The 57,671-nt window shown below is 47.9% G+C and carries 46 protein-coding genes; 37 read left to right on the top strand and 9 right to left on the bottom strand.

Annotated features, from left to right (window positions below; genetic code table 11):
* Window positions 1-287: 287 nt before the first annotated feature.
* The 23 genes from BM607_RS17570 (at window position 288) to BM607_RS17460 (ending at window position 26,066) form a co-directional block, all read left to right on the top strand.
* Window positions 288-743, top strand: a complete 456-nt coding sequence (locus tag BM607_RS17570) for a hypothetical protein (protein WP_006080046.1) — start codon at window positions 288-290, stop codon at window positions 741-743.
* A gap of 270 nt (window positions 744-1,013) precedes the next feature.
* The gene (locus BM607_RS17565; protein ID WP_071939979.1) at window positions 1,014-2,498 is read left to right on the top strand and encodes a bifunctional ADP-dependent NAD(P)H-hydrate dehydratase/NAD(P)H-hydrate epimerase; all 1,485 of its coding nucleotides are present in this window, start codon (window positions 1,014-1,016) and stop codon (window positions 2,496-2,498) included.
* A gap of 109 nt (window positions 2,499-2,607) precedes the next feature.
* The gene (gene tsaE, locus BM607_RS17560; RefSeq protein ID WP_006084210.1) at window positions 2,608-3,066 is read left to right on the top strand and encodes a tRNA (adenosine(37)-N6)-threonylcarbamoyltransferase complex ATPase subunit type 1 TsaE; all 459 of its coding nucleotides are present in this window, start codon (window positions 2,608-2,610) and stop codon (window positions 3,064-3,066) included.
* Window positions 3,067-3,074: 8 nt separating this feature from the next.
* Window positions 3,075-4,496, top strand: coding sequence for an N-acetylmuramoyl-L-alanine amidase (locus BM607_RS17555; RefSeq protein WP_071939978.1), 1,422 nt, complete (start codon window positions 3,075-3,077; stop codon window positions 4,494-4,496).
* A gap of 10 nt (window positions 4,497-4,506) precedes the next feature.
* A complete protein-coding gene (gene mutL / locus BM607_RS17550; protein ID WP_170927473.1) occupies window positions 4,507-6,423 on the top strand; it encodes a DNA mismatch repair endonuclease MutL in 1,917 nt (638 codons plus the stop codon).
* On the top strand, window positions 6,416-7,342 hold the full coding sequence (gene miaA, locus BM607_RS17545; RefSeq protein ID WP_012090254.1) for a tRNA (adenosine(37)-N6)-dimethylallyltransferase MiaA: 927 nt from the start codon (window positions 6,416-6,418) through the stop codon (window positions 7,340-7,342). Before mutL ends, miaA begins: the two co-directional genes overlap by 8 nt.
* A gap of 92 nt (window positions 7,343-7,434) precedes the next feature.
* Window positions 7,435-7,707 (top strand): RNA chaperone Hfq, encoded by a 273-nt coding sequence (gene hfq, locus BM607_RS17540; protein WP_006084207.1) that lies wholly within the window; start codon window positions 7,435-7,437, stop codon window positions 7,705-7,707.
* 23 nt (window positions 7,708-7,730) lie between these two features.
* Window positions 7,731-9,038: a ribosome rescue GTPase HflX gene (gene hflX, locus BM607_RS17535; RefSeq protein ID WP_006080055.1), complete on the top strand. Its 1,308-nt coding sequence runs from the start codon at window positions 7,731-7,733 to the stop codon at window positions 9,036-9,038.
* A gap of 36 nt (window positions 9,039-9,074) precedes the next feature.
* Window positions 9,075-10,214, top strand: a complete 1,140-nt coding sequence (gene hflK / locus BM607_RS17530; protein ID WP_006080057.1) for an FtsH protease activity modulator HflK — start codon at window positions 9,075-9,077, stop codon at window positions 10,212-10,214.
* 3 nt (window positions 10,215-10,217) lie between these two features.
* Entirely contained in the window at window positions 10,218-11,111 is an 894-nt protein-coding gene (hflC, locus tag BM607_RS17525; protein ID WP_006080058.1) for a protease modulator HflC, read from the top strand.
* A 370-nt stretch (window positions 11,112-11,481) separates the two neighbouring features.
* On the top strand, window positions 11,482-12,072 hold the full coding sequence (gene petA / locus BM607_RS17520) for a ubiquinol-cytochrome c reductase iron-sulfur subunit (RefSeq protein WP_006080059.1): 591 nt from the start codon (window positions 11,482-11,484) through the stop codon (window positions 12,070-12,072).
* Complete coding sequence (locus tag BM607_RS17515; RefSeq protein WP_011845727.1) at window positions 12,072-13,286, top strand: cytochrome bc complex cytochrome b subunit; 1,215 nt, start codon at window positions 12,072-12,074, stop codon at window positions 13,284-13,286. The genes petA and BM607_RS17515 overlap by 1 nt, the downstream gene beginning before the upstream one ends.
* Window positions 13,286-13,981 carry a cytochrome c1 gene (locus BM607_RS17510; protein WP_071939976.1) on the top strand — a complete coding sequence of 232 codons (696 nt, stop codon included), beginning with the start codon at window positions 13,286-13,288 and terminating at the stop codon, window positions 13,979-13,981. Before BM607_RS17515 ends, BM607_RS17510 begins: the two co-directional genes overlap by 1 nt.
* 96 nt (window positions 13,982-14,077) lie before the next feature.
* Window positions 14,078-14,707 (top strand): stringent starvation protein SspA, encoded by a 630-nt coding sequence (sspA, locus tag BM607_RS17505; protein WP_006080065.1) that lies wholly within the window; start codon window positions 14,078-14,080, stop codon window positions 14,705-14,707.
* Window positions 14,707-15,144 (top strand): ClpXP protease specificity-enhancing factor, encoded by a 438-nt coding sequence (locus BM607_RS17500; protein ID WP_006080066.1) that lies wholly within the window; start codon window positions 14,707-14,709, stop codon window positions 15,142-15,144. The genes sspA and BM607_RS17500 overlap by 1 nt, the downstream gene beginning before the upstream one ends.
* A 192-nt stretch (window positions 15,145-15,336) precedes the next feature.
* A complete protein-coding gene (locus BM607_RS17495) occupies window positions 15,337-15,921 on the top strand; it encodes an aminodeoxychorismate/anthranilate synthase component II (RefSeq protein WP_071939975.1) in 585 nt (194 codons plus the stop codon).
* A 191-nt stretch (window positions 15,922-16,112) separates the two neighbouring features.
* Window positions 16,113-18,593 (top strand): prolyl oligopeptidase family serine peptidase, encoded by a 2,481-nt coding sequence (locus BM607_RS17490; RefSeq protein WP_071939974.1) that lies wholly within the window; start codon window positions 16,113-16,115, stop codon window positions 18,591-18,593.
* 204 nt (window positions 18,594-18,797) lie between these two features.
* Window positions 18,798-19,943, top strand: a complete 1,146-nt coding sequence (locus BM607_RS17485; protein WP_006080071.1) for an HDOD domain-containing protein — start codon at window positions 18,798-18,800, stop codon at window positions 19,941-19,943.
* A gap of 55 nt (window positions 19,944-19,998) precedes the next feature.
* Window positions 19,999-20,910 carry an alpha/beta hydrolase gene (locus BM607_RS17480; protein WP_071939973.1) on the top strand — a complete coding sequence of 304 codons (912 nt, stop codon included), beginning with the start codon at window positions 19,999-20,001 and terminating at the stop codon, window positions 20,908-20,910.
* Window positions 20,911-21,218: 308 nt separating this feature from the next.
* Window positions 21,219-22,436, top strand: coding sequence for an aspartate aminotransferase family protein (locus tag BM607_RS17475; RefSeq protein WP_006080073.1), 1,218 nt, complete (start codon window positions 21,219-21,221; stop codon window positions 22,434-22,436).
* A gap of 127 nt (window positions 22,437-22,563) precedes the next feature.
* Window positions 22,564-23,583 (top strand): arginine N-succinyltransferase, encoded by a 1,020-nt coding sequence (astA, locus tag BM607_RS17470; RefSeq protein WP_071939972.1) that lies wholly within the window; start codon window positions 22,564-22,566, stop codon window positions 23,581-23,583.
* Window positions 23,584-23,592: 9 nt separating this feature from the next.
* Entirely contained in the window at window positions 23,593-25,053 is a 1,461-nt protein-coding gene (gene astD / locus BM607_RS17465; protein WP_071939971.1) for a succinylglutamate-semialdehyde dehydrogenase, read from the top strand.
* A 209-nt stretch (window positions 25,054-25,262) separates the two neighbouring features.
* Complete coding sequence (locus tag BM607_RS17460) at window positions 25,263-26,066, top strand: DUF1338 domain-containing protein (protein ID WP_071939970.1); 804 nt, start codon at window positions 25,263-25,265, stop codon at window positions 26,064-26,066.
* 99 nt (window positions 26,067-26,165) lie between these two features.
* On the opposite strand, the gene BM607_RS17455 is transcribed toward BM607_RS17460, so the two are convergent.
* The 4 genes from BM607_RS17455 to crp form a co-directional block, all read right to left on the bottom strand.
* Window positions 26,166-27,494, bottom strand: coding sequence for an ATP-binding protein (locus BM607_RS17455; protein WP_071939969.1), 1,329 nt, complete (start codon window positions 27,492-27,494; stop codon window positions 26,166-26,168).
* Window positions 27,491-28,165 (bottom strand): response regulator transcription factor, encoded by a 675-nt coding sequence (locus tag BM607_RS17450; protein WP_006080080.1) that lies wholly within the window; start codon window positions 28,163-28,165, stop codon window positions 27,491-27,493. Before BM607_RS17450 ends, BM607_RS17455 begins: the two co-directional genes overlap by 4 nt.
* Entirely contained in the window at window positions 28,146-28,493 is a 348-nt protein-coding gene (locus BM607_RS17445; RefSeq protein ID WP_006080081.1) for a hypothetical protein, read from the bottom strand. The genes BM607_RS17450 and BM607_RS17445 overlap by 20 nt, the downstream gene beginning before the upstream one ends.
* Before the next feature lie 82 nt (window positions 28,494-28,575).
* A complete protein-coding gene (gene crp / locus BM607_RS17440) occupies window positions 28,576-29,211 on the bottom strand; it encodes a cAMP-activated global transcriptional regulator CRP (RefSeq protein WP_006080082.1) in 636 nt (211 codons plus the stop codon).
* Between the two features lie 430 nt (window positions 29,212-29,641).
* Here crp and BM607_RS17435 point away from each other — a divergent pair, with 430 nt between their 5' ends.
* Window positions 29,642-30,421 (top strand): tetratricopeptide repeat protein, encoded by a 780-nt coding sequence (locus tag BM607_RS17435; RefSeq protein ID WP_071940049.1) that lies wholly within the window; start codon window positions 29,642-29,644, stop codon window positions 30,419-30,421.
* Window positions 30,422-30,547: 126 nt separating this feature from the next.
* Here the strand turns inward: BM607_RS17435 and thpR are convergent, their stop codons facing one another.
* Complete coding sequence (thpR, locus tag BM607_RS17430) at window positions 30,548-31,093, bottom strand: RNA 2',3'-cyclic phosphodiesterase (RefSeq protein WP_071939968.1); 546 nt, start codon at window positions 31,091-31,093, stop codon at window positions 30,548-30,550.
* A gap of 199 nt (window positions 31,094-31,292) precedes the next feature.
* Between thpR and BM607_RS17425 the strand changes: the two genes are divergently transcribed.
* The 7 genes from BM607_RS17425 to BM607_RS17395 all read left to right on the top strand — a co-directional run bounded on the left by BM607_RS17425 (window position 31,293) and on the right by BM607_RS17395 (window position 40,804).
* Window positions 31,293-33,512 carry an EAL domain-containing protein gene (locus BM607_RS17425; RefSeq protein ID WP_071939967.1) on the top strand — a complete coding sequence of 740 codons (2,220 nt, stop codon included), beginning with the start codon at window positions 31,293-31,295 and terminating at the stop codon, window positions 33,510-33,512.
* Between the two features lie 82 nt (window positions 33,513-33,594).
* A complete protein-coding gene (gene hrpB, locus BM607_RS17420; RefSeq protein ID WP_071939966.1) occupies window positions 33,595-36,180 on the top strand; it encodes an ATP-dependent helicase HrpB in 2,586 nt (861 codons plus the stop codon).
* A gap of 84 nt (window positions 36,181-36,264) precedes the next feature.
* Window positions 36,265-38,589, top strand: a complete 2,325-nt coding sequence (mrcB, locus tag BM607_RS17415; protein WP_071939965.1) for a penicillin-binding protein 1B — start codon at window positions 36,265-36,267, stop codon at window positions 38,587-38,589.
* 148 nt (window positions 38,590-38,737) lie between these two features.
* Window positions 38,738-39,016 carry a peptidylprolyl isomerase gene (locus tag BM607_RS17410; protein WP_071939964.1) on the top strand — a complete coding sequence of 93 codons (279 nt, stop codon included), beginning with the start codon at window positions 38,738-38,740 and terminating at the stop codon, window positions 39,014-39,016.
* A 90-nt stretch (window positions 39,017-39,106) separates the two neighbouring features.
* Window positions 39,107-39,502, top strand: coding sequence for a DUF2391 family protein (locus tag BM607_RS17405; protein ID WP_006080091.1), 396 nt, complete (start codon window positions 39,107-39,109; stop codon window positions 39,500-39,502).
* 158 nt (window positions 39,503-39,660) lie between these two features.
* Window positions 39,661-39,891 carry a hypothetical protein gene (locus tag BM607_RS17400; RefSeq protein ID WP_006080092.1) on the top strand — a complete coding sequence of 77 codons (231 nt, stop codon included), beginning with the start codon at window positions 39,661-39,663 and terminating at the stop codon, window positions 39,889-39,891.
* A gap of 211 nt (window positions 39,892-40,102) precedes the next feature.
* A complete protein-coding gene (locus BM607_RS17395) occupies window positions 40,103-40,804 on the top strand; it encodes a DUF3581 domain-containing protein (RefSeq protein WP_006084189.1) in 702 nt (233 codons plus the stop codon).
* Window positions 40,805-40,885: 81 nt separating this feature from the next.
* Here BM607_RS17395 and BM607_RS17390 read toward each other — a convergent pair whose 3' ends face one another.
* The 4 genes from BM607_RS17390 to dsrO all read right to left on the bottom strand — a co-directional run bounded on the left by BM607_RS17390 (window position 40,886) and on the right by dsrO (window position 47,524).
* Window positions 40,886-42,190: a PAS domain-containing methyl-accepting chemotaxis protein gene (locus tag BM607_RS17390; protein ID WP_071939963.1), complete on the bottom strand. Its 1,305-nt coding sequence runs from the start codon at window positions 42,188-42,190 to the stop codon at window positions 40,886-40,888.
* A gap of 336 nt (window positions 42,191-42,526) precedes the next feature.
* Entirely contained in the window at window positions 42,527-45,634 is a 3,108-nt protein-coding gene (locus BM607_RS17385; RefSeq protein ID WP_071939962.1) for a tetrathionate reductase subunit A, read from the bottom strand.
* A 35-nt stretch (window positions 45,635-45,669) separates the two neighbouring features.
* On the bottom strand, window positions 45,670-46,752 hold the full coding sequence (gene nrfD / locus BM607_RS17380; protein ID WP_071939961.1) for an NrfD/PsrC family molybdoenzyme membrane anchor subunit: 1,083 nt from the start codon (window positions 46,750-46,752) through the stop codon (window positions 45,670-45,672).
* Entirely contained in the window at window positions 46,742-47,524 is a 783-nt protein-coding gene (gene dsrO / locus BM607_RS17375) for a sulfate reduction electron transfer complex DsrMKJOP subunit DsrO (RefSeq protein ID WP_012090239.1), read from the bottom strand. The genes nrfD and dsrO overlap by 11 nt, the downstream gene beginning before the upstream one ends.
* Window positions 47,525-47,939: 415 nt before the next feature.
* Here dsrO and BM607_RS17370 point away from each other — a divergent pair, with 415 nt between their 5' ends.
* The 6 genes from BM607_RS17370 to BM607_RS17345 all read left to right on the top strand — a co-directional run bounded on the left by BM607_RS17370 (window position 47,940) and on the right by BM607_RS17345 (window position 57,301).
* Entirely contained in the window at window positions 47,940-49,865 is a 1,926-nt protein-coding gene (locus BM607_RS17370) for a PhnD/SsuA/transferrin family substrate-binding protein (RefSeq protein WP_249269610.1), read from the top strand.
* Window positions 49,865-50,485 carry a response regulator gene (locus tag BM607_RS17365; protein WP_071939959.1) on the top strand — a complete coding sequence of 207 codons (621 nt, stop codon included), beginning with the start codon at window positions 49,865-49,867 and terminating at the stop codon, window positions 50,483-50,485. The genes BM607_RS17370 and BM607_RS17365 overlap by 1 nt, the downstream gene beginning before the upstream one ends.
* A 359-nt stretch (window positions 50,486-50,844) precedes the next feature.
* Window positions 50,845-54,519, top strand: a complete 3,675-nt coding sequence (locus tag BM607_RS17360) for an ATP-binding protein (RefSeq protein WP_071939958.1) — start codon at window positions 50,845-50,847, stop codon at window positions 54,517-54,519.
* Complete coding sequence (locus BM607_RS17355; protein WP_071939957.1) at window positions 54,519-55,172, top strand: hypothetical protein; 654 nt, start codon at window positions 54,519-54,521, stop codon at window positions 55,170-55,172. Before BM607_RS17360 ends, BM607_RS17355 begins: the two co-directional genes overlap by 1 nt.
* Window positions 55,173-55,220: 48 nt before the next feature.
* Entirely contained in the window at window positions 55,221-56,441 is a 1,221-nt protein-coding gene (locus BM607_RS17350; RefSeq protein ID WP_063881770.1) for a hypothetical protein, read from the top strand.
* Window positions 56,429-57,301, top strand: coding sequence for a hypothetical protein (locus BM607_RS17345; protein ID WP_071939956.1), 873 nt, complete (start codon window positions 56,429-56,431; stop codon window positions 57,299-57,301). Before BM607_RS17350 ends, BM607_RS17345 begins: the two co-directional genes overlap by 13 nt.
* Window positions 57,302-57,671 lie beyond the last annotated feature (370 nt).

Raw genomic sequence — 57,671 nt, 5'->3', positions numbered from 1 at the left:
CTTCAAACCCTCTATCTTTGATTCATCATGCACAACCAAAGACTTACTCCAACCTTTTAGACTAAGTGTTTTGAGATCTCTTTTGGCTTTTCTCTCTTATACAAAACAGTGTGATAGGATTTAGATGCGTGATCTGTAGCGTGTTTCTTCAAGTTTTCCTAAATTAGATAGCTTCGCGAAAGTTAAATTATGACCTTGTTCAAATATTCGTAACGCTTTTACTCACATAATGAAGCTAGACAAAATTAATAGCGCCAAGTAGTTGGCCTGACAGTGGAGTGCATTATATGCGTATTCAACAATTACGTGATCTACTTGAGTATGTGGCAAATTGCCGCTTAGATATGGCGCAACTCTATGGCCGACTCAATAATCAAGCTGACTCGGCACGTGTGAAAATGATGCTGGATTATTTTGAGTCACATCAAAAAACCATGGCGGAGAAACTGCGCGATTATATAGAAGAAGCGCCACATCGTATTCTTGATACTTGGTACAAAGACTTCACCTTTGAAGACTTTACCAAGCGTTGCCAAGATACTATGTTGCCCGCGAACATGAATGAAGACGATGTGCTCAACTTGCACTTAGACTTAGAAAATCGTCTGATTGGTTTGTTAGAAAAAACGGTTAACTCAACCACTGCCGAAGATGCGCGTAATGCGTTAGCCAACTTGATCCGAGTAGAGAAAACTCAGCAACAACGTTTGGTCCACAGCACGATTCGGATGGACGATATCTAAACCGTCATCGCTTCTCAATTCCCAAAGCCAGCCTAGTGCTGGCTTTTGTCTTTGTGTCATCTATGTATCGACGACTTTTGCGCTACTTTGCTCCATTTGGACGGGTATCTGCGCCTGAACTGATTTACGTCATAATTTCCCGATCCGATTCTTGCTACTTTCTTGATCTATTGGCTGATTTTTTTATCGGCCTTGCTCAATGCTGCCAAGACTCCTATGGTGAGGTAACTCATTGTGGAATGAAGTCGTTGGCGTCTAAGGAGATCCTTCATGGCACAAGATCTATCGCAATTCCCCAAGGCCTTATTTACCCAAGCACAAGTTCGCCAAGCTGAACTGAGTGCTGTGTCGCAGGGAGCCTCTAGCCTCTATGAATTGGTCGAGCGTGCTGGCGCAGCGGCTTTTGAATGTTTAACGAAACATAACCTCAACGCCTCTTCTGTGTTTTTCCTCGCTGGCAGCGGTAACAATGGTGCCGATGCCTTAGTGTGCGCTCGTTTAGCCCGTGCCAGTGGTATGGCCGTTTCAGTGATGATGACGTCAGCGGCAGGCACGCCTGAGTGTCAGCAAGCATTGGCCCATTATCTTAAAGACGGCGGAGAGTTACTGCCGAAAGCCGTTGCGCCCATTCTTGCGGCCAAAATCATCGTCGATGGTTTACTCGGCACAGGTGTGCGAGATGCTGTGCGCGACGATATGGCTGAGTATATTCGTGCCATCAATGACAATGCAGCTTGGGTATTGAGCCTTGATTTACCGTCTGGAGTGATTGCCGATACCGGCGCTGTGGCGGGTGTTGCTGTGATGGCGGATGTCACCTTGTGTTTTGGTGGCTGGAAGCAAGGTTTGTTAACGGGTAAGGCGCGGCATTACAGCGGCGAACTTGAATTTGCCGCTTTGGGATTAACACCTTTCTTCGCTGAAGCGAGTGCACAAAGAGTCGGAAAAGAGACGCTTAAAGATTACTTTGCCGCCAGAGCGCGCGATAGCCATAAAGGCCAGTCGGGTAAGGTCACGGTTATCGGCGGTGATATGGGCATGGCTGGCGCCGTGCGACTGGCAAGTGAGGCATGTCTGCGTGCCGGTGCTGGATTAGTTACTGTGATCAGTCGACCTGAGCATCAATTGACGGTGAATGTTTCCCGTCCTGAATTGATGTTCTGGGGTTGTGACTTAGTCGATATGGAAGTGTATCTGCGCCTTGGTTGGGCGCAGGTTATCGTGCTTGGCCCTGGTTTAGGTAAGCATGACTGGGGCTATAACTTGTTTAAAGCCGTGGGCTTAAGCGATAAACCCTGTGTTTTGGATGCCGATGCCTTAAATCTATTGAGCAATGAACCGCGCCAGCAAACCAATTGGGTGCTAACACCGCATCCGGGTGAGGCTGCGCGTTTACTCGGCTGCTCTGTGGCAGAAATTGAGCAGGATAGGTTTGCGGCTGTAAGGGTGATACAGCAAAAGTATGGCGGTGTTGTACTGCTAAAAGGCGCGGGAACGGTCATTTTTGATGGCAAACAAATGGTTGTTGCACCTGTCGGTAATCCTGGGCTTGCCAGTGGTGGGTGTGGCGATGTGTTATCTGGTATTATAGGCGCGCTCATGGCTCAAGGAATGGATAACATGCAGGCGACTGTGCTGGGTGTTGTTGTACATGGTTGCGCCGCCGATCTTGCGGCAATACAGGGAGAACGTGGTATGTTAGCGAGCGATTTAATGCCTTTTATTCGCCAATTAGTGAATAGTGATTTACTCTAGGCGGTATGTGAGACTCAAGCGGGGCTGGACTTTGTTCTGTGCCCTGTGCCCTGTGCCTTTTTAGGGTTGAGTCGCTTCTCCATTAATAACAGCAGTGATATAAGCGGATATGACAGAGTTAACTTTTTTCTTAGACAACGAAGACGACACTATTGCGGTAGGGCAAAAATTAGCTCGCCATGTCCAAGCGCCTTTGACTCTGTATCTTACGGGTGATTTAGGCGCCGGTAAAACGACGCTGAGTCGCGGCTTAATTCAAGGTTTGGGCCATAAAGGGGCAGTTAAAAGCCCAACTTACACTTTAGTTGAACCATATGAGCTAGAGGGTGTCGAAGTTTATCATTTTGATTTGTATCGTTTAAACGATCCAGAAGAACTCGAGTTTATGGGTATTCGTGATTACTTCACGGATAAGAGTCTGTGCATTGTTGAATGGCCAGATAAGGGAGAGGGTTTATTGCCCGATGCCGATGTCCATATGCATTTAAGTTATCAAAATAGTGGGCGTGAAATACGCATAGAGGCCTTGTCAGAGCCAGGTGAAAAGTTATTAAAAGCGATAAAATAAAAACTAAAATGATAAAAAATAACCCTTATTTTCAAATTATTATTCTTTCTTTATGTTCTTTTTTATCTGTGGCGGCCAATGCGGCTAATCAGTTAGAAAGCGTACGCATTTGGGCCGCGCCTGAGTCGACTCGAATCGTGTTTGACTTAAGTGAAGCGCCTGATTACACCTATTTCTCTTTAGATGGTCCTAATCGCTTAGTGGTGGATTTAAAAAAGTCCGCCACTAAAGTTGCGCTGAAAAATCTTGAAAACAACAGTAAGTTAGTCAAAGGCGTGCGAGTCAGTAAGTCGCCGACTAAGGGTGATTTGCGTTTAGTCATCGATTTGGTGAAACCACTGAATGCGAGCTTGTTCTCGTTGCCCGTGACTGCGCCCTATGGCAATCGTCTCGTGGTTGATTTAGAAGATAAAACCTTAACAACCGCCACCGCAGTCGTCTCATCGACACCCGTTAAAACCGTTACCCAAGCGGCGCAATCATCCCGCGATATCGTGATTGCTATCGATGCGGGTCATGGCGGTGACGATCCCGGCTCCATTGGCCCTTCTGGCGTTTACGAAAAAAAGGTTGCCCTAGAAATTGCCAGACGTGTTTCGAGTAAAATTAATGACACGCCCGGCATGCGCGCTGTGATGATCCGCACCGGCGATTATTTTGTGAATTTGAATAAGCGCTCTGAGTTGGCCCGTAACAGTAAGGCCGATCTGCTGATTTCTATCCATGCCGATGCTTTTACTTCCCCGAACCCGCGCGGCGCCTCTGTGTGGGTATTATCCATGCGTCGGGCTAACAGTGAAATTGGCCGTTGGTTAGAGCAAAAAGAAAAGCATTCTGAGTTACTTGGCGGCGCGGGTGAGATTATCCAAAACACGGATAATGAACAGTATTTAGCCATGACGTTGCTCGATATGTCGATGAACAGTTCGATGGCCATTGGTCATTCAGTCGCTGGCGATATTCTTAAGGATTTAGGCGGCGTGACTGATTTACACAAGAGTCGCCCCGAGTCTGCGAGTTTAGCTGTGCTGAAATCACCGGATATTCCTTCTATCTTGGTGGAAACGGGCTTTATTTCGAATCCGAAAGAAGAGCGTTTGCTGTCGAGTAGTCGTCATCAAGAAAACATCGCTAATGCTATCTACAAGGGTGTGAGTCGTTACTATCACAATAATCCGCCGGCGGATACCTTGCTTGCCCAACGTGGCGGCGCAAGTTCTAGCAGTGCTAAATCGACTAAAGAGAGAACGCCAACCGCTTATGTGGGGAGTTCAACGTCATCGAACGTCAAACATAAAGTCAGTCGTGGCGAGTCTTTATCGGCTATCGCGCAGCGTTATCGAGTGCCTATGTCTAGCATCAAACAAGCGAATGGGATGAAGTCCGATGTGGTGCAGTTAGGACAAACGTTAGTCATACCCCAGAGTTAAATAGGAAAGCATGATGGGCATTCAGATCCTGCCACCGCAATTAGCCAACCAAATTGCGGCGGGGGAAGTGGTTGAGAGACCCGCTTCCGTAGTCAAAGAATTGGTCGAGAATAGTCTCGACGCAGGAGCGAGCCGAGTCGATATTGAAATCGACAAAGGCGGCAGCAAGCTGATTAAAATTCGCGATAACGGCTCTGGCATACCTAAAGATGAACTCGCGCTCGCCTTATCGCGCCATGCGACCTCAAAGTTACACACCTTAGACGATCTTGAAGCGATCCTCAGTTTTGGTTTTCGCGGTGAAGCGTTAGCCAGTATCAGCTCAGTCTCACGCTTAACGTTGACCTCGCGTACTGCTGAGCAAACCGAAGCATGGCAAGCCCATGCCGAAGGTGCTGACATGGCGGTTAAAGTCATGCCCGCCGCGCATCCTGTTGGTTCGACGATTGAAGTGGTGGATTTATTCTTCAATACGCCAGCTCGCAGACGCTTTTTAAAGAGTGACAAAACCGAATTTACCCATATCGATGAATGGTTAAAGCGCATCGCATTAGTGCGCGGCGATATCCATTTTACGCTGACCCATAACGGCAAGACGGTACGTAATTATCGTCCCGCCATGAATGAAGCCCAGTATTTACAGCGTTTGACGCAAGTAAGTGGCCGTCCATTTGCCGAGCAAGCGCTTAAGATTGAATGCCAGCACGATGATTTGCGCCTTAGTGGCTATTTGCAGTCACCTTGGTCGCCAGTGATTACTGATACCCATTATTTTTATGTCAACGGACGGCTTATCCGTGACCGCTTAGTCAATCATGCTGTGCGCCAAGCCTTTGCCCAAAAAGCGGAACTGGAGCAACCCGGCTATGTGTTGATGTTGGATATCGATCCCCATCAAGTGGATGTTAACGTGCATCCCGCTAAGCATGAGGTGCGATTCCATCAGAGTCGCTATGTGCATGATTATATTCTGCAAGCATTGCAATCGGCGCTGGAAGAAGCAGGGGAACTCAACTTCGTTCACTCAAGCTCTTTGGATGAAGTTGAAGATGTGTTTGTGGATGCCCCGACAAGCGCCACTGAAATCTCAGCCCCTTTTGTACTTGGTGCTGATTCAGCTCAAGTTAATGTGCCAGCTGATACACTTGAGTCTGCTCAACCGTTAGCTGCCTCTGCCGTTCAAGTAAAATCTGCCGGCGCAGGACGAGAAGGCACCAGTTTTGGCACTCAAACGAATGCCTTTGGCAGCATGGCCACGCCAAGGGACAATAGTCGTGGCAATTATTCTGCTGGTGAATCTCGGCAACGTACTGAATTACCGTCAAAAGCGGCAATTGCAAGTTATGGTGCTTTACTGCAAACACCTTCTTACAGTGTAAAAGATCAAGATTATCAGCCATCTCTGCCTATGCCTGCTATTTTAGATGGCCAATATTGGGTAATGGCGACGGCGGATAAACTGAGTCTATTGCCAATAAAATCAGTAGCATTGGCGACGCGCTGCCAAGAGATTGAGGCTAAGCTAGCGACCGGATTAATTGGCCAGCCTTTATTGATGCCAGTGTCTGTCGCGGCCGATGCAGATTGGCAGGCTGTGCTCGATGAACATGACACGCTGATCCGCCAGTTAGGTTTAGAACTAACAATTCGTTACCAGCAGTTGATTATTAAAAAAGTGCCCCCATATATCAGAGAGAGCCAGTTAGCAAAAGTGATCCCTGAGTGGTTACAATCGCTGCGTTTTGAAACACCTGCGCCAAGCGTATTGGCATTTTGGTTGGCAAAACACAGTTTAACCGGATTCGTTTCGGCAGCAGAAATCTGGGCAGCATTTTCGCAGTTAGCTGAAGAGAAAAAACAGCTTATTGCCAACAAAGCAATATTATTACCTTGGCAATCGTGGCTAGAAGAGCAAGCAAGTGAATAAAGAATTACAGCCTAAAGTGATATTTTTGATGGGGCCAACGGCATCAGGCAAAACTGCTTTAGCATTAGAATTGGCCGAAAAGCATAACTGTGAAATCATTTCGGTCGATTCAGCATTAATTTATCGCGGCATGGACATTGGCAGCGCTAAGCCTTCCGCCGACGAACTGGCCCGTGGGCCACACAGATTGATCGACATTCGCGATCCTAGCGAAAGTTATTCGGCAGCCGACTTTAGGGCTGATGCGATAACCGAGATAGAACAGATTATCAGCATGGGCAAAACGCCAGTGTTAGTTGGCGGAACCATGATGTATTTCAAAGCGTTACTCGAAGGTTTGTCACCTTTACCGAGTGCGGACGAGGCCATTAGAGCCGAGATCCAAGCTGAGGCGGATGAAAAGGGATGGGAAGCACTGCATGACCAATTAAGGGAGATAGATCCCGTGTCGGCAGAAAGAATTCATCCTAATGATCCACAAAGACTTTCAAGAGCGCTGGAAGTCTATAGAATAAGCGGCAAGAGTATGACTGAGCTGACTCAGACCAAGTCTGCTCCTTTGCCCTATGACGTAGTGCAGTTTGCTATTGCACCGCGTGAGCGCAAAGTGTTACATGACTTAATTGCGCAACGTTTTGCAATTATGCTCAAGCAGGGCTTTCTTGAGGAAGTCACAGAGCTGAAAGCCCGTGGAGATCTGCATTTAGACTTGCCTTCAATGCGTTGTGTGGGTTATCGACAGTGCTGGCAATATCTCGATGGTGAGTTTGACTATGATACTATGGTCGAAAAAGCGGTTGCTGCTACTAGGCAATTGGCTAAGCGTCAATTAACATGGTTGCGCAGTTGGCCAGAGTTGAATTGGCTCGAAAGTGGTGCTGAGGGGAATTTAGTTACACTTATGCGTCAATGCCGCTAGCTTATTAGCCCTTGCTGTATAATACTAAAACTAAACAAAAAACTATCACTGATATCGATTTATTTTATATAAATTAAAAAGGAAATAATAAAATGGCTAAGGGGCAATCTTTACAAGACCCATTTTTGAACGCATTGCGTCGCGAGCGCGTTCCTGTATCAATTTACTTGGTGAACGGCATTAAACTCCAAGGACAGGTAGAGTCGTTTGATCAATTTGTCATTCTGTTGAAAAACACAGTGAGCCAAATGGTTTATAAACACGCTATTTCTACTGTCGTGCCAGCACGCCCATTCAACGTCACTGGTCACCAAAATGCCCAAGGCGGATATGGTGCTCAAGATGATGCGCCTAGTGGCGAATAAGCTATATCTAAGGAGTTTACTTCTTGTTTGATCGTTATGAGGCGGGAGAAACTGCGGTTCTTGTCCATATCGACTTTTCCGATGAGGAACGCCGAGAAGATTTAGTCGAGCTGCAGCTATTAGTGGAATCAGCTGGAGCCCGATCAGTCGGGGTGATTACTGGAAGTCGACGTTCGCCGGATCGCAAATTTTTTGTGGGTTCTGGTAAAGCTGAAGAGTTAGCCGCATTAGTGGCGGCGACCGAAGCCAATGTGGTGATTTTTAATCATGCATTGAGTCCAGCCCAAGAGCGTAATCTTGAGCAAGTGTGTCATTGTCGAGTACTCGACCGTACGACGCTTATTCTGGATATTTTTGCTCAAAGAGCGCGTACTCACGAAGGTAAGTTGCAGGTGGAGCTAGCGCAATTGCGCCATATGTCGACTCGCCTGATCCGTGGTTGGACGCATCTTGAAAGGCAAAAGGGCGGTATTGGTTTACGTGGTCCAGGGGAAACCCAGCTCGAAACCGATAGACGTTTGCTCAGAGGACGGATTAAAAATATCAACAAGCGCTTAGAGCGAGTTGATAAACAACGTGAACAGAGTCGACGTGCACGTAAGCGCAGTGATTTGTCGACAGTGTCATTAGTCGGCTACACAAACGCGGGTAAATCAACGCTGTTTAATGCCCTAACATCATCCGATGTTTATGCTGCAGATCAGTTGTTTGCCACACTCGATCCCACGCTAAGAAAGTTAGATTTACCCGATGGTGCCGTGATATTAGCGGATACTGTAGGGTTTATTCGTCATTTGCCCCATGATCTCGTTGCTGCATTTAAGGCAACCTTACAAGAGACAAGGCAAGCTGAGTTACTACTGCATATCGTTGATTGTGCAGATGAAAACATGGCGGATAACTTTGATCAGGTTCAATCTGTACTGAAAGACATCGAAGCCGATGAAGTCATGCAACTCGTGGTGTGTAACAAAATCGATTTACTCGAGGATGTAACTCCAAGAATTGAATATAACGACATAGGCAAACCCGTTCGAGTTTGGGTTTCGGCACAGAAGCGTTTGGGATTTGATTTGCTGTTGAAAGCCATCACTGAGCTAATCGGTGAGGTGATTAAAGAGCTAACACTTAGAATTCCGGCAACTGCTGGACATTATCTTGGCCAGTTTTATCGACTGGATGCGATACAGCAGAAAGAGTACGACGATCTGGGGAACTGTATTTTGTCTGTTCGTTTATCGGACGCCGATTGGCGCCGATTAGCTAAACAGAGTCAGGGTGAGTTAGAAACCTTCATCTACGAAGATTCGATAGATGAGGCTGTTTGTTAATAATCTAATTTATTTCATCCACTTATGGAGTGCTAAATGGCTTGGAACGAGCCCGGTAACAAGGGTAATGATCCTTGGGGAAATAAAGGTGGTAACGACAAAGGACCACCGGACCTTGACGAGGTTTTTCGTAATCTTTCAAAGCGCTTTGGCGGCAAAGGAAACGGCTCAGGCCAATCTTTTAGCTCGTTTAGCCTAATCATCATTCTTGCTGTTGCTGTAGTTGTTTGGGGACTTTCGGGTTTTTATACAATTAAAGAAGCTGAGCGTGGTGTGGCACTGCGATTTGGTAAACACGCTGGCGAAATTGGCCCTGGACTTCATTGGAAAGCCACATTTATCGACCAAATTTATCCCGTCGACATTCAATCGGTTCGCTCTATTCCTGCGTCTGGTAGCATGCTGACATCCGATGAAAACGTCGTGAAAGTTGAGCTTGATGTTCAGTATCGTATTTTAGATGCTTACTCATATCTATTTAGTGCCGTCGATGCGAACGCCAGTTTGCGTGAAGCGACTGACAGTGCACTGCGTTATGTCATTGGACATAATAAGATGGATGATATTCTGACTACCGGCCGTGATGCTATTCGTCGCGATACGTGGAAAGAGTTAGAGCGCATTCTTGAACCGTACAAATTGGGTCTCGCTGTTGTTGACGTCAACTTCTTACCGGCGCGTCCGCCTGAAGAAGTGAAAGACGCCTTCGATGACGCGATTTCTGCCCAAGAAGATGAACAACGTTTTATTCGTGAAGCTGAAGCCTATGCCCGTGAAATTGAACCAAAAGCTCGTGGTGAAGTTGAACGTATGGCACAACAAGCGAATGCTTATAAAGAGCGTGAAGTCTTAGAAGCTCGCGGTAAAGTGGCTCGTTTTGAGCTGTTATTACCTGAGTACCAAGCCGCGCCTGACGTGACTCGCAAGCGTTTGTATCTCGATACAATGCAGCAAGTGATGACTGATACGAATAAAGTGCTGATTGATGCCAAGAACAACGGCAACTTAATGTACCTACCGCTAGATAAGTTAATTCAGCAGAAGCCTGCGACAACTGAGCTGGAAGCTAAGCCACAGCAAAATGTCAATTCTTCATCTGTATCAACGACTCGCGCGAATGAGCCTTTGAGTGGACGTCCATCCCGCGATGATCGTACTCGCCAAGGGAGGGAGTAATCCATGGGTAGATTAAGCGTTATTCTTATCGCCGTACTCTTAGGTATTGGTTTGTCATCTTTAATGGTGGTGAATGAAGGCGAGCGCGCAATTGTGGCGCGTTTCGGGGAAATTTTAAAAGACAACGTTGACGGTAATCGAGTCACCCGTGTCTACGGTCCAGGTCTGCACATTAAAGTGCCTGTGATCGATAAAGTAAAATTACTCGATGCCCGTATTCAAACACTCGATGGTGCTGCTGATCGTTTTGTGACTTCAGAGAAGAAAGACCTTATGGTCGACTCCTATGTGAAGTGGCGTATTGCAGATTTCGAAAAATATTACCTGTCTACAAACGGTGGTATTAAGTCGAATGCAGAATCGCTATTACAACGTAAGATCAACAACGATTTACGTACTGAGTTTGGTCGTCGCACTATCAGAGAGATTGTCTCTGGTAAGCGTGATGAATTGCAAAATGACGCGTTAGAAAACGCCTCAGAAAGCGCCAAAGACTTAGGTATTGAAGTTGTCGATGTGCGTGTAAAGCAAATCAATTTACCTGCTAACGTCAGTAACAGTATTTACCAACGTATGCGTGCCGAGCGTCAAGCTGTGGCAAAAGAGCATAGAGCACAAGGTAAAGAGCAATCTGAAATCATTCGTGCAACGATTGATGCCAATGTAACAGTGAAGATTGCTGAAGCTGAGCGTAAAGCCTTAACCATTCGTGGTGAAGGTGATGCATTAGCCGCGAAGATATATTCTGATGCTTACAGCAAAGATGCTGAGTTCTTCGGCTTTGTTCGTAGCTTAGAAGCCTATCGTGCCAGCTTCTCAGGCAAGTCCGATATCATGGTGTTAGAGCCTGATAGCGAGTTCTTCAAGTATATGAAGAGCACTGCACCTAAGAAGTAATACGTTAAAAGTATTGATCTAATAGGCCCTGTTACCCAGGGCCTATTTTTTTATCTGGCGATTGTTAACTTAGATTGAAAAGTCAGGGCTAATTCATATTAGCGATGCATGCTTTATGCCGATGTCACAGACAAGATGCTCAAAATATGATCCAAATGGATTAAAACGGGTTAATAGTTGGGTCTTTTTTAGACTTTTTTTAAAAAACACGCAATCTCCCTAACTTACTTGCGTGTTTTCACTATGATCTGCTTCTAATTTTTAGCTATAATGAGCCCCGCTTCAAACTTCGATTTTTGACCCTAGTGATGACTAAGGGCCGAAAGTCTTTGAAATATAAAAATTCCAACACCCTCTGGGAGATAAGTGGATGAGCAATGCGCCAGTCGATACCGGACGTCGCAGATTCCTGACAGCCGCAACCGCCGTAGTAGGTGGTGCTGGTGCCGTCGCTGTAGCGGTTCCTTTCATCAAGTCATGGAATCCGAGTGCCAAAGCGAAAGCTGCAGGTGCACCGGTCGAAGTAAATATCAGTAAAGTAGAGCCAGGTCAGCTGATCCGTGTTGAGTGGCGTGGAAAACCTGTATGGGTTGTCCGTCGCACAGATGCTGTGATCAATGAACTGCCAACACATGATGATAAGTTAAGAGATCCTGCTTCTGCCGAAATGCAGCAGCCTGATTATGCAACAAATCCTTTGCGCTCAATTAAGCCAGAGTATTTTATTGCTGTCGGTATTTGTACCCACCTCGGATGTTCACCTACTTATTTGCCAGATTCATTTGGTGAGCAAGTTGAAGGTGTCACTTCTGGTTTCTTCTGTCCATGTCATGGCTCTAAGTTCGATATGGCTGGTCGCGTGTTCCAAGGCGTACCAGCTCCATTGAACCTAGTTATCCCTCCACATCAATACGTTGATGATGGCACCGTGATTATCGGTGTAGATAAAGGAGTGGCGTAATGGTTAAGAATTTAATTAATTGGATTGATGCTCGTATCCCAATGACGGCGACTTATAACCGTCACGTGGGTCAGTATGCTACGCCAACTAACTTTAACTTTTGGTACTTTTTCGGTTCTCTAGCGATGTTAGTATTGGTTAACCAATTACTGACGGGTATCTGGTTGACGATGAACTATGTACCAACAGCAGAAGGCGCATTCGCTTCTGTTGAGTACATCATGCGTGACGTTGAATACGGTTGGTTGCTGCGTTATATGCACTCTACCGGTGCTTCAGCGTTCTTCGTAGTGATCTATCTGCACATGTTCCGTGGTCTGATTTACGGTTCATATCAGAAGCCTAGAGAGCTACTGTGGTTGTTCGGTATGTTGATTTTCCTCGTGTTGATGGCTGAAGCCTTTATGGGCTACTTGCTACCATGGGGTCAAATGTCATACTGGGGCGCGCAGGTAATTATCTCTCTGTTCGGTGCTATCCCTGTTATTGGTGACGATTTAACCCTGTGGATCCGTGGTGACTTCGTGATCTCTGGCGCGACACTGAACCGATTCTTCGCGCTGCACGTGATTGCACTGCCGTTAGTATTAGTGGTCCTCGTGTTCTTACACTTAATTGCGCTACACGAAGTGGGTTCAAACAACCCTGACGGTATCGAAATTAAGAAGAACAAAGACGAGAATGGCTGGCCTGTTGATGGTATTCCATTCCACCCTTACTACACAGTAAAAGACATCATGGGCGTCGCTGGCTTCCTGATCGTATTCTGCTGGGTCATGTTCTTCGTACCTGAGGGCGGTGGTTACTTCTTAGAAGGCCCGAACTTCGAAGCGGCTAACCCGATGAAGACGCCTGTGCACATTGCACCTGTGTGGTACTTTACACCTTTCTACGCCATCCTTCGTGCGATTCCAGACAAGTTGACTGGTGTGGTGATGATGGGACTGTCGATTGCAGTACTGTTCGTATTGCCTTGGTTAGATCGTTGTAAAGTGAAGTCAATTCGCTACCGTAGCACGCTACACAAGCTGAACATTGCTCAGTTTGCGATTTCTTTCATCGTCTTAGGTTATTTAGGCGCTGTGCCTGCCACACCTGAGCTGACGATCGCTGCGCGTATCTTCACTGTGACGTATTTTGGCTACTTCTTGTTGCTGTTCATTTACAGCAAGAATGAGAAAACTAAGCCTGTTCCAGCGAGGTTGACACACTGATGAAAAAATTACTGATTGCATTAGTTACACTGTTGCCGACGCTGGCTATTGCTGCGACTGGGCACGTACATTTAGAAAAAGCCAATGTTGATCTGCATGATAAAGCTTCCTTAGAACGTGGTGTGGACCTGTTCCAACATTACTGTTCTGGTTGTCATAGCACTCAGTATCAACGTTATGAACGTGTCGCTACCGATATCGGTATCTCTGCGGATGATATGCGTAACAAGTATATGTTCACCGATGCCAAAATTGGTGAGCTGATGCAAAACGCGATTCCACATAAAGATTCGGCTAAGTGGTTTGGTGCTACACCACCAGACTTAACTTTGGTTGCCCGCGTTCGTGGCGAAGATTGGATTTATTCATATCTGAAAGGCTTCTATAAAGATCCTAGTCGCCCATTTGGTGTGAATAACACAGTATTCCCATCTGTTGGTATGCCACATGTACTCGAAGAGTTACAAGGCACACCAGTCAAACAAGAAGATGGCACTGTTGTGGTTACTGGCGGTAAATTAAATGCGGAAGAGTACGATCAAGCGGTTCGTGATATCACGGGTTTCTTAGTCTATTCGGCTGAACCTGTCCAACTAGAGCGTAAAGCTATGGGTTGGTGGGTACTCGGATTCCTGTTTATATTCTTTATTGTGGCCTACCTCTTGAAGAAAGAGTATTGGAAAGATGTACACTAGGCACCAATAACGGGTAAAATGTAATATCCGCATAGTGTAAACGGGGGGCTTAGCCCCTCGTTTACTTTTGTTTTATTTCGATTCTGGAGGGTATCAATGGCTGTTGCTGCCAACAAACGCTCTATCATGACACTGTTTTCAGGTGCTGATGATCTGTATAGCCATCAAGTACGTATCGTGTTAGCTGAGAAAGGGGTTACTGTTGATGTTTTACAGGTCGACCCTAACGAAATGCCTGAGGATTTGCTCGAAGTAAATCCATATAACTCAGTGCCAACTTTGGTAGATCGTGAACTCGTTTTATACGAATCACGCATTATCATGGAATATTTGGATGAGCGTTTTCCTCATCCGCCTTTGATGCCAGTTTATCCAGTATCTCGCGGCCAAAGCCGTTTGATGATGCACCGCATAGATACAGACTGGTATTCGCTAGTTGACCGTATCCGTAAGGGTGATCGTGTTGAAGCCGCTCGTAAAGAGCTGACTGAAAGCTTGATCGCTATTGCGCCTATCTTCGGTGAAGTGCCTTACTTCATGAGCGAAGAATTTGGTCTAGCGGATTGCTACCTTGGCCCATTGTTGTGGCGCTTACCTGTATTAGGTATTGAGCTAGATAGCCGTGTAGCTAAAGATATCAAAGCGTACATGACACGTATTTTTGAGCGTGAATCGTTTAAAGCTTCTCTAACTGAAGCTGAACGCGAAATGCGCATGGGTATGTAATGAAACCTTTGACTCCAAATCGTCCTTATTTACTAAGGGCTTACTATGATTGGTTGATGGACAACCAATTGACTCCTCACGTTGTGGTGGATGCCTTTGTTGAAGGCACTCAAGTACCGCAGCAATACGTGAAGGATGGCCAGATAGTGTTGAATATCGCTGCTGGCGCAGTGGGCAATTTGCAAATTAGCAATGAGTTTGTGGAGTTCAATGCGCGTTTTGGTGGTGTTCCCCAGCAGGTGATGTTGCCAATGGCGTCGATTGTCGCTATTTATGCCCGTGAAAACGGTGCTGGCACTGTCTTCGATATTGAAGATGCTTACCTGGTGGACGATGAAGTCGATTCATCTTTATCGGTTGTTGAAACAAACGATAAAGCGCCTGAACCGACTGATGAACCGCCTAAGCGTCGCAGCCATTTAACCGTCGTAAAATAACGACCGCTAAATAGCTGTGGTGAAATGCCCAAGTTGTTTTAAAACTAAGCCAGTCCTATGACTGGCTTTTTTGTCGCTGTATTTTATCGCCGTAATTGGCTAAACCTTGAGGATAAGGTGTGGTAGCATTTGCGCCCGCATTCATCCGTCGGATATGCGTTACCTTTACCCATTTAGGCCAATGGATCTTGTATGTTGCTAATGATCGATAATTACGACTCTTTTACCTTTAACTTAGTGCAGTATTTTCAGCAGCTAGGGCAAGAGATAGTGGTTAAACGTAATGACGAAATTAGCATCGCCGAAATCGAGGCACTTGCGCCTACTCATCTGGTGATTTCGCCCGGCCCTTGCACTCCCAATGAGGCGGGGATTTCCCTTGCGGCAATTGAGCATTTTGCCACGCGTATGCCGATCCTCGGTGTGTGTTTAGGGCATCAGGCGATGGCGCAGGTTTTTGGTGCCAATGTGGTGCGTGCCTCGCGGGTAATGCACGGCAAGGTCAGCGCCATTGCGCATTCTGGCCAGCGGTTATTTGAGGGATTAAATCAGCCCTTAACCGTCACACGTTATCACTCGTTATTGGTAGATGCTGTGCCTGAAGGTTTTGTTCTCGATGCTTGGTTTGATGATCCAATCCATGGCCGAGAAATTATGGCCATGAGCCATCAAGACTTACCGCTGTATGGGGTGCAATTTCATCCCGAATCGATTCTTACTGAGCAAGGTCTCGAACTGTTAGCTAATTTTTTAGCGCAACCTGCTGTGCCTGTATAATTTCCTCGCTCTAAAAACTCCCCGCACTATATTCGTACTATCAATTTCTGTTACAAGATTTATCCTTTTTTTAAGCAAGTTTAGCGATTAACTATGCTATAACTGCGGCAAAACTACGCGAATAGGCAAAACCAGCAGATAAACTAGACTGGGTCATTTAGCCGTTGCGATAACAATAAAAGGAAGGACAAATGAGAAGCGTAATGCGAAATTTGGGTTTAAGTGCGTTAGCGGTTGCCGTGTTGGCAGGTTGCGCAGCGACATCGACTGAAACAGCACCTCCTGCATCATCCCCGCAAGCATTCCAAGTTCCCTTAGCCCAACCGCCACAGGTTTCACAGGCGCTTACGCTTAATCAAATTATGGCAAATCCCGATTGGATGGGTGTTTTCGCTAAGGAGGCTTACTGGAGCGACGATAGCCAAAGCGTGCTATTTGCCCGCCAAGCGAGTGCTTCACCTCTGCGTAGTTATTATCAGCAAGGCATCAATGACAGTCGCGCCGTCGAGCTAGCGCTTGATAAATTACACGCGGCGGATCAGCAGTTTGGCGTGTTTGATCGCACTAAGTCCCACAAGGCTTATCTGTATCAGGGCAACATTTTTGTTAAGCAATTAAGTACAGGTAAAATCAGCCAACTGACTCGCCAGCGCAGTGCCATCGATGGCGTGCGTTATCTCAATAATGGCGATATCGCCTATTGGCAGGGCGACAATGTTTTCCAAATTCATCAAGATTCAGGCTTAGTCGAGCAGCTTGCTGAAATTAAAATGGCGAAAGCGCCAGAAGGTGTAAAAGAGCCAACGTCTTACCTTGCCAAGCAACAGCACAGATTGATTAAGTATGTGGCGCTGCAGCAAGATAATGCTAAAGCCAAAGCACAGTACAAAGATGAATTGCAAAAAAGCGACCCGACGCTCGCCGCCAGCACTTGGTATTTAGGCGATAGCGAAGTGGTTTCAGAGCTTAGCCTGTCACCGGATGGCCGCTATATTTTACTCGCCTTGACCGATAAGAATTACACCGGCAGCAGCGAACACGACATCATGCCTAACTACTTAGGCAGCGACGGTTATATCGACCCTGTACCCGTGCGTGCACGTGTGGCTGAAGATACGCCGCCAGGACAACGCTTTGTAGTGCTTGATTTAAACCAGCATAAACAAGTCGATATCACTATCGAGGGCCTTACTGGTTTTGATGAAGATGTACTCGCCAAAGTGAAAGCTGAGAATGCTAAAGCGAAAGGCGAAACTTACCAAAGCACTAAAGCGCCACGCAAAATTCAGCTAATTCAGGATTGGGGCTGGACCCAGAGCGCGATTCAGTGGCATGAATCGGAAGATAAATTAGCCCTGATGCTAGAAGCCACCGATAACAAAGATCGCTGGATAGCCAGTGTCGATCTCGCTAAAGGTAAATTCACCACCGAACATCGTTTGCATGACGACGCTTGGGTGAATTACGACTACAACCAATTCGGTTGGTTGCCGGGGACGGATTCTCTGTACTATTTGTCGGAAGAATCAGGTTATTCGCAGCTCTATGTGAAAGGACTCGGTGAAAAGCCGCGCGCCTTAACCCAAGGCAAGTTTGTTGTGAGCGACATCCAGCTGTCACCGGACGCGAATTATATCTACTACAAAGCTAACCAAACTCACCCTGGCATTTATAACGTTCACCGGGTGAACTTAGCCACAGGTAAAAATGAGCAATTAACGCAGTGGGATGGCAACTTAGATTACAGCCTAAGTCCTGATGGCACTCAGCTACTACTTAATGCTTCACGCCGTACTCAGCCAAATGAGCTTTATGTTCAACCTATTGGCGGTGAGTTAAAGCAGCTGACGTCTTACACCAGCGATGCCTTTAAAAACTACCCATGGCAAGCACCAAAAGTGGTCGCTGTACCTTCAAGCCATGGTGCTGGCAAGGTGTACGCCCGCGTTTATTTGCCACAAGGCTATGATAAATCCCGCGCCGAGAAATACCCTGCGGTGATTTTCAACCACGGTGCAGGTTATCTGCAAAATGCTGACTATGGCTTTAGCGGCTACTTCCGCGAGTTTATGTTCCACAACCTGCTGACTCAGCAAGGTTATGTGGTGATGGACATGGATTACCGTGGCTCTAAAGGTTATGGCCGAGATTGGCGCACCGCGATTTATCGAAATATGGGTCATCCAGAAGTGGAAGACTTAAAGGATGGCGTTAGCTGGATGGGAACCAATACGAATGTCGATACGGAGCGTGTCGGGACTTATGGTGGTTCCTACGGCGGATTCTTAACCTTTATGTCATTGTTCACTGCACCAGACCTGTTCCAAGCAGGAGCCGCACTGCGTCCTGTGGCGGACTGGGCACATTATAATGCGCCTTATACCTCCAATATCTTAAATACGCCTGATGTCGATCCTATCGCCTATGAGCGCAGCTCTCCGATTGAGCATGCCCAAGGATTAACGAAACCACTGCTTATTATGAGTGGCGTTATGGACGACAACGTCTTCTTCCAAGACAGCGTGCGTATGGTGCAACATCTGATCGAACTGGAAAAACCGACCTTTGAAACGGCGATTTATCCTGTCGAGCCCCATGGTTTCCGTCAGCCTTCTAGCTGGTTAGACGAATACCGCCGCATCTATAAGTTATTCGAACAAGAACTCAAATAACTTAGCTCTATTTCCTGCCAAGGCCTCTATGTGAGGCCTTTTTATTGGCCAACTGAGTAGGAAATATCCGATATAACACTATGTTTGTGTTCTGCGACTTTGCGTTATTGCTAAGATTAAGTGTATGTGCTGAAATTGTAATGATTTTGAGAGTTTGATTGTTTTGACGTCACTCGGGCATTAGCGATATAGGAAAGATTTATAGTGGCGATTTCGGTTGCGGGCGGTGTAAGACCCGGCAAAATTATAGAGATAGAGCACAGACTCTATCAGCAATTGATCCTCGGAAAGCATAAAGCGAGCCCGACTCTTTTGGATGACCTCGACCTTGAATTAGAGGCCGATGCGAATAAGTTAGATGTTGAGCGCGAAGCGATTTTAGCGCGTTTAATGAAACAAATTAAAGCCAAAGAAGTGTTTGAAGCCGTGTCGAGCCAGCTGCATGAAACGGTCAATAACGCCATCGAGCATCAACTCGCGTCCCCCGAACTGGTTCTGGCTAAGTCAGAGATCAATGAATCGCAAATTCTGTTGTTGGAATTACTGCTGGCAAAAAATCTTGATGCGACGCGATTAAGACCGCTGATCAGTAACTTAAGTTGGTTGTGCCGCGACTTAACCAATATGGTCAACAGCCCGTCTTTTCGTGCCCGCCGGCCTCAGAGCTCAGATGTGCGAGTCACTGATATCAAATTGGTGATGAATTACATCGGCATCGAAAACCTGCGAACGATTATCCCTTATTTTTGCCTGCGTAATTGGCTGCCGAGCGCCAATGCTAAGTTGCTGTGGACTACCCGTAAATTATGGCGCTACAGCATAGTCAGTGGTATCGCGGCCAATGCGTTGGCTCAGCTTCATAATACTGACTCAGCCTTGGTTTATAGTAGTGCCTTACTCAATCAATTAGGCACCTCGGTTGTGCTGAGTTTGAGTGCCCGCTTATTCGATCAAACCTGGGGAGCGTGGATAAGGGAAGCCAGCAGCAGCCGTGATAAGGAAGTGTATGATGCGGTGATTGCCACTGAGTTTCCGGCCAAAGCTGTGTTTGAACAAGTGTTAAGCCATGGTCATAAACTTAACTGGCAGCTATTAGAGTTACTTAAGTTTGAAGCGAGCCCTTTGACTGGGTTATTGAAGGAGTTAGACCTGACCTTAAGCTATCGAGAATTGTCACCGCAGGCCGCATTAGTCGCGCGGGCAAACTGTTATGCTAAGGTGGTGTTACTCGAAGAGATGCGTCAAATCGATCCCCAAGAAAAGCGTTTAATGTTCGATTATTACGAGTTAACTGAGCAAGAAGTGCTGCGCTTAAAAGCACAGAATTATAGGAAGTTAGATCTGCTGTAGTCCACGACCTGCGACTTGAGCGTCGGGATGGCGGCGTTTAAGTAGAGGAAGGGATATGCCAAGCTGGCAAGCATCTGTACTGAATACTATTTTATCTTATGTCGCTAGGCCATCCATCAGTCGCGGCAAGGCCAAAGTCCCCCTAGCGCAAGTGCGTAAAAAGTTGCTTGATCTCGATAAACGTTGGCTTCCTTGGCCGGATAAGTTAGTCAGTGCCACCATCCCTTTGCAACACTCTAGCTTGCTGCACTATGTGCTTCTCAATGAGCAAACTCGCCTTGGCAATCTGTTTTATATCCGTGGCGGAGGTTTTTGTTTTAAAACGCCCCATGCCCACGCAAGATTGATCGCGGATATCAGCCAACGTTGTAAATTGGATGCCTATATTCCTGATTATCGTCTCGCACCTGAGCATCCTTTTCCTGCGCCATTTGATGATGTGCTTGAAGCCTATAGGCGATTAATCGCGCTTAAGGGCGATGAGAATGTGATCCTCATGGGCGACTCTGCTGGCGGCAATTTAGCCCTGAGTTTGTTGCTGGAATTAAAGCGTTTAGCCCTGCCTTTGCCGACGGCTTGTATCCTCTTATCGCCCGCGTTGGATTTAGCACTAACGGGGGATACTGAGTTGATACTCGCGGCTGACGATCCCTTCTTCACCATCGAAGCTTTGCTGCGTTTACGTGGCGCTTATCTTGCGGGGGCCGACCCCATGTCTGCAAAAGTTTCACCCTTGCAGGGGGACTTGGCAGATCTGCCGCCCATCTTAGTGATTGCGGGTACGCGGGAGCTGTTATTGCAGGATTCTGAGCGCTTAGTTGCCCAAGTCAAAGCCAGCGGTGGCGAGATAACGGGCTGTTTTTACCCTAACATGCCCCATGTGTTTCCCTTGTTCAATTTATTGCCCGAAGCCCTTGAAGTGAGGTCAAAAATTAGCCATTTTGTGCTTTCACACTTGATTCGTTAAAATGGTGTAGTTATTCACATTCAGTGAATAGCTAGCAAAATGAGGGGTAAATAACTTTTTTTATGACTAATTATGCTGAAAGCCACGGGCATAACCGCTTGTATAGTTCTTAAACCGCAATCTTTATGCACTTTGGGTGGAAGTGCGAGGATTGATGTTTGTGAAAAACTGGTATTTTGATCACATTTTCGCTAATAATGGTTATTAATAGACACAAGCAATCCCAGTATCACTAACTCTAGATAAAGATACCTATGGGACTCTGACGGTGCAAGGCGCCGTTAAACAAACACAAAGGACGAAGAAGAATGAGTGTTGATATGAAGTTAGACCGTGCCCAGTTTGACGCAGTGATGGTGCCTAATTATGCGCCTGCTGCTGTGATCCCTGTTCGTGGCGAAGGAAGCCGAGTTTGGGACCAAGAGGGTAACGAGTTTATCGATTTTGCTGGCGGTATTGCGGTAAATTGCTTAGGTCACTGTCATCCTGCCCTTGTGAATGCCCTTAAAACACAAGGCGAAAAATTATGGCATCTGTCTAACGTAATGACGAACGAGCCTGCCTTAGAATTAGCGACTAAATTAGTCAACAGCACGTTTGCCGACAAAGTGTATTTTGCCAACTCTGGCGCCGAAGCCAACGAAGCCGCATTGAAACTTGCCCGTCGTTACGCCTTAGAAAAGCACGGCGTTGAGAAAGACGAAATCATAGCGTTTGATAAAGCCTTCCACGGCCGTACCTTCTTTACCGTGAGCGTTGGTGGGCAAGCTGCCTATTCCGATGGTTTTGGTCCTAAGCCACAGAGCATTACTCACCTGCCATTTAACGATGTTGCTGCATTAGAAGCTGCAGTAACGGACAGAACCTGTGCCATCATGCTTGAGCCGCTGCAAGGCGAGGGCGGTATTATTGATGCCGATCCTGCATTCCTAAAAGCCGTGCGTGAACTAGCGAACAAGCACAATGCGCTAGTGATTTTTGATGAAGTGCAAACAGGTGTGGGTCGTACTGGCGAACTGTACGCTTACATGGGTACTGAAATCGTGCCTGACATTTTAACCACAGCTAAAGCACTCGGCGGTGGTTTCCCTATCGCAGCTATGCTGACAACGGCTGAGATTGCTGAACATCTAAAAGTGGGCACTCACGGTTCTACCTATGGCGGTAACCCATTAGCCTGCGCTATCGGTAATGCTGTGTTAGACGTAGTGAATACGCCTGAAGTGTTAGACGGCGTTAAACATCGCGAGCAGTTATTGCGCGATGGTTTGAATAAAATCAATGAAAAATATCATGTATTTTCAGAAGTACGCGGTAAAGGTTTGCTGTTAGGGGCAGTTCTTAATGAACAATACCAAGGCCGTTCACGCGACTTCTTGGTGGCCTCTGTCGCTGAAGGCTTAATGAGCCTGATGGCGGGTGCTAACGTGGTACGTTTTGCTCCTTCTCTGGTGATCCCTGAGGCAGATATTGCTGAAGGTCTAGCTCGTTTTGAACGTGCTGTGGCGAGCATTGCTGCCGCCTAAATGACCAAAGGAGTGCTGAATTTATTCGCACTCCTTTTTTGTCAGGGAATACTTACGTGCATCACTACCTGTCTTTTCGAAGAGAGGTGCTTTGATGCACGGCAAGCCAAAGTGAGGAGACACTAAGATGTTAATCATACGTCCTATTCAGGCTGGCGATTTTGAAGCCTTATATCAAATTGCCGAAGAGTCTGGTCATGGTTTTACGTCATTACCCGTGAATGCCGATTTGCTCAGACATAAAATTGCGCGAGCAGAAGCCTCATTCGTCAAAACTGTCGATGCGCCCTTCGATGAAGGTTATCTGATGGTGCTGGAAGATACCGACACCCGTGAAGTGGTGGGGACGTGCGCTATCGAAGCAGCCGTGGGAATGGAAGATGCTTTCTACCATTATCGACTTGGTACCGAAGTCTATCATTCCGAACAAATTGACGTGCGTAACGAGGTCGAAACCCTCACCCTTTGCCATGACTACACTGGCGCTGCTGAGATGTGCACCCTGTTTTTGCGTGAAGCGTATCGCAAGGGCAACAATGGCCGCATGTTATCCCGCAGTCGCTTTCTGTTTTTAGCGCAACATGCGCAACGTTTTGGCGAAACTGTGATTGCCGAAATGCGCGGTGTGAGCGATGCCGATGGTCATTCACCTTTCTATGGCTGGCTGCAAAAACACTTTTTAGGCATTGATTTTATTCAGGCAGATTATCTTTCTGGTTTGGGTAAAAAGGCATTTATGGCCGAGATGATGCCACGAAATCCAGTATACGTTTGTCTATTGCCGGAAGAAGCGCAGAAAGTGATTGGCGAAGTGCATACCAATACTCGTCCCGCATTAAGTCTGCTGCAGGCCGAAGGTTTTAGATGCCGCGGTTATGTGGATATTTTTGATGGTGGTCCAACGGTTGAGTGTCGTTTATCGGACATTCGCGGCGTGCGTGAAAGCCGTTTATTAACCGTCGATATTGGTGACATGGTCGAAGCCGACGCTCAATTTATTATCTCAAATACTCAATTAGCCAATTATCGAGCGACGTCTGCCGCACTGGCTGTGGACGACAAATCTGAACACATCATTATCAGCCCTGAGCTGGCAGCGGGTTTGTTACTCGCAAAAGGCGATCAAATCCGTATTTTAGCAATGTAGGAATAGCAAATGACACATTATATTCAAGGTCAGTGGCATGCTGGCAAAGGTCATGACGTGGCCTCAATTAACCCAGCCAATGCTCAAACTATTTGGACAGGTAAAACGGCTACAGCAGAACAAGTTAACGCCGCCGTTGATGCTGCGCGCGCTGCACAGTTTGATTGGTTTATGTTAGGTTTCGATGCACGCTTAGCCATAGTCGAAGCGTATCGCAGCCAACTTGAAGCCAACAAAGCGGAACTGGCTGAAACGATTGCCCAAGAAACGGGTAAACCTCAGTGGGAAACTGCGACCGAAGTCGGCGCCATGATAGGCAAAATTGCGCTATCAGCCGCGGCTTACAATAAACGTACGGGCACTGAAGCCAACGATACGCCAGCGGGACGCGCGGTTATCCGCCATAAGCCCCACGGCGTTGTGGCGGTGTTCGGTCCTTACAATTTCCCCGGTCATTTGCCGAACGGCCACATAGTGCCTGCGCTGCTGGCGGGGAATACGGTGATTTTTAAACCTTCTGAATTGACGCCTAAAGTTGCTGAGCTGATGGTTAGCCTATGGGATAAAGCGGGTCTGCCTGCTGGCGTGCTCAACTTAGTCCAAGGTGAAGTGGATACGGGTAAAGCACTGGCTTCTCACCCGCAGCTCGATGGTCTGTTCTTTACTGGCAGCTCACGCACAGGTCATTTTTTACATCAACAATATGCCGGTCATCCGGGCAAGATTTTAGCACTTGAGATGGGTGGCAATAACCCACTGATCATTAAAGGTGTGCAGGATATCAAAGCTGCCGTGCACGATATTTTGCAGTCGGCTTATATCTCCTCTGGCCAACGTTGTACTTGTGCGCGCCGTCTATATGTCGAGCAAGGCGAGCAGGGCGATGCCTTGATTGCCATGTTAGCTGATGCGGTCAAGCTGATTAAAGTCGGTCCTTGGAACGCGCAGCCACAACCTTTTATGGGCTCAATGATTTCTGAAACTGCAGCCAAAGGTATGGTTGCGGCGCAGACAAATCTGCAGAATTTGGGTGGCGTATCGTTAGTCGAGTTAACCCATTTAGAAGCGGGTACGGGCTTAGTCTCTCCTGGCCTTATCGATGTGACGGCTATTGATGTCTTGCCGGATGAAGAATACTTCGGACCTCTGCTACAGCTGGTGCGTTATAGCGATTTCGATCAGGCAATCAAACTGGCTAACCAAACGCGTTATGGTTTGTCAGCGGGTTTACTGGCCGATAGCCGTGAAGATTATGACTATTTCCTTGCGCGCATTCGTGCAGGGATTGTTAACTGGAATAAACAAATCACTGGCGCATCGGGCGCGGCACCTTTTGGTGGCGTAGGTGCATCGGGTAATCACAGAGCGAGCGCTTTCTATGCCGCCGATTACTGTGCTTATCCTGTCGCTTCGGTCGAGGCCGATGCGGTGAGCTTACCTGCGACATTAAGCCCAGGTTTGAGCTTGTAAGCGGGTAGAGATTTGACTTTTATCTGGTAAATAGTACGTGGTAAAGAGGAGGAAGGACGAATGTTCTTCCTTTTTAATAACAAGCAGTAACGTAACTTGAGCTTCTACTGTGGGTATGTGTGACGCTGCAACAGTGGCATTTAGGTCGTTACATTTAGTGTTCGCGGCAAAATAACAGCAATAACCGCAGCACAATAAAAGGAGTTTTTATGCATACCGACATCAACGCGTTATTTGCCGCCCTGTGGCAAGACTATATTCAAATGACCCCTTCTGCGGCAAAAGTGCACGCGCTGCTGGGCCATGGTAAGCCAATCATCAACGATCATATCGCCCTGCGTACTTTCAACATCGCTAAGGTAAATTTGGATGTGCTCGCTAAACATTTCACTTCGTTAGGTTATGTTGCTTTCGGTGATTATAAGTTTGAACAGAAAAAGCTGATCGCTAAGCATTTTGAACACCCTGACTCGACTCAGCCTAAAGTGTTTATCTCTGAGCTATTAGTTGAAGAATTTAGCCCAGCGCTACAAGAGACCATTCAAGGCTTAATCGCCCAAGTGGATGTAGCGGCGACAACGGCGGACAACTTTATTTACTCAGGTCGCCATTGGTCTTTAGATTCTAAAACCTATCAGGATTTATTAACTGAGAGCGAATATGCGGCTTGGGTAGCGGCTTTTGGTTATCGCGCTAACCATTTCACTGTGTCTATCAATCACCTCGACGGTTTTGAAACCTTAGAGTCAGTGAATGATGCACTGAAGCAAGCGGGTTTTGTGCTCAATGGTTCAGGTGGCGAGATCAAAGGTTCGCCAGAAGTGTTGTTAGAGCAATCGTCGACTATGGCAGATAAGATTGGCCTTGAATTCACCGATGCGACAGTGGAAATCCCAAGTTGTTTCTATGAGTTTGCGCTGCGTTATCCTATGGCCAATGGTGAGCTGTATACTGGCTTTGTGGCTGCGTCTGCCGACAAGATTTTTGAAAGTACGAACGTGAATAAAGCCTAACGTCATCAGACATTAAGCATAAAAAACGCCATCAATTCGATGGCGTTTTTTTATGAGTATTTTAAAGAGAGCATTTAACGCTGAGCATGTTAAGCGAGACTAACTGAAGGTCAGTTCGATCCTCAGTCCACCTAAGCGAGTGCTGTGGCTAAACTTAAGCCCAATCTCATATTGTTCGGCAATTTCCTTCACTATCGACAAGCCTAAGCCGTGACCCATGACAGACTCATCTAATCGAGTGCCCCTTTGGGTGAGCTTATCGAGTTCATCATCGGCAACCCCAGGACCATCATCATCGATACAAAGGCAGAGACGCTCCTGTTGGCGTGATAGCTGAATACTGACTCGGCTCTGGGCCCATTTAAAGGCGTTGTCTAGCAGGTTGCCTAAGAGCTCCATGCCATCTTCCCTGTGGATCGGCAGCCTGAGAATATTAGGGTCGAGTTCGAAATCACATTCGATGGTTTTATTACGGTGAACCTTGTTTAAGGTGTTGGCTAGGCTGTGTAAATCCCTTGGGATCACCAATTGCGCTGCAGGAAGCATATCGCCTGTGATCCTTGCCGCCGCCAGTTTGCGCTCGACCATCTTGTGGATAGAATCCAGCTGTTGCTGCAAGGCAATGGCGGTTTCGGGATCTTTAAGACCAAGGGCTTCGACCTGTTGCTGCATCACGGCCAGCGGGGTTTTAAGCCCATGGCTTAAGTTACCTAAGTTATTGCGGCTACGCTCAATTTGCTTGGCGGTGTACTCAAGTAACTCGTTGTAAGTCTTCGCTAGTGGTTGTACTTCTGGGGGAATATTATTTAGCTCCAGCGCGTTAATTTCGCCTTCTCTTAGCCGCGAAAGCGCATGCTGAATATGCTTAACTGGCTTAAAGGATTGGCGCAGGATGAGGAAGATCCCCGCGATCATAGCCACTAACATCGCCAGATTAATCCCAAGCTTAGTGCCATAGACTTCGCTAAACACCCGTCTACCGATACTCAAATCTTGGGCAACGGTTAAGGTGGCACTTACATTGGCGCTACTGGAATTTAATCCCAGTGATAACAGCTGCATATCGTTATTTTTTGGCCCTTTAGCTTGCCAGACACGGGTTTTATTCGGCGCGAGTGGCTCGATATCTAACTGCATATCCCACAGGGAGCGCGAGCGAATGACTTCATTAGGCAGGTTAAGCTGGAAATAACGGCCTGAATAGGCGGGCTTGTAGAAACTGGAAAGCTGGCTTTGATCTATGCTGATGTCCCCATCGTGGATATGGGTTGCCAACATAATATGTTCGAGATCTTCTTCTAAGCGATTGATAATAGAGTCATGGAAGGCCTGACGCAGCATGGACTCAAACAAGATGAGCCCAATGACTGTGCCTATTACCAGTAAGCCCGTTAACCATAAACTGAGCTTAGTGCGGATCGAGATCATTCAATAATGCCGTGGAAGATATAGCCTTGGCCGCGACGGGTTTCGATAGCGGTTTTGCCTAATTTTTTACGTAAGTGGGTCACATAAACTTCGACCACATTACTCTCTTTTTCATCGTCAAACTGATACAGCTTATCTGTGAGCTGTGTCTTAGATAACAGCTTCTTAGGCGACATCAGGAAGATTTTTAACAGTCTGAATTCCATCGCCGTCAGTTCAAACAATTGGTCTGCCACTTTCACCGTTTGCTCGGCTTCGTCTAAGATCACGCCGCCATAGCTCAATTGCTTGCTAGAAGTGTTTAAACGACCATGGGCACGGTGGATAAGGGCTTGAATACGGGCCAATAATTCCTGTGCGTGGAAAGGTTTACCTAAGTAATCGTCGGCGCCAGCATTAAAGCCTTCGACTTTTTCATGCCACTGGCTGCGTGCTGTCAGCATGATGACTGGAGTGCTGATCCCTTGATTACGCCAGCCTTCGAGCAGTTCGAGGCCGTTGCCGTCGGGTAAGCCGATATCTAAGATCACGCAATCGTATTGGGTTTCTTTGATCAGATAATCGGCTTCAAGCGCTTTGTCTGTAATATCGGTCACATAGCCAGCGAGTTTGAGTTGTTTCTCCAGCTCGGTGACTAGCATTGGGTTATCTTCAACGAGTAACAGTTTCATGTTTTCGACATTCGCTCGGTAATGCTATGGAGTGATCGGCTTGGCCATTGGTTGCATCAATACTGAGATTGACGATTTGGCCACGCTGAACTTTGATTTGCAAATCATAGCGCCATTTATGATCTTCTTGATAGAGATGAGCATCAATTAGTTCACCTTGGCAAAACTGATTAACTACGGCGAGTGTACCGTTTAAGGACAGTATTTGCCCAGAGTTGACGAGTGCCTTGGCTTGATAGTGTTCTAATTCAATAGGTTCGGCATTCAACTGCATTGGATGCGCCAGCGTGAACAGGCTGAAAAAACAGATTAAAAACAGCCGTTTCATTTGAGCTCTCCAATAAAAAATGGCCTAGAATTTATTCTAGGCCACTTTAATAAGGCAGGCTTAAATCAAGCTGAAGACTAACTTAACGGGTACCGTATACCACGATGGTCTTACCATGAGCTTGGATCAAATTCTGTTCTTCTAACATCTTCAAGATACGACCCACAGTTTCCCGTGAACAGCCAACGATTTGGCCTATCTCTTGACGAGTGATCTTAATCTGCATGCCATCAGGATGCGTCATAGCATCAGGCTGTTTCGCCAGATGTAACAGCGTTTGGGCAATGCGGCCAGCCACGTCTAAGAATGCGAGGTTACCCACTTTCTGGCTGGTGCTTTGAAGGCGATAGGCCATTTGCGCAGACAGCTTCATCAGAATTTCAGGGTTAACTTGAATTAACTGTCTGAATTTCTTATATGAAATCTCAGCGATTTCACAAGCTTGCTTAGCGCGAACCCATGCAGTACGTTCGGCTTGTTCTTCAAACAAACCTAGTTCACCGATAAAGTCACCTTGATTCAGATAAGAAAGGATCATCTCCTTACCTTCTTCATCTTTAATCAATACCGCTACAGAACCTTTTACTATGTAATAAAGAGTATCTGAATCTTCACCAGCATGAATAAGAGTGCTCTTTGCAGGGTACTTATGAATGTGACAGTGTGATAAAAACCATTCCAAAGTTGGATCAGGTTTTGGCTTACCAATCAGAGCCATGTTGGTGTTCCTCGATTGATTAAAACGAAAGTAAGAGTATTCTAAATAAGCATTTTACGTCAATTAAACTAACAAAAACTTGATGGAAGTCTTACTTTAGAATAAGTGAATAAATGCAATTAACCATCTAAAATTAGAGCTTATTTTGCTACTTTAGTGATTTAAGTCAACTAAATCGGCGTGAAACTCGCTGGATTCACTTAACTCTGTCGAGTTAATCACATCTTACCAGTCTAATTAAGCCGTTTTATTATAGATTATGGATAAAACAGGTCCCTAAATTACAGTATAAGATGTTTCACTTTTTAAATTCGGCGCTTATTTGCTACAACGTCCCCCATTATCCTGAGGTTTGTGTGTATTTAGGCTCGACTTATGGGGTTAATTCTGGCTAACTTTGTGGGCAGTCGCTTTTAAGAGAGGTAAGCAAGTGAAATACAGATTATGGGTTTTAGGTGCAGGTTTAAGCTTAACGATTGGGCTGAGCTCTGCGGCGCACGCATTTTCTATCCCGCAGCCTGCTGCCGAACTCGCAGCCAGTAAGTTTGTGCACATTCAGGTGACGGCAGAGCAAGGTGACGCCGATGCCCAATTTTTGCTGGGATTAATGTATCTTTCTGGCCGTTTTGTGGCGCAAGAAGTGCCCTCTGGTTTGCACTGGATATCCCTTGCCGCTGAGCAGCAACATGAAAAAGCCCAGCAAACCTTAGCTGACCTGTCTTTTGAAGGCCAATTGATCAAGCGTGACTTATCCGTGGCCGAGCATTGGTATCGAGCCTTGAGTGAGCAGGGCAGTCGTTGGGCACAATTCCGTTTAGGCTTTATTTATGCTTCTGGCGGCGATGGCGTGCAACGTAACTGTGGTAAAGCGGTCGAGCAATTTTCCCAAGTGGGTGATGATATTGCCTTAGGTAATGTGGCGTGGATTTTAGCGACTTGCCCCGAAGCTGAGTATCGCGATGGTAATAAAGCGGTCGAGTTATCCTTAAAGTTGCTCAAAGTGAATGAAAACGACCCGACAAATTTAGATAATCTGGCGGCGGCTTATGCCGAAGTCGGCGATTTTGGTGCGGCAATTTCGACGCAGCAAAAAGCAATTGAAGCGTTAAAGATGAGCGCCGAAATGACTAAGACAGATGAATTTATGCAGCGTTTACAAACCTACGAGCAAAAGCGTGCGTATCGCGAAACCTTACGTTTACTCGAATAAGGCATTGTTTATTGGATCGGTTTAATTAAGCTCTATTGGTTTATTCATGTGTTAATTGATGCATAGATTTATAAGTTGAAAATAAAGCCTGAGTTAATACTCGGGCTTTTTTGTTTTTGATCCACGCTAATCGAGCGTCCAAGAATGTAGGATGTGATATTCCACACCCGTGCTTGTGCTTTTTGAATGATATAAATGCAAACATTCGGGCGTTAACGTTAGCGTATTCATGTCCTTGAGTTGCAATAACGCCGACTCATTTAGCGTCCATTCTTTAGCCTTCCTAAATAAACTGATGTGCGGGCAAAAGTGGTGTTCACTGCTATGCAATTGCAGGCGGCCTGCGATTGCTTGCGTCTGCTTAGCTAATTGCGCTAATGGCGGCTCAACGTCATTGCCTTTCAAGCAACAAACTTGGGCATTGGGCCATAAGTCGAGCTGGTTAAGTTGAACGCTGAATCTAGGCTTAGCTAAGCAGTCAATCGCATCAAGGAGGGCGATGCGTTGCTCGTCGTCAACTTGCCCTAAAAAGCAGAGCGTTAAATGCATATTACTGACGCTAACCGCTTTCGCCTCAGGATTGAGGTGACAAATTAGCTGCTGTTGTACATCACTCAGCCTTGTCATTTGTGCAGCGGTAGGCGCGAAGCCGAGAAATAGCCTTTGTTGCATCTGATTATCGTCCTTTGTGGCGTTCAACACGGATTATCTCTGGGAACACTTTGACGTTTAGCGTCTTTGAGCGTTAATCTAGTTGTTGAATTTATCGGCTAATTTGCGACTCAAGCAGACGTTTAATTTACTGTGAGCCTATACTCAATATACGTCGATAATACCTTAAATGGATTTTTAGGTAAGGAAGTCACTTTTCATGTTAGTAGGTTTAGCAAATCCACTCCAACAGGCCTTGGTGAGTATTTTTAGTGAGTCTCCGCTAGAAACCTTAGAGCAAAATGTTGACCGAGCACTTGAGACCATCACATTGCAGCTGCATTGTGACGGGGTATTTGTATTAACCGGCAGCCAGTCTCTGGATCGTTTACGCACGCGTAATTTGTATCTAAAACCCCAATTTGCCAAAGGCCAACAAACGCGAGTCTGGCCCTTGGCACGCATGCCATTTTTTCGCTCCCTTGTCCGCACCCCGCGACTATTAAATCTGCCCGATGTGAATACCTTGCCCGCCGATGCACAGGCCGAGCGAGCCCTATTAAGGGACTGGGACGTGAAGAGTCTATTGGTATTGCCACCTGTGGTATTTGGCGAAACGCGTATCGCGCTTGGCGCGGTGAATTGCTCCGAGTGTTGCGAATGGAGCGAAGAGTTTATAAGTGAGTTTAACCACGCCGCTGTGATGATTGGCTCGGCGATGGAACTGACGCGTATCGCCCTGAGCATGCTCGCCAGTGAGCATAAATACTGTGAAGTCTTCAATCAGTTACCCTTAGCCTGCGCCTTATTAGATAAATATAATCAATTGACTATGCTCAATAAAGTCGCCCTGCAAACGCTGCCAATCCAACATGGTTATGATTTATTCGACATGGTGCGTGAGGAAGAACATGCCATGTTAACCGATACCTTGCATGTGGTACGTGAAGGCGTACTTGGTCAGGCTTGGTGTGAATTACCGTTGAAATCTATCCATCAATCGGCTTGGTTGAAACTCAGTTTTAGCCAGATCAGTGGCGATAAAGATACCTTAGTCATGATTGCCGAAGATGTCAGCGAGAAGTATCGCCTAGCCGATGAGCTGTCGTTCCATGCCAATTATGATGCGCTCACAGGATTGCCCAATCGGTTGCATTTCGAAGCCCTATTAGAAAACCTGCTGCACGCCCACGACGATATGCCCATTTGCGTGGCGTTTCTCGATTTAGACCAATTCCAAGTCATCAACAATATTAGTGGCCATCAGGCGGGCGATAAGCTGCTTTGCCAAGTGGCATTACGCTTAAAACAGCTCGTGCGTAAGGGCGATATCGTCGCCCGTTTAGGTGGCGATGAGTTTGGTATCTTGATGCATTACTGCAATGTGGACTCGGCAAAACAAATAGCTAAACGTATCTGTACCCAATTGGCTAACCATGAATTTATTTGGGAAGGTCGCAGCCACAATGTCAGTGTCAGCATGGGGATTGCTAAACTCGATAAAAAAGCCGCCGACATTTATACCGTGATGAGTCAGGCCGATGCTGCTTGTCGCTTGGCGAAGGATCAAGGCCGTAATGGCTGGCATTTATACAGTGCGAGCGATCCTAAAATGAACCGTCTTTATACCGAGATGATGGCGTCGGTGGACATAGTCGGCGCACTGGCGTTAAACCAATTTGAGCTTTATTTTCAAAGCATAGTGCCATTAAACCGTGAGGAGTCAGGTCTGCATTTAGAGATCTTACTGCGCATGGTGCAGGCCAACGGCACTATCGTGTCTCCAGCCATTTTCTTGCCCGCCGCCGAGCGATATAACTTAGCTTCTAAGGTCGACTTGTGGGTGATCGATAACTTGCTCAAGTGGGGCGGTTGCCATTTAGATATCTGGCAGCAATTGGATCTCGTGTCGGTGAATTTGTCGGCGACTTCTTTGGGTGACTTTGAGTTTATGAACTGGCTAGAAATGCGTTTGATGGCCGAACCTGAGCTGGTGGACAAGCTTTGCATCGAGATCACTGAAACCGCGGCCGTGAGTCAGCTCGAGCAAGCGACAAAGTTACTCGATATACTGCGCCCGCTCAATTGCAAGTTAGCCCTCGATGACTTTGGGGCGGGCTTTTCTAGCTTCGCCTACCTTAAGCGCCTCAATGTGGACTTTGTGAAAGTGGATGGTCAGTTTGTAGTGAACATCTGCGAAGACAGTGCGGATCAGGCGATCGTTAAATCGATTTGCCAACTCGGCCAAGACATGGGCTTTGATGTGGTTGCCGAATTTGTCGAATCCCAAGATATTGGCCGGAAACTGCAAACCCTTGGCGTCGACTATGCCCAAGGTTACGCCATCAATAAACCGATACGGTTAGCTGAGCTAACGTCAGGGCTCAGCCGACCTTGGCTCGAAAAACGTGAGACCTTTGCGGCCTATCCACAACTCTAGTGTTTGGTACACTTATCTACCGAGCCGGATTATGTTGCAGTGAAATGGTACTCACCGTCGATTGTTAGTACACTGACGGCCTGTGTTGGCCGCTGATGTCTTTTTCTTGAACTCTCTACCTATTCATAGCTTATTAGCACCGCTGCGTGCGGCTTTTTCTCGTCACGCTCAAGTGATCCTCGAGGCTCCGACAGGTGCGGGTAAATCTACCGCATTACCTTTGGCTATGTTGGATTGGCCAGAAATCAGCGGACGCATTTTAATGCTCGAACCGCGGCGTGTCGCTGCGCGCAGTGTGGCGCAATATATTGCCCATTGTCGCCAGCAAAAGGTGGGGCAAGAAGTGGGCTATCGCGTGCGCGGTGAAGCTAAAGTCAGCGCCAATACCCGCTTAGAGATTGTCACCGAAGGCATACTCACGCGGATGATCCAGCAAGATCCCGAATTAACTGGGATTGGAATGATCATCTTCGATGAGATCCATGAACGCCACCTCACTACCGATTTAGGCCTTGCCTTAGCGCTCGAAGTGCAAGCCTCACTGCGGGACGATTTAAAGATATTGGCCATGTCGGCAACCTTATCTGGCCTTGCATTAGGCGAACTGATGCCAGAGGCCGTGACCTTGCACAGTGAAGGCCGCAGTTTTCCCGTTGAGGTTGAATATCGCCCTGTGCCGACGCAGCAGCATTGGATCGATCATCTTGGCCGCTGCGTACTCGATCTGGTCTCGGCCAGTAGTGCCAACGTTGATAAAACGGCTAGCAATAAAGCCGTGCTCGTTTTCTTACCTGGAAAAGGCGAAATCTCACGACTGCAGCAGTTTCTGCGTGAGCGCTTAGCCCAAGATGCCTTTCTGATTTGCCCCCTTTATGGTGAGCTTTCGGGTGCTGACCAAGATAGCGCGATTGCGGCAACTACAGATGGCAGGCGTAAAATCGTGCTAGCGACTAACGTGGCGGAATCGAGCTTAACTATTGAAGGTATAGGTTTTGTCATCGACAGCGGCTATAAACGTCAGGCCAGTTTTAACCCTAAAACCGGCGTTACTCGCTTAGGCTTAAAACGCATTAGCCAAGCTTCGGCAACTCAGCGCAGTGGCCGCGCCGGACGTTTATCAGCGGGTGTGTGCGTGCGTTTGTGGAGCCAAGAAGAACATGGCCGCATGCTCAGAGCCGATGAACCCGAGATCAGCCAAGCGGATCTGGTGGCTATGGCCCACGATTGTGCTTACTGGGGCGCAAAATCCTTCAGCGACTTGATGTTGTTAACGCCACCACCGAGTGTGAATGAGGCGCTAGCGTGGAAATTATTGCAGCGCTTAGGCATGGTCGATGGTGACAATAAACTCACTCCCCACGGTAAAGTGGCCTACGAGCTAGGGTGTCACCCCAGACTGGCCCATATGTTATTGGGCGCGAAAAGCTTAAGTGCGAAGAGCTTGAGTACGAAAAGTTTAGGCGTAAACAATGTTAATGAGCAAACTGGGCAACTGGGCAGTTTGGCCTGTTTGTTGTCGGGGATTGTAGAGGCGCGCGGTTTGCCTAAAAAGGGCGCCGATATCATGAATTATCTGCACTTTGCCTGTCAGGGGCAAGCGGGACAGCAGGCAAAACAGTGGCAGAAAAAGCTCGGATTAACTGCCGATTTAGTGAGGGTCGCAACCCATGCTCACCACAGTGATGTGGGATTATTACTGGCGTTGGCGTATCCGGACCGTATCGCCAAAGCTCGCGGTGTTGAGGGCTATCAATTAGCCAATGGCACTGGCGTCGTGCTGGCAGCTGAAGATGCCTTGTCGCAAACGCCTTGGATGGTGGTGGCGGATTTCCAAGAAACCGAAGGCCGAAACGCCGGACGGATTTATTTGGCGAGTCAGTTTCAGCCGAGCTTGTTCGATAGTGAGCTAAAAGACTTGCTGGAAATCCACGAGATCTGTGGTTGGGATGAAGGCAAAGGCCGAGTGATTGCCGAGCGCCAATACAAGGTCGGACAAATTTTAGTGAAAACCGAGACGATTGCTAAGCCAGAACGCAAGCAAATTGTCGCGGCCTTACTGGGTTATATTCGCCAGCAAGGATTACAAATTCTCAATTGGAACGCTAACTTAGAGCAGTTTCAATACAGACTCAAACTTGCTACTGAGTTTGATGCGAGCAGCGACTGGCCCAATGTTGATGACGAGACTTTATTAGCGAGCCTAGAAACTTGGCTGGCGCCTTACCTCGAAAATGTGAATAATCTGCCGCAATTAGTTAAGCTCGATTGCTTTGGTTTTGTGGCAAACTGTTTGAGCTGGCAGCAGAAACAGCGACTGGACGAGTTATTGCCAACCTCTTGGCCGTTAGTTACCGGCACCTCTGCGCCAATCGTATACGATGAGTCTGGGCGTGCGCTGCTGCGGGTGCGTCTGCAAGAAACCTTTGGCATGGCGCAGAGCCCTATGCTGGCGCAGGGCAAGCTAAAGGTGACGATGGAATTACTTTCTCCCGCCCAGCGTCCATTGGCTTTGACGGCGGATTTAGCCAGTTTCTGGCAGGGACCTTATGTGGAAGTGAAAAAGGAAATGCGCGGCCGATATCCAAAACATCTGTGGCCGGACGATCCTGTGAATACACTACCGACAAAATTTACCAAGAAGAAAACCTTGGGTTTAGCTCAGCCATAGCGCAGTGGCGCTGGTTTTTAAATCGCGTGATAACACGCCTTGATTTGCACCACGCTTGTTATTGTGGCTGATGTCTTTAAATGCATGAATGATGAAGTAGATATGACGACTAAGACGACAAAAAAAACACCCGCTTCCCGTAGGGCCAACAATGGCCGCGGTTTATTTCGACGAATGTGGTCAATCACTTGGAAATTAGGCTTAGCCGGATTAGCTGTAGTGACGTTCTACAGCATTTATCTCGATCAAATTATTGCGCAAAAATTTGAAGGCCAAAAATGGCACTTGCCCGCGCAGGTGTTTAGCCGTTCTATGGCGCTGTATCCCGGCGCGGCGGTCAGTCATCCGCAAATGATGGCTGAGCTTAAGTTGCTCGGCTATCGCAAAGTCGCGAATCCACGCCAAGTGGGAGAGTTTTCGGCATCGAGCACTCGTATCGAATTGTGGCGTCGACCGTTCTTGCATCCTGAAGGCGATCAAGTCGAACAAAGAGTCATGATCAGCTTCGACAGCAATGGCGTCAGTTCGGTCACCCGAGTGTCGGACAAACGCCAGCTTGCCGTATTCCATCTTGAGCCTGTGTTGCTCGATCGCATTATTACTGGCGACGGTGAAGACAGGCTGTTTGTGCCGACCGAAGAAATGCCTAAGTCGATTGTGCAGGCGTTACTGCTGGTGGAAGACCGCAGCTTTTACGAACACCATGGGGTAAATCCCTTCGCGATTGCACGCGCCGCGTTTGTAAACATTAGCGCCGGTCGCACAGTGCAAGGTGGCTCAACGTTAACCCAGCAGTTAGCGAAAAACTTTTTCCTATCCAGTGAGCGTTCTTTACTGCGTAAGGTGCGCGAAGCCTTGATGGCAGTGATTATCGATTTTCGTTACAGCAAGGACGAAATCCTCGAAGCCTATCTTAACGAAGTGTATATGGGGCAGGATAAATCCCGCGCCGTTCATGGTATGGGTTTGGCATCGCGTTTCTATTTCGGCCGTCCTATCAGTGAGTTGACTATCGCCCAGCAGGCATTTTTAGTGGCTGCGATTAAGGGACCGTCTTACTACAATCCATGGCGATATCCGGATCGCATTCAAGAGCGTCGCGATCTGGTATTGCGTTTACTCATGGATGCAGGCGATTTAACCACGGCAGAGTACAAGGCGGCGGTAGAGTCACCTCTGGCGATCCGTAATCTTAATAAGCCAGCACACCAGAAATTACCTTCTTTCTTCGCCCTGGTAAAACAGGAAGTGAACGAGCGTTATGGCGATGCGTTACTGAAGCAATCTGGGGTAAAAATCTATACCACGCTCGATCCTATGGCCCAAGAAGCCGCCGAAATTGCGGTGACTCAAACCCTTAAGAGCCTAGATAAGAGCAACAAGTCATTGCAGGTAGGCATGGTGGTGACCGACAAATACACGGGCGGTATCGCGGCAATGGTCGGCGATAAAACCCCTGGATTTGATGGCTTTAACCGTGCGGTTGAAATTCGTCGTCCGATTGGCTCGTTAATTAAGCCCTTTGTGTACGCCACGGCACTGGCACCCAATAGCCAATTTACCTTAGCGACTCCCCTTAAAGATCAGCCTATTACCTTAAAGAGTGAGCAAGGTAAGACATGGTCACCGCAAAACTTCGATAAGAAGTTCAGCGGCCAAGTGCCTTTGTTAACGGCGCTGAAAAAGTCGATGAACGTCCCGACAGTAAATCTAGGGATTGCGGTGGGCGTGGATGCCGTCGCGACAACTTTGGCTAAGTCGGGCTGGCATGAGCCGTTAAACGAGTATCCTTCTATGTTACTTGGCGCCGTCAATGGCTCGCCATTAATGGTGGCGCAGGTGTACCAAACCTTAGCCGATAGCGGGGTTTACCGTAAATTAACCACAGTGACGGCTGTATTGGATGCAGATAAAAATCCATTGCCCGTGACGCGATTGCCTAAAGAGCAGGCCATCTCACCCGATACTGACTTTTTGATCCAGTACGCTATGCAGCAAGTGGTCAATACGGGTACCGCCACGCGCTTAGGCAATGCCTTCCCAGGCGTTGGGCTGGCGGGTAAAACAGGTACAAGTAACGATAGCCGCGACTCTTGGTTTGCGGGCTTTGATGAGCGTAATGTCGCCGCTATTTGGGTGGGGCGTGATGATAACGGTAAAACCAGCTTGTATGGCAGCAGTGGCGCCATGGCCGTGTATCTTGCCTTCTTGAAGGAACGTCCACCCATTAGTTTGCGTTCTATCCAAGTGAATGGCGTCGTGAAGGGCTTTTTTGACCGAGATACCGGCGTGGCGAAGGAATCGGATTGCAGCAATGTTGATGCGCTTCCGGCATTAACCGCGACTTATCGTCCGGTGAATAATTGCGGCGAGCCTTTGCAATGGTGGCAGAAAATACTCGGCCAATAGGCTTGATAATCGACCAATCACGTACTTGTACGTTGAATATAAAATCTTAAGTAGTAGAACCTATGCGAATGGAAATGGCGTTATCGAGAGTACAGGCGTGACGCCATCTTCCCTTAGCCTAGGTCGTTAACCCAAAGTGAGAAATAACATGTTTAAAACCGCTGCCGCCGTGCATATTTTAGTGAAACACAAAGAGCAGGCTGATGATATCGTTAAGCAGCTGAATAATGGCGCTAATTTTGCGGTACTCGCCAAGCGTTTTTCCTCTTGCCCTTCGGCCAAAAAAGGCGGTGATTTAGGCGAGTTTAAAAAAGGCCAAATGGTGCCACAGTTTGATAAAGTGGCTTTTTCGGGCGAGTTATTAGTGCCGCACATAGTCAAAACTAAGTTTGGCTGGCATGTGGTTAAAGTGCTGTATCGCACTTAATACCGCAGCAATAAGCCCTTATGTAGCGCGTCTTAGGCGAACGTTATTTTCGGCTAATCAAATGGATTGGAATATTAAGGAGCGATGAGCATGACCTTTAGTTTTAATACCGAAGATGCGAGCCAAGTTTGCGTGGGGGCATTTGCGCTGGCGGTGCCCGTGGCGTTTTCAGAGGAAGCCTGGCATCTCGGCGAAACCTTGCCCGTGCTCAATCTCGCCATGCTCTTTAGTTTATCGTTGTTATTTCTAGGGGTTTTTACTTATCACAGTGTGTTCCAGCAAAATATTAGTGCCCGAGTCCCTGTGTTTATTTTCCGCATCGTGGTGGCGTATTTGCTCACCGCACTGGTGGTTTTCCTCGTCCTGCTGTGCCTCGATAAAGTGCCATTTTTTGAAGATCCGCTGACCTCGATCAAACGGATCATCGTCATCACTATGCCAGCCTCTATGGGCGCCATTGTTGTGGATAGCTTTGATAAGGAATAATGCACCTTAGCCAAACCTCATGACTTTTGTCACTGGTGGATTAGGGTTATTTTGCGCATACTCATTCCTATACTCTGACTCTGATTAATGTCTAGAGTCGAAATAAGCCTGAGTTTTTAGCCTGATAACGATAACGCCAATAGATAAAGGAAATGACTATGAATACCGGAGCCCTCGCTTTACTTATCCCGATACTCGCCATTGTTGGCGGATATGTGGTGGCGATTATGAAAATCCGCGACAAGCAAGGTGTGTCGAGCCGTGAACAAGAGGCCGAAAATCAAGCCTTGCGGGCCGAGTTAGCTACTTTGCGTCAGCGTGTCGAAGTGCTAGAGCAGCTAGTCACTGACGATAGTTTTCAATTGAAGCGTGAATTTAAACAAGTCTAACTATTTGTTCCTTGTTCAATGGAAGGCGCTAGCCTGTTAACCTAAGTTAATACCCTTGTAATTTGTTTGGCTTTACAAATGTGGGCATGGTGTTACTTTGTACATCTTCCGTGGGATCAAGTCATCGGGTGAGTTAAATACCTAATTTAAGGTAGACTCGTGATAATTTTGTTATCCATCCCTGTATTGAGTTATTACAAATAGAGTTTATATGTTTCTAGCGCCTTATTTTTCCGAGCAAAATCAAGCCATTTCCGTATCCGCACAACAAGCCAGCGACTTCGCGAAGAAAATTGCGCAGGACTTTAATCCCATACACAATGTGGGCGCAAAACGCTTTTGCGTGCCGGGAGATTTACTGTTTGCCATAGTATTGACTCAATATGGCCTGAGTCAGAGCATGAAATTTAGCTTTGCGGGTATGGTGGGCGCGAGTGTCGAACTGCAATTCCCGGAACAAGTGAGCGAGAGTTTTTCAATTCGCGATGGCCGCGAAAAAACCTATCTTAATGTGAGCCGTCAAGGCGATGTAAGTTGTTGCGATGCGCAGACAGAATCCTTTATTCGTCAATATGTTGCTTTCTCTGGGCATAATTTTATCGATATCCTGATCCCTTTGATGAAACAACATCAAGTGATGATCAACCCAGACCGACCTTTAGTGATTTACGAAAGCATGTCGTTTGATTTAACCACCCTCGATTTTGTGCAAGTGACCTTATCACTCGTTGACCAAGATTTAAAAATCGACGGTAAACGTGGCGATGTGACACTGCACTTTGAATTACACAGTGGCGATACTTTAGTCGGCACAGGTATCAAAACCTTAGTAATGAGTGGTTTACGCCCTTACGACGAGGCGCTGGCGCAGCAAATGTGCGCCACCTATGAAGGTAGTAAAACTGATTATTGATTGACGGAACAATCACGTGGCGTTTTTGTCTGCAGATAAAGCGCCATGCAATCCTTGATAGCGCGATGAAATGCGAGGGGATTAATGACCGTTGATTGAAAGTTGTGAGACGATTTGTGAGACGTTTTCTGCCCCGTTGCGTATTTCTCCCATCACCAAAGTTACCTCGGCTAACTGTTGTTTCCCTTCCTGTGCGATACCTTCAACTTCGTTCATCATGTCTGTTGCACTTGTGGTGAGCTGGGTATTTTTAGTGACTACGGCGGCAATTTCACTGGTTGATTTACTGGTTCTGGAAGCGAGCTGCCTCACTTCATCGGCGACAACCGCAAAACCTCGGCCTTGTTCACCCGCACGCGCTGCCTCAATCGCGGCATTTAATGCCAGCAAATTGGTTTGATCGGCAATCGAGCTAATCGTCGCGACTATGGCTTGAATACTTTGGGATTGCTCATTCAGTTGAGTAATCGCCTGAGTCGTTTTATGGGTTTGCTCAGCAATAGCATTGGAGGTATTGACGGTCGCATTAAGCAACTTAACGCCTTGTTCCGCTTGCTCAACGGTGCGTTGCGATGTGGTGAGCGCAATATTTGCGGCTTCACGCACAGCGTGGCTTTGCTCTATCCGCTTGCTGATATCACTGGCGAACTTAACAACTTTAACGACCTTTCCATGTTCATCCATAATGGGATTGTAAGCCGCCTCTAGCCAAATTGAGTCGCCATAGGCATTTTTGCGCTCAAATAGCCCTTTGCTATAACGACCTTGCTTAAGCTCGTCCCAAAAGTGAGGATTTTGTCGATAAAATTCATCGAAACAGAAAATTCTATGATGTTTGCCCAAGAGCTGTTCTTTGCTGTATCCCATTGTTTTTAAAAAGTTGGCATTTGCCTTCAGGATAGTGCCATCTGGGGTAAATTCAATAATGGCTTGGGAGCGATTTAGGGCATCAAAGATGGCGGCTTGATCGTCAAGCTGTTGCTTATCTTGGGTAATTTCAGAAGCTGTTTTCATTATCTTGACGACTTTTCCCGCCTGTTTTACTGGAAAGTAAGTCGCCCTCAGCCAGATTTCTTGGCCATTTTTATTCACTCGCGCGAAATTCCCCTCCTGCGGATGACCGGCTTTTAAATTACTCCAAAATTGTTGGTAGGCAGGAGAATTAGCATAGGTCGCTGAGCAAAACAGCTTATGGTGTTGGCCAACAACTTCATTAAGTGAATAACCGACTACTTTTAAAAACAAGGCATTCGCATCGAGCACTTTTCCTTCAGGCGTAAATTCTACCGTGGCAATACTTTGCTTAATGGCGTCGATGACCGACTCCGCTTCTTGGCGCTTGTTTTCGCTCACTTCTAGGCTTTTACGTAATGAAGAATTGAACACTGAGATACTCCTGATGAGCTTAACTGACTCAAAAACCGCTGGTCTTTATTGAAAGCTCGATATAACGAGCTGGATATACAGATAAATATAGCTGTGATTTTAATATGTGGTTTATTTCTATGAAACACGTGATCGGGATCTATATACCTAAATTGAGCAAAAGAAGATCACTTTTCTTTGGTTTTAGCTCGACTAGGCTTTGGTTTTAGCCCGACCAGACGTAGCGGCAGAGCGGATAACGAATTTTAGCATGCGATTCGGGTTAGTTAGGTTGAATGAATGCCATAGAAAAAGCTGCCAAAGGGCAGCTTCTTAAGCGTTATCTATGCTCGGCGGTTAGCTTAGTTTTTCAATCTTAGCGGGTAGGCCTTGTCTTGCCGAGGCGCCACTTGCCCAGTCTACCAGCGGATAGCGGCCGTGACGACTGGGATCGAACAGATTTAAGTCGTTCATGTTGATCCCGACTCGGATCAGCGGATTGGCGACGATTTTAATCTCGTCAATCACAGTGTCCCGCGCGCCGAGTTCTTTATGGCCATAACCGTGTTCGATAGCGATGCAGTCTGGGTGCACTCCGGCAACACATTCCACTAAAGCGATCACGCTGCCGTTAGGCGTGCTGATTTTTACCGTGTCGCCCGTGCTGATCCCAAGGCGAGTGGCGGTTTTCTCGTTCAGCCGCACCGGATTATTAGGGTGCACTTGGCGTAAACGATCCGAGCCAATACTCATAGAACTCATGGTATGGGACTTGTAGCTGCTGATCAGTAATGGCCACTGTGATTTATCAAACGCCTTATCGAGCGGCGTGCCATCGGCCAAGGCGGGTTGATATAAGCGCGGACAACCACTCATAAATTCCCCTGTTAGGCTGTTGCGGCGACTGCCGACGTCGGGATTCCACAGCATCATAGGTTTAGGCCAGACTTTACTCGGATTCCCCATGTCATCGCGTGCACCGCGCATTTCTTCAAAACGGCCGCCGCGAGCAAATAAGTAACTGACTTTTTTGACTTCATCTGGCTTGAGTCTAGCGTTGAGCTCACTTTGAATGCGGCTTACACCGCTAAGATACATGTCCTCGGCGTTGATATCGGCGACGGCTTTACCTAAATAGGCCACGTTGGCGGCGCCGTAAAGTGAGTAATCCGCTGCGCGCGTTAACGGGTGTAAGCTGCCATCGGCGGCCTTAACGGCATTTTCGCCAAAGCCTGGTAATTGCAGCTTCATCGCCACTTGGCTCAAGAAAGACTCCATGCACACCACGTCACCACTGGCCATTTTCGCGACTCTTGGCTCGACAATCGGCCAACGACCTGTGGCAACTTTGGTTAGTGTGCCTTGCCATGCTGAGGTCCAGCCCCAAGACTCGTACGTTAAGGTGTCGGGCACTATGTAATCCGACAGCGCCGAGGTTTCGTTGATGAAGCTGTCGATGCTAATAAACAGCGGTAGCACTTTAGGATCTTTCAGTTGCTCACCAATGGCTTCCCCTAAACCCGCTTGACCATAAATCGGATTACCCATGTGGTTAATCCATGCTTTGAGTCGATAGGGATAACCGTGCACCGCTGCGGTTAAATGTTCGCCCAATAAGGGCGATGAAATCGGAAACCAAGGCTCTTTAGCGGGATAAGGCGATTCGCCCGCTTCGACTTTACGGCGATACTCTGAGGTTTTCTCGTAGGGGAATTTAGAGCGCGATAGGAATACGCCCTTAGGTTCGACCATGCCGTCAAACTCCTGCAGATTATACCTTGGACCTTTACCAAAGGCGGGGAAGGAACCGCCGGAGGCTAATGCACCGCCCTTTAAATTGATGTTACCTATCATAGCGTTGAGCATCATGATCGCCCACGCGCTATAGAAACCATTGGCGCTCATTGTGCCGCCGTGGGAGATTACTGCGGCCTTAGTGCCATGGCTGGTAAATTTATCCGCGAGGGCAATAATCTGCGCTTCGCTGATATCGCACTCCTTGGCATAGTGTGCCATCTCGAAGCTATGCGCCGCTTCACTTAACAATTGGAAACTAGATTTAACCGCAATCATTCCCTTAGGTGTGTCGACGTTTTGGTTAACTTCGAGCTTGGCTTTCTGACTTTGGCTCGCCAAAACTATCTTGTCACTCGCGGCATCGACAACCAACTGCGAGTCCTGCTCGCCATAGGCTTTGCCGTCGAAAGGTAAGCCAAGATCGCTGGCAAAGAGATATTGGCCATATCTTGGATGGGTGGGCTCGCTGATTATCAAGAAGCCTGCGTTACTGAAGCCACGGTAACCTGATGCTTTTGCGGCATCGACATTGGGCGCACTCAAAAAATCGGCGGCATAGCGCTGGTTATCGATAATCCAGCGCAACATGCCCATGGCGAGGGCCGAGTCGGTGGCGGGGCGGATCGGCAGCCAAGTATTGTTACCCGCGCAAGGTTGATTCGAGGTATTGGGCAACATGGGCGACACCACCACATAACTGAAATTGCTGTTATTCACCCGCGCGTTTGCCAGTTGTCTCGCTTGGCGTTTAAAGGGATTGCCCGATTGCTGCGGCGAGGTGCCGATAAAGAGTAAAAATTCGCTATGGTCCCAATCGGGCTTCAAGTGGGCGTATTTTTTCAAATCATCCAATAAAGCGCCTGCACCAGCGCGGTAGGTAAACCCGCAATAGGCACCATGGTTGGCAAAGTTTCGCGTGCCAAAGCTGTTGAAGGTAAAACGTTTGATAATGGCATCGCGGCCTTCATCGGAGGCGTTCGAGACCAGTAACTGGTTGGCCTTAGGGCCGTATTCCGGATTATTGGCATCGAGCGGCGTGGCGATATCTCGAATCGCTCTTAAGCCTTCAACTTGGCCTCCACCAAATAAATCACCGCCTTCGACAACTTCATTCAGCAACTGCTCAAAGCTAATGCTCTGCCATTGGCCACTGCCGCGCTTACCCACGCGCTTAAGACATTGGGTAACACGATGCGGGCTATCCAATTGTTCTAACATGGCATTACCACGAGCGCAGGCGGTGGAACGCCCCTGTAGACCTTGTTCTTGAAAGGCGCTTAGCCCGACAAATGCAGTTTTGATTGGCGTATCGAAATCGATATGTTCGCGCGATGACAGTGGATGATAAGGATTACCGCTGATGCGGATGATCTTATCGGTTTTTTGATCGATACGAGCGCGCACGCCGCATTTGGTCCAGCAACCTAAGCACATAGTATTGGCGACGCGCTGATCGTCATTGCTGATCAGCTGACCTGACTGTAAATCGACTTTATATTCAGGTGCTAAAGAATTGCCATGCAGCGGATCTTGGGTCGATTTCCCCGAGGTACCATTGACGACACCTTTGCCCATTTGCGCTAACGTATGACTATAACCCGCGGTAAATAATCCCACACCACCCGTGACAGCGGCCCCTTTGATAAAACGACGTTTACTCTTATCCATGATGGACTCCTTCATTCTGTAAACTAATTGGGTGCTCAGCGAGCAAGCTTTGCCGCAGGCGTGTGGCGAATAAGTTCGGAGACCAGCGCCATTAATGCCAGCCAGAGACCGAAGGTGCCGGCTATGCCTAATAGTCCTTCGGGTCCCCAAGGCAGTTGATAGAGGTAAGTCCCTGCGCCGTATTTAGGATCGGTTTGCGCTTGGATGAGAACTATCCAGCGAAATCCCCACGCGAGATGAATGGCCGTGAGGCTGACGACGATCATAGCCACATTGGGTAAGTGACGAATGGCGAGCATCAGTGCCAGCACGGCGAGTGTGACTAGCACCCAAATCGCAGCCAGTTGCCAACTTGGGCTGGTTTCAAGCAATAACGCGGCTTCAGGGGCCGAGCCCTTATCGAATAACGCCCAGCCGATAAGGCACAGGGCGAATAGACCAAAGCTGGCTCTTACCCAGAGTAATAGGCTGTCTTGGGTGCGCTGTTGGTAGCCTTTTAATAGTCGATTCAATACCGCCAAAGTGCCGCAGGCGGCGAGCAGGGCGCTCATCGCCATCAAAGGTGGTAGCCAATAGGTATGCCACAGTGGCCGCGCTTTAATGGCCATGGTTTCCATGCCAGTGTAGAGGGCAATACTGCAGGCACTCAGGGCCGTGATGAGTGCGATCGGCTTGATGAATTTGTCACTGTTCCAATCACCGAATCTCAGTAATTGACCTATTTTACTCACCCAATCTGAGTCAGGGTTCGTGGTGCGCTTAGGCAAATATTGGCGCAATAGCAGCCAAGCAAATAGCGCGCTGCTGCCCGAAAATATCGGCAGTAAAAAGGCGCCATACCACATCCACGAATCGGGGCGAACTTGCGCATAGAAATGCCAAGCCCGCAGCGGTTGGTGTAAATCGGCGAGTAAGGCGATAGGGGCGACTATGCCTGCGGTTAACATTAAACAGGCGCAGAGCTTCAGTAATCTGTCATCGGGTTTCGCGTGACTAAACAAGTGTATTGTCGCCACCCACACACTGGCATAGGCCAGACCCATCATAAAAAAGTATTGCACCGCCCAAGGTAGCCAAGTAATGGCGATATCTGGGGTAAAGATTTCTTTAATGACCATGGTGGATCTCCTCGCCAGTATCGGTAAGTAAGGTTCTTACGGGGGCTTGGCCGCTAATCTTGTCCACAAAGGCACTGCTCATGCCGATGTAGAACACCCGCGGTGAAGTGTTGGCCGTGGGTTTGAGTACCTTTATATCGGTTTTATTGGTGGCGAGCAGTTGGCTTATCTGGCTGTGGGGATCGTTAAGATCGCCAATCACACGGGCTTCTCCCACACAGGTTTCGACGCAGGCGGGCAGTAATCCCGCATCCAACCTATGGGCGCAGAAGGTACATTTGTCGGCGGTATTAGTATCGTGGTTGATAAAGCGGGCATCGTAAGGACAGGCTTGCACGCAATAGCCACAGCCAACGCACCATTCATTATTGACGACCACTATGCCGTCCTTGCGCTGGAAGGTCGCGCCCGTAGGACAAACGGGAATGCAGGGCGGGTTTTCGCAGTGATTACACAACCTTGGCAACATCAAAAAGGCGGGCGGCGTGGTATCTTCCTGCTGCGAGACTTCATACTGCTGCACTGTGGTACGAAATTGCCCTAGGGGCGGTTGATTCTCGATAGTGCAAGCGACGGTACAGGCTTGGCAGCCCACGCAGCGGCGTAGATCGATCACCATGCCGTAACGTTTACCCACTTGGCCTTCGCTGGCACTGTGCACTTGAGGGCTGCGCTTATCATCTTGTGCATACACTTGCACCACAGGGATCAGTGCGGCGCCAACACTGACGCTGGCCATTTTGCCGAGAAACTGACGTTTACTCTTGTCCATACAGATTTCCTTCACTCTTGCAGATGGCGAATAAACTGGCTCATAGACCTAGCGTTAAGGTTTATGGCGAGGTTTAGAGGCATTCTGTAAAAGGCGAGGCGGCATAACTATAGTGGTTTTCCACATATCAGGCGTGGGTTTGATCTAGCGCAACAAATATCCGTTAGAATAGCCTTCAAAATGATAGGGTTTTATTGTTTACGGCTTTTAAACTTAAGTTTGGCCTGCTTCCAATTTGAATTGGATCTGCTTTTAACTGGATTTGAGCTTGAGCTTGAGTTGAATTTGAGTGATTGGGGATAAAGGATTGCACTTCACGTTATTTAGGATGATGAAAACAGTGTTTAGCTCAGGGATGTCGCTCAAGCGGCCGTTATCGATTCAGGGGCAAATTGCACCTAAGGTGACAACACGAATGATTTTAAGGATGACACTAGCCGCGGCGTTAGCGTACTTGCTCGCTTCGGCAAATGTGTTTGCCGCCGAGCCGCAGAATCAAAGCGCGCCTTCGGATGTAATGGACGCAGAGGTTGTTGCGCCAGTCGCTACCGAAGAGCCCGGTTATCAAGTGGTCGATGTGGGCGTGTTAGCCATCCGCGGTTATAAGGCGACGATTAACCGCTGGCAGCCGTTAATGGGTTGGCTCGAAACCCAAATTCCCAACAGTTACTTTAGGTTACATCCTCTCTCCCTTGATGAGCTCGCTAAGGGCGTTGAAACCCAAGGGCTCGATTTTGTGATCACCAACCCAGGGCAATCCGTGTTGCTGGCGCGGCAATATTCTCTCACTTGGTTGGCAACCCTGCGTAGCCCGTTAAATAATGGCGCGGCGATGCAAGTGGGTTCGGCGCTGGTGGTGCGCGCCGATTCACCCTATCAGACTTTAACTGATCTCAAGGGACGTCGACTCGGTATAGTGTCGAAAAATGCCTTCGGCGGTTACTTGACCTTAGTGTACGAAGCGCAGCTAAAGGGCATAGATTTGCCTCGCTTTGTGGGTGAGATCATTCCGCTGGGATTCCCGCTAGATAATCTGTTGTATCAGTTAGATGATCAAAAAAGTGGTAATGATGCGGCGAAAGACAGTCGACTGGATGCGGCTGTAGTGCCTGTGTGTCAGCTTGAGCAGATGCAGGCAGAAGGGCTGATTAATATCGGCCATTATCGGGTGCTCGATAACCAAACTCCGGTGGGATTTCATTGCCAAGTCTCGACTCGTCTCTATCCCAACTGGTCCATGGCGAAGACCAATCGCGCCTCGCAATCTCTAGCTAAAAGCGTGACCCAAGCGCTGCTGGCACTGCCCGAAGATCACCTCGCCGCTAAGACGGCCGATTCTGCGGGTTGGACCACGGCCGTGAGTCAGCTGGCGATCGATCAGTTACTTAAAGATCTCGACATGCATCCCCTGCAAACACCTTGGTGGCAAAGGGCGTGGCAGTGGGTCAAGTTACATCAACAATGGGCTTGGTTTGTGCTGGCGATTCTGGTGCTGCTCAATGCGTACCATTTCTGGTTGGAGTATCGCTTTAGCCGTCGCGGCCGCGAGTTGATTAACACTCAGCGCCAGCTCAATGAAAACCGCGCGCTACTGGAACATGCCCAGCGCATTGCGATTGCTGGCGAACTTGGCGCGAGTCTCTCCCACGAACTGAATCAACCTTTGGCGGCGATTGGCCATTATTGTCATGGCGCCGAAGTGCGATTACAGCGGGGTACTAGCCCTGAGGAACTGCAATCAGTATTGACGCTTATCCAGCAGGAAGTCACGCGAGCCGACAGCATTATCAGCCGCTTACGCAACCTGTTGAAGAAACGGCCTGTATCGAAACAAGCTTTGTATTTGCATGAGTTGGTCAATGAGACTGTGCCGCTGCTCGCCTATGAGTTTGAACAACATCAAATCAATCTTGCCGTGAATGTGAGCGGCGAACCCTATTTACAGTCCCTCGATGAAGTCGGCATGCAGCAGTTGCTGCTTAACCTGCTGAAAAACGCCGCCGATGCCTGTGTTCAGCGGCTAGAGCTTGAATCCAGTGGCACCGAACAGATCATCACGCAAAAACCATACACGCCGACGATCGATATCGATCTTCGCTACCAAGAATGCACGCTCTTGCTGACAGTCACGGATAATGGCACGGGTTTAACCGAAGCCGCCAGCCTGCTTATGCAAGCCTTTTATTCCACTAAATCAGAGGGATTAGGTTTAGGCTTAGTGATTTGCCGTGATATTGCCGAGAGCCATGGCGGGACGTTTAGCCTAGAAAGCGCTATGGGTGGCGGTTGCCAAGCGCAGGTGGCTATACCGCGTAAACCTGAATCTAATGGAGCACTTTAATGAGTCTTGCGTTACCTGTGTATTTAATCGATGACGATGACTCAGTGCGTCGTTCTTTGCGTTTTATGCTCGAAAGTTATGGCCTTAAGATCACCGACTTTGATAGCGCCGAAGCCTTTTTTACCACAGTTGACTTAACTCTGCCGGGTTGTGCGCTGGTCGATGTGCGTATGCCAGGCTTGAGCGGCCCGCAGTTGCATCTCGAATTAGTCGCCAAAAATAGTCCGTTAGCTGTGATTTATTTGACCGGCCATGGCGATGTGCCTATGGCAGTAGAAGCGCTCAAACTCGGTGCGGTGGATTTTTTCCAAAAGCCCGCCGATGGCGCAAAGTTAGCCGAAGCGGTCGTCAAAGCGTTGGAACATGCTAAAACGCATTATCAAGACAATCAGTATCTTGAGACTTATCAAGCGCTCACGCCAAGGGAGCGGGAGATACTCAACCTGATTGCCCAAGGCCTGAAGAACCAAGAGATTGCCGATAGCCTCTGTATTGCCATGCGCACGGTCGAGATCCACCGCGCCAATTTGATGAAAGGCATGCAAGTGGGATCGCTGGCGGAAATGATGCTGATTTATAGCCGGATCGCTGATCGCCTGCGCCTTGAAGATAACCGCTAAAATTTACCTTTTACTGCGCTAATTGCCGCTTTGTTAGCCGCCTATTTTTGCTAAGTTGTCGTATCATTGGCGGTTAGTATTGGCTTTGCTAGTAGCTTAGTTCTGGGCGTAAAGAAGAGCTTAGTTCTGGGCCCAATTCTGGGCGTAAAGATTGTGAGCCATGGCATTAGTGCAGCGCCGCTTAATTGCCAATACACCGCGATTGCCTTATTTTAGGGGCACTATTTTTAGGTCATGATTTTAAAATCACTTTTTACAGTGCTTTTTTAAGGTCTGTGGCCCTCTTGGATTGTTTTGCTTTGTCCTGTAGAAGGCTTCTGCAGCTTAGATAAGACGCTCCCGTTTGCATAAGGAATGAAATGGCAAGCTTGATTCGTATTGTGCTGATTGATACGCACCTTCCGGGCGTTGTGGAACTCGCCCTCAATGGCCATACCAACATTTGTGGTACTAACGCCTCGGGTAAGACGACATTACAACGTCTAGTCCCTGTTTTTTATGGCGAATACCCAAGCCGCGTGGTGCCTTCGACCCGCGACAGTTTCGAGCGTTGGTACTTGCCACACGATTCAAGCTACATCATTTACGAATATCAAAAAGCCGATGGCTTACTGTACCAAGCCGTGCTGGCCTCGGCGGGCGATGGCAAGGGCGTTAACTATCGCTTTATCGCCAAAGGTTTTGAGCTAAGCGATTATATTAAATCGCAAAATGGCGACACTATTCTGTGCCACACCATGGCGGAATTAGGCCGTGATTTAAAACGTGCCGGCATCGCCACCACTAACTTGCTCAACACCCGCGAATATCGCGCCATTATTCAAAACGATCGCACCCTATTAAGCACGGGCAGCAACCGCAGCGAACTACGCGGCTATGCACGCCAATTTGCCCTGTGTGAGGGCGAGCATTCCCTGCGCCACATCGAAAAACTCGCCAAAGCGGTGCACTCCAAAGAAGGTAAAATGGAGACGGTCAAATCCATGATCGCCGCCATTTTAGAGGAAGACGGAGTTAATCCGCCCAGCTCACGCTTAAATCCACAGCGCGTTGAGGCGTGGATCCGTGAAAGCCAACTTATCCAAGGGTTTGAAGTCATTCGCCCTGAGTTTGAAAAACTCGAGCAAGAATTTAACCAACTGCTCAGCGCCGAACTGCGCTTATCAAGCTTGTCCCGTGGTTATCGTAACGATGAAACCTTAGAAGCCGATCGCCAAGATATTCAGCAAACCTTATCTAAAGAGCTGAATTTAAAACTCAGATTGCTCGACGATGAATGGAAAGAGCAGCGCGATGAGCTCAACCTCGATTTATCGGCCGCCAAAGGCGATGTGGCCAAGTGCGAGTACGAACTCGATGCCATTGAAGATCAGCACAGCGCCTTTTTAGATGCCAACATAGAGCAAGCTAAGGCCGATCTTGAGATGCTGCCAAACTGGCGCACCGATGTTGAAAACTTAAGTGAACGCCACAAGCTGCAAACCGAGAAGCACCAAGATATCGAGGCGGCCTACAATGCCCGTCGCAGTAAGATTGGTGAGCAGTTAAACCGCGAGCTAGAAGGTTTGCATGCCGACCAAGACAAGCAGCGCGAAGCCCGCGATAAGCAACGCGAAGTGGCGCGCACCGATATCGACGCCTTAGAGCTGCAATGGCGCAACCAAATGGATGCGGGCAAGGCCAGCTTTAGCGAGCAGGAATACCAATTCAAACTCACTGCCGCCGAACTTAAATTACGTGTCGATGGTGTGACTTACACCGAAGAAGAAAAGCTGAGCCTAGCAATTTTCGACGAACGTATTCACCGTGCCGACGAAGAACAAGAAAGCTGCAATGCCAAGGTCGAACGCTTAAGCAGCGATGAACGCAAGCTCAGAGCCAAACGCGACCAAGCCAACGAAGCCTTGCGTATCGCCACCTTAAGGGTGAACGAGCGTCAAACTGCGCTGGATGAACTGCACCACATGCTGTTCCCGCAATCCCACACCCTATTGGAGTTTCTGCGTAAGGAAGCCCAAGGTTGGGAGCAAAGTTTAGGTAAAGTGATCGCGCCTGAACTACTGCATCGCACTGATTTACATCCCTGTTTAGTAAGTGAGTCGAGCGAAGCTTTCTTTGGTGTGCATTTAGATCTTAAGGCGATCGATGTGCCTGAATATGCCGCCTCCGAGCAAGAGCTGCGGATTCGGTTAAGCAAAGCCGAAGAAGCCCACACTAGCGCCCAAGAAATGCAGGCCGAGGCCGAATCTCAGCTAGTTGCGATTAATGGCGAGTTGGATAATCTCAGCCGTGAACTTACTTTTGCCCGCACAGCGTATAAAAATAGCCGTGACGATCTGCGTCGCCTATTCGATGAAAAGCGCAGTGAGCAAGATAAAATCAACAAAGCATTGAGCGATCGCAAAGCCCATGCGGGACAAAGACTGACCCAGCTGGATGGCGAGCTGAAACAGCTTAAACATCAGCACGAACTCTGGCTCGAAGAGCAAAAAGAGCAAGCGCTCGAAGCGCGCATGGAAAAACAAGCCTATTGGCAGGAAGTGATCGGCGCGCTCGACAATCAACTCGGCCAAATTAAAGCGACCATTGAAGGCCGCCGTGAAAGTGCCAAAATCGAGCAGAAAGCCTGCGAGACCTGGTACAAAAACGAGCTTAAATCCCGTGGTGTGGATGAGGATAATATCCTCAAACTCAAGCAACAGATCCGCGAATTAGAAACCAAAATTAGCCGCGCTGAGCAGCGTCGTAGTGACGTACTGCGTTTCGATGATTGGTATCAACACACTTGGCTGATGCGCAAACCTAAACTGCAAACTCAGCTTAGCGATGTGAAGCGCGCGGTCTCGGAAATCGATCAACAGCTTAAGGCGAAAACTCAGGATGTGAAGACTCGCCGTCAACAACTTGAAACCGAGCGTAAAGCGTCCGATGCGGCGCAGGTTGAAGCCTCCGAAAACTTAACGAAGTTACGTGCCGTAATGCGTAAACTCGCCGAGCTTAAGTTGCCGACCAATAATGAAGAAGCCCAAGGTAGCCTAGGCGAGCGTCTGCGCCAAGGTGAAGATTTGCTGCTGAAACGCGATTACTTGATGGGTTCGGTGAAGCAATATGTGGAGCATTTCGACTCAGTAATCGCCAGTAAATCGGGTTCTAGTTTAGCTGAGTTTTGGGAGCATGCCCGCGAAGAATCGAGCTTTATCAACGATAAAGGTATTCGTCTGTTGGATTACCGCAAGTTAGTGCCACAACTTGGGCAATTGCTGAACGTGATAGTGCCTCAAGCTATAACAGGATTGCGTGATAATGGTCGAAGTTTTGGTGTTGATTTAACCGCGTTCTACGATGTATTAGCCGATATCGACCGTCGCATCGCCTCCCAAAGTGCACGCATTACCCGCGAAGTGGGCGAAGAGTTATTCCTCGAAGGCGTGTCTGAATCGGCTGTGCGTATTCGTTCGCGCATCAGCGAGTTGGAGTTCTGGCCCGAACTTGAGCAGTTCGTCAAAGCATATCAACACTGGAAAAACGACGGTTTTAATGGCTTGCCCGATGAGGATTACACCAACAGTATGCGCCGCGCCTTAGACATTATCGGCCGCGCCGCGTTAACGGGGGGCATCTCTAAGTTGCTGGAAATCGAGCTGCGCCTTAAAGAAGGGAACAGCGACTTAATTATCCGCACCGACAGACAGCTTAACGAATCCTCAAGCCACGGCATGGCGTATCTGATTTTGTGTAAGTTCCTGTTGGCATTCACGCGCTTGCTGCGTGGACGCGCCGATGTGACCATTCACTGGCCAATTGATGAGCTGGGCACTTTGCACCATACCAACGTGAAGAAGATTTTCGACGCCTGCGAAAACAACAACATTTGTGTGCTGGGTGCCTTCCCGAATCCTGAGTCTGAGGTGCTGAACTTGTTCGCCAACCGTTACATTATCAACAAACAAACCAAGAAGTTGCAGGTGGTAAAACCAAAGGTGAACCCAATTGCAGACATGTTGAATAAGCGTTTGTCGAAGGAGGCCATCTAATGAGTGATGCAACCCAAACCGTATTAGTTGGCACTGGCGCTTTGATTGAGTTGTTACTCAAGGGTGAGTTTATTTGCCGCACCACCAATGAAGAAGGCTGGCGCGCCCTTAAAAATAGCAGCACCCGCGAGCGGGTCGAAGGCTATTTAAACCAGATCAACCGTACCGTAGCGTCCGCCGCCGAAGGTGATGTGTTCTTCTGCGGTTATTTGCAGCTCGGCGATAGCGAGCGCAAAGTGATTTCATCGCAGTTTAAAGATATTTGTCAGGCACTTATCCCGCTGGTGGAATGGCTGGTATTAGTGCAAGAGGCCAGTGGTCAAGATGCGCCGCTGAGTGAAGGTGCACCAGTGCGTTTAACTGAGCTGCAAAGCCGCATCGAAGACACGCCGGCGTTTCGTGAGCAGCTAGCCAAACTCAGCCAATATCGTTTATTTGGCTCGACCAGTACCAACAGCGATGCGCAAATCAAGTTAGTCTTCAAACGCTTAGTCGAACTCGGCTATTTAGTGCGCCCTAATGCGGAGAAGCAAATCTATATCGCCACGGGCAAGCTGGATTATTTGTATGAAGTCATTCGGTTTATCGACGAAACCGAAGGCCTAAGCCTAGAAGCGCAGGCGGAAACGGCGACCCAACGGGACTTAATCTAATGTTGGCACTGTTAAACCTAGGTAAAAGCTGCGACCAAGGAGGCCGTGATGAGCAGTAACTTACATCAGGCGGGTGTTAAGCTGCTCAAGCAGTTAGGTCGCCATGCTGACATCATTATGGACGCCTATTTAGCAGGTTCCTTAAACGAGGATGCCCACGATCCAAGCGTGGTTGAAAAGCTCAAACAGGCCGGCATTTTGTGGCGGCCAGAGCCAGATCAGGAGCTGCGGCTTAAGCGTTCTGTGCGTGCCTTGCTCGAAGAAGGTTTAAGTGACGAGCGTAATCGCCAAATCGACTCTAACGTCGGTTCGGCTCTTGCGACCATTAAAACCTTGGCCGACCATTACAAAGAAGCGCGTCACAGCTCAGATTACAGCGCCGCCGAGGCCTATTTGTCGGATTTGAGCGAGCATGTTTATAGCTTTGCCGACAGTCTGCGTTATTCGATTCGTGTGCTCTGGGGTCGGATCAACAACGAGTTTGGTTATGTCGGTACTATCAACGCTAAGATCCGCGAAAACGAATTAGCCCAAAGCCAAGTCTCTGAATTGCTTAATGGCTTAGAGATGTTCCAGTTTAGTGAGCTTGGCGAAATCGCCGGCGATATCCGAGAGCTGCGCAAACTCTTAGTGACGACTTTGCAGGAAACCATGAGCGACTGCGCCCAGGAACTGAGCGTAGTGCAGGGGCGTTTACTCGAACTCTTAGGTCGCTTTAGGCAAATCCGTGGCCGTACCCGTTTGCTTAAGGGCTGGTTACTCTACACTGACTTGCATCCGGATTATCGGCCTGCGGACCATGTGTCCCACAAGGAAATTCCGAGTCTATTCAATCGCGCCGAAATCTTGCTCGCGCCTGCTGCAGTAGACGTGCACAACGCCAGCCAAGAGTTGGAGTTGATGGGCATAGTCGCGCATATCAAGGCCATCAGCCGTCACCCCGTGATTGCGGCGGTGCGTGAGCATGATGTGTCCGTTTCTATTACCCAAAGTGAAGACTTCGATGTGCCGGATAATCCGCTTAAACAGGCGGTGGATGAGTATTTTGTCGATGTAATTGAGTCTGGCCTGCGCCAATCTGCGCTGGAATATCTGGTGGATAAGGCATTGCCTTGGGAAGCCGAGAGCTGGATTTATCAAGTGATTGGCGGCTACGAAGGCCTACCCGATGAACACAAAGCTTATTTTGAGCTTGAGCCATTAGGTGAGCCACATCCTATCTATAGCGGTAACTTTATCATTCGCGATGTTGAGTTATGGCTCGCCTAGGCCAGCAACAATTACAGCTGTTGGAGAACGCTTTTATTAAGCGTTCTCCCAAGGTTAAGCTCACGGCTAACTGGCGCGCGATTTACCGAGAGTTAGAAGTGGGTGAGTTAGACGAGTCTGAAAAGCATTTGTGCTTCGCGCCCAAAGACTTTGATCTGTTAAGGCAAGGCGTATTGGCGCTAATGGGACTTGATCTCAGGGATCTGGATTTCAATGTCGATCGCATGGCGATGTCCGCCAAAAGTCATAATGAGAAGCTCGCTAAGATCCGCCCAGAAGCCGAGTATGTGTTACTCAAGTTTCTGGGCTTTCAATCGCCACCTGTTGCAATATCCGCTTTATCCTCGCTGCGTATTCCTTTGGATGAAGCACAAAAATATTGTCGTGAATTTGATGTCGCAGCCATCTTAGTGCTTGAAAACTTGGATGTGTTTGATGTTATCCATCAAGCGCGTTTACCTGAGGATCTAACGAACCTCATGGTTATTTACCGCGGTAGCGGTCATCATTCACCGATTGGTGTGCGGCATTTTTTGCAAGCTATGGCAGGCGAGCTGCCGATTATCGCCTTTACCGACTTAGATCCCGCAGGGCTGCAAATCGCCCATACCTTAATGGGGGTGACCCATTGCCTTGTGCCGCAACTTGCGCTGACGGCTGCTGCCGAGTTGTTGGCCATTGGGCAAATTAATTCAACCTATGATTTCGACAAGCAAGCGAAACAGACCAAATATCTTCAGCATGCCGATTTAAAGCGTTGGCAAGAATTAGCTTTTTGGTTAACTCAACACAGTATTAGCATCAAACAGCAACACCTGCTAGCTCACGGGCTTGAACTAGTGTTAGTGCCATATATTTAGCCATCACGCATGCCATCTCTCTGCGTTAGTGTAATTATCTAGTTTTAAATTCTTTTATAAGTTGAATTTTAGTCATTAAGACTGAGGTTGATTTTCTAATTGTTTTTAATATGTTTACATTGTGATTTATTGGTTTTCATTCTGTTTAAATATGCAGTTTTAAATAAGTCTTTAGTCTGCTCATTGATTGAGCATAATTATTATTTGTCATTTAAAATCAATTTATTACTAATTTTCCGTGATGCGGTTAGCTTAATTTAAGATGAAAAAGTGAAATTTATTCATTGAATTAACGGCTAGCATGTTTCACTATCCCCTGCCTAAGCCAAAAATGGATTGGCAATTGTGCTCATCATGGAAGATGAATAAC

This window comes from Shewanella sp. SACH (assembly GCF_001887095.2).
Lineage (GTDB): Bacteria > Pseudomonadota > Gammaproteobacteria > Enterobacterales > Shewanellaceae > Shewanella > Shewanella baltica.
The sequence above is the reverse complement of the archived record's forward strand: the minus strand, read 5'-3'. Positions and strand labels throughout refer to the sequence as shown.

Coding starts and splice junctions, on each gene's coding strand:
- BM607_RS17570 (WP_006080046.1), top strand. CDS start 288: ATGCGTATTCAACAATTACGTGATCTACTTGAGTATGTGGCAAATTGC.
- BM607_RS17565 (WP_071939979.1), top strand. CDS start 1,014: ATGGCACAAGATCTATCGCAATTCCCCAAGGCCTTATTTACCCAAGCA.
- tsaE (WP_006084210.1), top strand. CDS start 2,608: ATGACAGAGTTAACTTTTTTCTTAGACAACGAAGACGACACTATTGCG.
- BM607_RS17555 (WP_071939978.1), top strand. CDS start 3,075: ATGATAAAAAATAACCCTTATTTTCAAATTATTATTCTTTCTTTATGT.
- mutL (WP_170927473.1), top strand. CDS start 4,507: ATGATGGGCATTCAGATCCTGCCACCGCAATTAGCCAACCAAATTGCG.
- hfq (WP_006084207.1), top strand. CDS start 7,435: ATGGCTAAGGGGCAATCTTTACAAGACCCATTTTTGAACGCATTGCGT.
- hflK (WP_006080057.1), top strand. CDS start 9,075: ATGGCTTGGAACGAGCCCGGTAACAAGGGTAATGATCCTTGGGGAAAT.
- hflC (WP_006080058.1), top strand. CDS start 10,218: ATGGGTAGATTAAGCGTTATTCTTATCGCCGTACTCTTAGGTATTGGT.
- petA (WP_006080059.1), top strand. CDS start 11,482: ATGAGCAATGCGCCAGTCGATACCGGACGTCGCAGATTCCTGACAGCC.
- BM607_RS17515 (WP_011845727.1), top strand. CDS start 12,072: ATGGTTAAGAATTTAATTAATTGGATTGATGCTCGTATCCCAATGACG.
- BM607_RS17510 (WP_071939976.1), top strand. CDS start 13,286: ATGAAAAAATTACTGATTGCATTAGTTACACTGTTGCCGACGCTGGCT.
- sspA (WP_006080065.1), top strand. CDS start 14,078: ATGGCTGTTGCTGCCAACAAACGCTCTATCATGACACTGTTTTCAGGT.
- BM607_RS17500 (WP_006080066.1), top strand. CDS start 14,707: ATGAAACCTTTGACTCCAAATCGTCCTTATTTACTAAGGGCTTACTAT.
- BM607_RS17495 (WP_071939975.1), top strand. CDS start 15,337: ATGTTGCTAATGATCGATAATTACGACTCTTTTACCTTTAACTTAGTG.
- BM607_RS17490 (WP_071939974.1), top strand. CDS start 16,113: ATGAGAAGCGTAATGCGAAATTTGGGTTTAAGTGCGTTAGCGGTTGCC.
- BM607_RS17480 (WP_071939973.1), top strand. CDS start 19,999: ATGCCAAGCTGGCAAGCATCTGTACTGAATACTATTTTATCTTATGTC.
- BM607_RS17475 (WP_006080073.1), top strand. CDS start 21,219: ATGAGTGTTGATATGAAGTTAGACCGTGCCCAGTTTGACGCAGTGATG.
- astA (WP_071939972.1), top strand. CDS start 22,564: ATGTTAATCATACGTCCTATTCAGGCTGGCGATTTTGAAGCCTTATAT.
- astD (WP_071939971.1), top strand. CDS start 23,593: ATGACACATTATATTCAAGGTCAGTGGCATGCTGGCAAAGGTCATGAC.
- BM607_RS17460 (WP_071939970.1), top strand. CDS start 25,263: ATGCATACCGACATCAACGCGTTATTTGCCGCCCTGTGGCAAGACTAT.
- BM607_RS17455 (WP_071939969.1), bottom strand. CDS start 27,494: ATGATCTCGATCCGCACTAAGCTCAGTTTATGGTTAACGGGCTTACTG.
- BM607_RS17450 (WP_006080080.1), bottom strand. CDS start 28,165: ATGAAACTGTTACTCGTTGAAGATAACCCAATGCTAGTCACCGAGCTG.
- BM607_RS17445 (WP_006080081.1), bottom strand. CDS start 28,493: ATGAAACGGCTGTTTTTAATCTGTTTTTTCAGCCTGTTCACGCTGGCG.
- crp (WP_006080082.1), bottom strand. CDS start 29,211: ATGGCTCTGATTGGTAAGCCAAAACCTGATCCAACTTTGGAATGGTTT.
- thpR (WP_071939968.1), bottom strand. CDS start 31,093: ATGCAACAAAGGCTATTTCTCGGCTTCGCGCCTACCGCTGCACAAATG.
- BM607_RS17425 (WP_071939967.1), top strand. CDS start 31,293: ATGTTAGTAGGTTTAGCAAATCCACTCCAACAGGCCTTGGTGAGTATT.
- mrcB (WP_071939965.1), top strand. CDS start 36,265: ATGAATGATGAAGTAGATATGACGACTAAGACGACAAAAAAAACACCC.
- BM607_RS17410 (WP_071939964.1), top strand. CDS start 38,738: ATGTTTAAAACCGCTGCCGCCGTGCATATTTTAGTGAAACACAAAGAG.
- BM607_RS17405 (WP_006080091.1), top strand. CDS start 39,107: ATGACCTTTAGTTTTAATACCGAAGATGCGAGCCAAGTTTGCGTGGGG.
- BM607_RS17400 (WP_006080092.1), top strand. CDS start 39,661: ATGAATACCGGAGCCCTCGCTTTACTTATCCCGATACTCGCCATTGTT.
- BM607_RS17395 (WP_006084189.1), top strand. CDS start 40,103: ATGTTTCTAGCGCCTTATTTTTCCGAGCAAAATCAAGCCATTTCCGTA.
- BM607_RS17385 (WP_071939962.1), bottom strand. CDS start 45,634: ATGGATAAGAGTAAACGTCGTTTTATCAAAGGGGCCGCTGTCACGGGT.
- nrfD (WP_071939961.1), bottom strand. CDS start 46,752: ATGGTCATTAAAGAAATCTTTACCCCAGATATCGCCATTACTTGGCTA.
- dsrO (WP_012090239.1), bottom strand. CDS start 47,524: ATGGACAAGAGTAAACGTCAGTTTCTCGGCAAAATGGCCAGCGTCAGT.
- BM607_RS17370 (WP_249269610.1), top strand. CDS start 47,940: ATGATTTTAAGGATGACACTAGCCGCGGCGTTAGCGTACTTGCTCGCT.
- BM607_RS17365 (WP_071939959.1), top strand. CDS start 49,865: ATGAGTCTTGCGTTACCTGTGTATTTAATCGATGACGATGACTCAGTG.
- BM607_RS17360 (WP_071939958.1), top strand. CDS start 50,845: ATGGCAAGCTTGATTCGTATTGTGCTGATTGATACGCACCTTCCGGGC.
- BM607_RS17355 (WP_071939957.1), top strand. CDS start 54,519: ATGAGTGATGCAACCCAAACCGTATTAGTTGGCACTGGCGCTTTGATT.
- BM607_RS17350 (WP_063881770.1), top strand. CDS start 55,221: ATGAGCAGTAACTTACATCAGGCGGGTGTTAAGCTGCTCAAGCAGTTA.
- BM607_RS17345 (WP_071939956.1), top strand. CDS start 56,429: ATGGCTCGCCTAGGCCAGCAACAATTACAGCTGTTGGAGAACGCTTTT.